Consider the following 57,671-nt stretch of genomic DNA (forward strand, 5'->3'; position numbering starts at 1 on the left):
CAGGAGAAAGCGATGAAGCAGGAAAAGACAACGCTCGACGCCCCACCGGCGCCGGTCGCCGCGGCCGCTCCCGCGGCGAGGCCGGCGGCACCCGTGCCGGATCCGTCCACCGGCCCCCGGGCCACCGAGCCGGCCATGCTGGGCTTCGGCGGATTCCTGCTCGGCTCCATCTCGCTCGCCTTCTACCTGAAGGACGTCAGCATCCCGGCCAACTCCCTGGTGGCCTCCCTGCCCATCATGGTGTTCAGCAGCACCATCATGCTGCTGATGGCCTCGGTCTGGGCGATGCGCCTGGGCGACGGGATCTTCGCGGCCGTGTACGGGCTCTTCGGGACCTTCTGGCTGAGCTTCTCCATCCTCAGTCTCGCCCTGAACAACAACTGGATGGGCGAGTTCGAGAACATCGAACAACGCCAGGCCACCGCCAACTTCGTCCTGGTGTGGGCCATCGTGATCATCCTGTTGACGCTGACGACCCTGCGACTCCCGCGGATCTTCACGTTCCTCTTCGTGGTCGTCTCCACGACCCTGCTCGTTCTGTACGGCTCGATCGAGCAGGCCATCGACCAGATGGTCAACAACCCCACCAAGCCCGACGACCCGTGGCTGATCTACGTCGGCATCACGACGATGTTCCTCTTCATCGTGCTCGGCATGTACATCTTCGCCGCCTTCATGCACCAGGCGACCGGCGCCAAGCGCCTTCCCCTGGGCAAGCCGCTGGTCAAGGGCCGCTGAGCACGGACGCACGACTCCCCCCGACGTAACGCGTATGAACAGGAGGCACGATGACCGACTACCTGCCCCACGTCGCCACCGTCCCCTTTCCCATGCCGCGGCCGGAGGATCTGCCCGTCGACGCCCCGGCGATCGCGGCGGCGGTCCCCACCGCCCTCGCGGCGCCGGCCGCCCGGATGTCCGATCCGGCCGGCCGGACCGGGCTCGCCCAGCTGCTGGCCGCCACCGTGGCCGCCCGCGCCGAACTCGGCCCGGTGCCCAGCACCCTCGTCGGCGACGACCCGAAGGAGTCGCGGCCGAATCGGGACAACGACCTGGCGTTCGGCATCGAGCGGCACCACGGTGACCCGCTCGCCCTGTTCGCCGCGGCGCTCCTCAACGCCCAGCACGGCATCGTGGAGATCGCCGAGGAACGGGGGACCGGCCTCGACGAGGCCTCGTGGCACGACCTGCTCGCGGGCTTCGACGTACTGCTGCGCTGGCCGGCCGATCCCACCCGGCTGCCCGCGCCGCTGCCCGCGCCCGAGTGCCCGCGGTCCGGGAAGCCGGAACCCCTCGACGGGCTCCGCCGCTGGGTCCGCGGCCACCATGTGTTCATGGTGCTCGCGCAGGGCGGCACCCTCGCCGTGAACAGCCTGAGGGCGGCGGCCGAGGCGGGCGACGAGGAGACCGCCGCCGCGGCGGCCGGCGTGGCCTCCCGGGTCATGTGGGCGTGCCGGGCCTCACTTCAGTTCGCCGGGGACGCCAGCCCCGACCAGTACCAGGCGGAGATCAGGCCCACCCTGATGCCGCCCGTCGCACCCCCGCAGATGAGCGGGCTGCGATGGCGGGACCACGAGGCCCTGGTCGCCGCGCTCACCGGGTCGAGCGACGCCTGGTCCTGGCTGGCCGAGCGCCGGCCCGGCCCGCTCGAAGACTTCCGGACCGCGCTCGACGCCACGTACGACGCGCACAAAGGCGTGTGCGGACACTTCGTCGGCAGACAGTCGCCGAGCCTGCTCGCGACCAGCCGGTCCCATCGTCCCGCGGTGGGTGTCATCGAGCAGTTCCACCGACTGCGGGCGGGCACCCTTCCCGCCGCTCCACTTCCCGACCACAACTGATCCCCAACGGCAACGGACTTCCTGACCACCACAGGTGTCGCGACCGCACACACCAGTGACCGGCAGAGACCCATCCACATCCGAGAGGCAGGGCACTCATGACCACCGCACCCACCCAGCACGGCGGGCCCATCGAGCTCGACATGGACGGCCTGTCCCGGATTCTCTTCGGGCATGCGGCTTTCCAGTACCTCAACGCGGCCTGTGAACTGGGCCTGCCGGACCTGGTCGCCGAGAAGCAGGAGCTGACCCGGGAAGAGATCCGCGACGCCCTGAGCCTTCAGGACCGCGCCGTCGACATCCTCCTCCTCGGCTGCACCTCGCTGGGCATCCTCGTCAAGCAGGACGGTCTGTACCGACTGGCCGGGGTCGTCAAGGACCTCATGGACGAGGGCGACTGGCAGCGCTTCAAGGACACCGTCGCCTTCGAGCAGTACATCGTGTACGAGGGCCAGCTCGACTTCACCGACTCGCTCCGCGAGAACCGCAACGTCGGTCTGCGCCGGGTCCGCGGCTCCGGCCGTGACCTCTACCACCGGCTCGCCGAGAACCCGCACATGGAGCAGGTGTTCTACCGCTACATGCGGTCCTGGTCCGAGCTGGCCAACAAGCACCTCGTCCAGGAACTCGACCTCTCCGGCCGCAAGCACCTGCTGGACTGCGGCGGCGGCGACGCGGTGAACGCCATCGCGCTCGCCCAGGCCAACCCGGACCTCAAGGTCACCGTCTTCGAGATCCCGGCCTCCGGCACCATAGCCGAGAAGAAGATCGCCCAGGCGGGGGTGAGCGACCAGGTCTCCGTCATCACCGGTGACATGTTCAGCGACGCGCTGCCCACCGGTCCCGACGTGGTGATGTTCGCCCACCAGATGGTCATCTGGACACCGGACGAGAACACCGAACTGCTCCGTCGCGCCTACGAGGTGCTGCCCGAAGGCGGTCAACTGGTCATCTTCAACTCCATGTCCAACGACGAGGGTGACGGCCCGGTCGTCGCCGCGCTCGACAGCGTCTACTTCGCCGCGCTGCCGGCCGAGGGCGGCATGATCTACTCCTGGGCGACGCACGAGCGGTCCCTGCGCGCGGCCGGGTTCAGCACCCTCAAGCGCATCCCCTTCCCGGGCTGGACCCCGCACGGCGTCATCGTCGCCACCAAGTAGTTCCCCGTTCCAGCGGATCCCACCCGGCCGCCCGCGCGGCGGCCGGGCGGGATCCCGTCCCGTCCCACTCCTACGAACAAGGAGGTGACAGCGTGCTCAACCCACAACTCCGGGACGACGCCGCACGGATGCGCATGCTGCTCTACGGCCAACTCGTGTCGAGGGCGGTCTGCACGGCGGTGAAGCTCGGCCTGCCGGAGGCGCTGGCCGGTGGCCCCCGCTCCGCCGAGGACCTCGCCGGAGAGGTGGCCGCCCACCCACTCGCCCTGCGCAGGCTGCTCCGCGCCCTCGTCCCCTTCGACGTCTTCACCGAAGAGACCGACGGCACCTTCCGACTGACCGAGCTCGGCGCCACCCTGCTGCCGGCCACCCCCGGTACGGCACGCCCCACCGCCATGCTGCTCGGCGGCGAAGTCGGCCGCACCTGGGGCGAGTTCGAACACACCGTCCGCACCGGCGACTCGGCGTTCCAGCTGATCCACGACTGCGAACTCTTCGAGCACCTGGAGCGGCGGCCCGAGCGGCGCGAGGTCTTCGACCGTTCCCAGGAGGCCGGGCTGCGCCTGGAACTCGACGAGATCTTCGAGGCCGTCACCTTCGACGGCTACCCGCGGATCGTGGACGTCGGCGGCGGCAACGGCCATCTCATGTGCGAACTGCTGCTGCGCACCCCGGGCAGCACCGGCGTCGTGGTGGACCTGCCCGGTACCGTCGCGCTCGCCGAGAAGCGGATCGTCGAGGGGAACCTCGTCGACCGTTGCACCGCCACCGCGGGAGACTTCTTCAGCTCCGTGACTCCGGGAGCGGACCTCTACATTCTCAGCCACATCCTGCACGACTGGGGTGACGACAGCGCGGTCTCGATCCTCCGTACCTGCGCCGCGGCCATGCCCCCGCACGGGCGGATCATGGTGATCGACCTGCTCACCGACGCCGACTCGCCCGAAGGCGGACGACACCGGCTCCCCGCCCTGATGGACCTCTACATGCTCTCCCTCTTCGGGGCCTCCGGCGGTCGGGAGCGCACCACCGGGGAGTTCACCGCGCTGCTCGCCGCCGCCGGGCTGGAGCCGGCGGAGACCCTGGTGCTGCCCAGCGGCATGGCAGTCATCACGGCCCGTCCGCTCGCCGCCTGAACGACGTGGTCGAAAACCGCTCCCGAGCGGCCGCCGGCCGCTCGGTCGGCGTATCACCCTCCGTCGCTGGATAGGCACTCCGACATGAGTCAAGACGCCACCTTCACCCCGCCCGAGCGTGCCGGAAAACGCGAATGGACAGCCCTCGGCGTCCTCGCCTTACCGGCGCTGCTCATCACCCTCGACAACACGGTGCTGCACCTGGCGGTTCCGCATCTCAGCGCGAGCATCGACCCCAGCGGTCTGCAACTGCTCTGGATCGTCGACATCTACAGCTTCCTCATCGCCGGCCTGCTGATCATCGCGGGCACCCTCGGTGACCGGGTGGGGCGTCGTCGGCTGCTGTTGATCGGGGCGGCGGGCTTCGGATTGGCCTCACTGCTCACGGCGTTCTCCTCCAGCGCGGAGATGCTGATCGTCAGCCGGGCGCTGCTCGGTATCGCCGGGGCGACCCTCATGCCGTCCTCGATGTCGCTGATCCGCAACATGTTCGCCGACCCACGGCAGCGGTCCGTCGCCTTCAGCGTCTGGATCGCCTGCTTCCTGGTGGGCGGGGCGATCGGCCCCATGGTCGGCGGTGCGATGCTGGAACACTTCTGGTGGGGCTCCGTCTTCCTGCTGAGCGTGCCCGCGATGGTGCTGCTGCTGATCGTGGGGCCGGTGCTGCTCCCCGAGTACCGGGATCCGAACCCGGGCAGGATCGACCCCGCGAGCGTGCTGCTGCTGGTGACCTCCCTGCTCTCGACGGTCTACGGACTCAAGGTGCTCGCGGGTGAGGGTGTCGAGCCACTGCCGGTGGTGCTGCTCGTGGCCGGACTCGGGCTGGCCGTGGTCTTCGCCTCGCGCCAGCGACGTATCAGGCATCCCCTGCTGGAGCCCGGACTGTTCCGCGAGCGCACCTTCGCCGTCTCCCTCGGCGCCATGGCCCTCGCCCTGTTCGTGATGTCGGGATCGCAGTTTTTCATCGCGCAGTATCTGCAGATGGTGGTGGGTCTGTCCCCGCTGGAGACGGGTCTGTCCTCGCTGCCCGGGAGCGTCGGCGGCGTGGTCGGGGCCCTGTGCGCCCCGCTGGCGCTGCGGTGGATGCGGTCCGCGTACGTGATGACGGCAGGCCTGTCGATCGCCGTCGTCGGTTTCGCCGTGCTGACCCAGGTCCAGACGGAGAACGGACTGATCCCGGTGATGATCGCCCTGGGGCTGCTCAACTTCGGTGTGGCACCGACCATCGCGCTCGGTACCGACATGATGATCGCGTCCGCACCCCCGGAGAAGGCCGGGGCGGTCTCCGCGATCTCCGAGACGTGTCATGAACTCGGCCTGGGTATGGGCATCGCGATCCTCGGCAGCGTCGGGACCGCCGTGTACCGCGGCGAGGTCTCCGGCACATTGCCCGAAGGGCTGCCCGCCGACGCGGCGTCGCGCGTCCAGGACACGATCGGTTCGGCCGTGTACGAGGCCGGACGGCTGCCCGGTGAGCTGGGCACGGTCGTTCTCGACGCCGCCCGGGCGGCCTTCACCGACGCCCTGTTCTACGTCAGCGTGATCTGTACGGTGGTCACCCTGCTGACCGTGATCACGGTCGCGGTACTGCTGGGTCCGCTGTCCAAGGACGGCGGTCACGGCGGCGGTGAGGGCGATGGCGGTGACGGCACCGCCGGGGGCACCGCTTCCGACGAGCCCTTGGAGACGGCCGACCCGCGCATGGCTGATTACCGCCGACAGGCGGCGGCACCGGAGGACCGGGCGCACTGACCTTCCCGGGGTCTCCCCGGGAAGGTCAACGGCGCCTGTGCGGTCGCCGCCCGAAAGTCGGCCGCATCGACCATCACGACGGTCCGCGCATTGCGGCCTCGGACCGCTCCCGCCCTGCCGGGGACTACGGGACAGCTCTTAGGGTCACAACACCGATGGGTCAAGGGCGAATTCTCGACGATGTGCCGCTCGGTCTCCTTGTCCGGGAATGGAAGTCGGATTCCGCGTAAGCCCTTGCGAATCCCATGGCCACAGCGGGAGTTGCTCTCCCATGCGCATCACCGGAACGCTGAAACAACTCGCGTCCGCGGAGTCAACTTGACCCCAACATTCCACTTACACAGAGAGATCCAATAATCGTTTCATTTCCAACGTCATGCCATAAGCTTCCGATCGGCTGATGCCGGACCAGTCGGCGGATGGCCAAGATCAACTGTGCTCCGTTCCAGTACATGCGAGGAGTCGCGTACATGTCTGAATTGAACCGCCGTGGGTTACTTACTCGTGCCGCACTCGCCGGGGCCGGCCTGGTCGCGGCGGATGCCTTAGTAGGCGCTCGGCCCGCGACCGCGGCGGGGAGGGGGACGACGAGCGGACCATGCACTCCGGCGTTCGACTCCGTCACCATAAAGCCCGGGGACTCCCGCTACGAGAGCTTCGTGCGCGCGCACAACACCCGCTTCACCAACCGCCCCGACCAGGTGACCATCGCGACCACCCCGGCCCATGTCGCCGAGGCGCTCGGCAAGGCCGTCGCGGCCGGCCGGCAGGTCACCGTCCGCTCCGGCGGCCACTGCCTGGAGAACTTCACCACGTGGTCCGGGGTCAAGGACCTCATCGACCTCTCGCAGATGACGGACGTCTACTTCGACGAGCGGCGCAGGGCCTTCGCCGTGGGGCCGGGCGCGATCGTGGCCCCGACGCAGAACACGCTCTTCAAGGGCTGGGGCGTCACCATTCCCTCCGCGGGCTGCTCGGAGGTGGGCCTCGGCGGGCACATACTCGGCGGCGGCTACAACTTCTACTCGCGCATCCACGGCATCGCCGTCGACCACCTCTACGCCGTCGAGGTCGTCGTGGTGGGCGCCGACGGACAGCCCCGCATCGTCGTGGCGACGCGCGAGGCCAACGACCCCAACCGGGACCTGTGGTGGGCGCACACGGGCGGCGGAGGCGGCAACTTCGGCGTGGTCACGCGGTACTGGATGCGTACGCCGGGAGTGGACACCGCCGACCCCACCAAGCTCCTTCCCCGTGGCTCCGATCAGCGGACCCGTACGGTGCAGTGGTCGTGGGACACCCTGTCGCAGCAGTCGTTCACCACACTCATCCGCAACTACTGCCAGTGGTACGAGCGCAACAGCGCCCCCGGGGCGAAGGAGGTCCAGGTATGGGCGTCCTTCTCCGCCTCGCACGTGTCGGCCGGCGTGATCGGCCTGATGGCCGGTGTCTCCAAGTCGGTCGAGGGCGGCGAGGCCATGCTCGACGGGCTGTTCGACGCGGTCACCGCCGGTGCCGGCGTCACGCCCGCGACGGACTCCAGGTCCGAACTGGCGTGGATCGACCGGGACAACTGGTTCTGGGGTCCTCCCGGCCGCCAGAAGGACAAGACCTCGGATCTGAAGAAGAGTTACACCGATGAGCAGATAGCGACGATCTACCGCTATCTCCACGACGACTCCATCAGCAATCCCGGTGCACAGGTGAACCTGGCCGCCCTCGGCGGCAAGATCAACAGCGTGAGCGCCGACGCGACCGCCTATGTGCACCGCGACTCCATCCTGCGCACCTACTTCACCCCCGGTGTGTGGCGGGCGGAGGCGGACGACGCCGCGCACGTGGCCTGGGTGCGCAAGTGCTACCGGGACGTCTACAAGCGGACCGGCGGTGTTCCGGTGCCCGACGCGATCAACGCGGGCGCCTACATCAACTATCCGGACGTCGACCTCGCCGACCCGGAGTGGAACACCTCCAACACGCCGTGGCACGGGCTGTATTACGGCGCGAACTACGCGCGTCTGCAGCGGATCAAGAGGGCCTACGACCCCCGCGAGGTGTTCCGCCACCCGCTGTCGATCCGCCCCAGCTGATCCGGCGTCGACACGGGGCATCCACCGGCCGGTTCACCAACCGGCCGGTGGATGCCCCGTGTTCGTACGCACCGGCAGTCCGCTCCTGTGGGAAGAGATCCGGCACGGGAACGGCGGAGCTGCGCGGCGGACGGCGGAAACGGGCCAGGGTCCTGTGTGCCGGGACTCGGGAAAGCCGGAAAAGTGGCCCCATTCCACCACGCTGACCTGCGCTTCTCATGCGGACCGGCCCGACCGGGGCTGATTCGGACCGCCTTGACACCCCCCACCGGTCATGAGTTTGTTTACGCGTCCTAGCAAGATTTCGACCACCCCGGAGAAAGCTCCCGGCCCCGCTCTCGCACAGTGGCCGCCATGGCCTCTGTCGTGGCCCGGCCGGTCGAGCGACCGGGGCCAAGGGTGTCGCAGACACGACAGGGAGATCGAATGGCTGCCGAGATGTCCGGCGTTGACGATGTCGCGAGTTTCTACGAAGGTCTCGGTCAGGTTCTCAACGCCGCCTGGGGTGAGAACCTGCACTACGGCTACTGGGAGGACGACAGCGACGACAGCGCCGTCGAGGTCGCCACTGCCCGGCTGACCGACCTGCTGGTCACCCTGCTCGATCCCGCGCCCGGCGCGGCGGTCCTCGACATCGGTTGCGGTGTGGGCAAACCGGCGCTCCAGCTCGTCGCGACCAGGGACGTACACGTCACCGGCATCGCCATCAGCGACGTCGAGGTGGAGCAGGCCGCCGAGCGCGCCAAGGAGGCGGGCCGGTCGGACGTGACCACCTTCCGGAACGCCGACGTGATGGAACTGCCCTTCGCCGACGGCTCGTTCGACGGCGCCTGGGCGGTCGAGTCGCTGCTCCACGTGCCGGACCGGGGCCGGGCGCTCGCCGAGACGGCCAGGGTGCTGCGCCCCGGCGGACGGCTGGTGATCGCCGACACCGCCGAGATTCCGCCGTTGGGTCCCGACGGCCGTGCGGTACTCGACGACATCTGCGCCTCCTACGGCGTGAGTTCGTTCGCCACCGCCGCCGAGTACCTCGAACTGCTCACCGCCCACGGGTTCGTCGATGTCGAGGTGCGTGACATCAGCGACAACGTGGTCCGGACAGGGGCGATCATGGCCGACGTCGTCGAGGCCCGGCGCGACGAACTGGCCAAGATCGACGGGCCGGAACCGGTCGACCAGTACATCGGCCTCATGCGCCGCGCGGCGGCCAACCCGAACATCGGGTACCTCGTGGTAGCCGCGACGCTGGGCCCCGCGTCCGGCTCCTGACGCCGGCCTGTTGTGCGTGTACCGCCCGACACCCCCGCGTGACAGGGGTGTCGGGCGGTACGTGGCCGGGCGGCGTCAGTCGGTGGTGCGGCCGCCGGCTTCCTGCAACTCCCCTGACGCCCCGTCGGCCTTGCCGAACTGCTCCGGCTGCCCCGGCCCTTCGGATTCCCCGGCCCCTTCGGACTCCCCGGGCCCGGCGAGCGCGGGAACCTTGCGCAGACCCAGCGTCATGAACGCGGTCAGCAAGGTCAGTACGCCGCAAGCGACGCTCACCAGCACCAGACTGTGCGTGAACGCCTCCCGAGCCACATCCAGGGCCGCCGTGGCCAGACCCTCCGGCAGCCGGGAGATCTCGTCGACCGCGTTGCCGATGCTGTCCTTGATACTCGCGGCCGCCCCCTCGGACAGCCCGGCGGGCAGTTCGCCGGAGACCTGATCGCGGTAGACCGCGCCGCCCACACTGCCGAGCACGGCGATGCCCAGGCCCAGGCCCAGTTCATGAGAGGTGTCCGAGATGGCGGAGACCGCTCCGGCCTTCTCCGGCGGCGCGGAGTTGAGCATCATGTCGGTGCCGAGCACAACGGTGGGACTGACGCCGACGTTCAGCAGCCCCAGCGCGACCATCACCGTGGCCGGCCCGCTGTCGGCACCGGCCTGGGCCAGGACCACGAAACCGGCCCCGGCGACGGCGAGGCCCGCCGTCATCACGTACGACGCGCGCATCCACCGCAGCGCCACCGGGGCGAGCAGCGACCCGGCCACACCACCGAGACTGCCCGGCAGCGACGCCAACCCGGCCTCCAGCGGCGACAGTCCCACCACCATCTGCAAGTACTGCGCGATGAAGAACTGCGAACCCGACATCACGAAGAGGGCGAGCCCCATCGAGCCGAGGGACGCGGAGAAGGTGCGCTCGCGGAACAGAGCCATGTCGATCAGCGGATGGGTGAGCCCGCGCTGGCGCAGGACGAAGAGCACGCCCAGCGCCAGACCGGCCAGGAGGACCAGTGCGGGGACGGCCGCGACGCCTTCGACGGCGAGCTTCTTGAGGCCGTAGACACTGGCGAGCAGGGAGAGCACGAGAAGGCCCATGCTCGCGAAGTCGATGGTGCCCGGCCTGGGGTCGCGGTACTCGGGGAGCAGTACGGGCCCGAGGATCAGCAGGAGCACCATGGCCGGCACGCTCAGCAGGAAGACCGAGCCCCACCAGAAGTGTTCCAGCATCACGCCACCGACGAGCGGGCCGATGGCGCCGCCCACCAGGAAGCACGTTATCCAGACGCTGAGGGCCACGGTCCGCTGCCGCGCGTCGTGGAACAGATTGCGGATCAGCGACATCGAGGAAGGCGTCAATGTCGCCCCGGCTATGCCGAGGAGCGCACGGCTGACGATCAGCATCTCGGCACTGTTGGAGAACGCGGTCAGCAGCGAGGCGACACCGAAGCCCACCGCGCCGATCAGCAGCAGCCGCCGGCGCCCGACCCGGTCGCCCAGCGTCCCCGCGATTATCAGCAGACTGGCTATCAGGAAGCTGTAGATGTCGACGGCCCACAGCAGTTGCAGACCGCTCGGGTTCAGGCTGGCGTTCAGGTGCGGTACGGCGAGGTGCAGCACCGTGTTGTCGAGGGTGATGAGCATGGCCGGCAGGGAGAGGACGCCGAGAGCCGTCCATTCGCGTCTTCCGGCGCGGGCGGGGGAGGGCGCGGTCGATTCTTGTTCAGTCATGGAGGAGAGCCCAGTCGGTGAGAGTGAACGTGCGAAGAGCCGGGCACCGGGTGTGGTCCCGGTGCCCGGCCGAGGGGCCGGTCATCTGGTCGGTGTTCTCGGATCGCGAACCGTTCGCCCGGACCGATGGCCCTCTTCCGGGCCGGGGCGCCGAAGCGCCGGCGCCGTCAGTGCCCCGGCCCGTGGGCGGTGTCCGTCACCGGTAGCCGGAGGCGTCCGCCGGCTTGCCGGTCTCCTCGACCTCGACCAGGTAACGCCAGCAGTCGGGGCGCGAGCCGTCGAGGTCGGTGAAGCCGTACTCCTGCGCGAGTTGCCCGCTGGACACCGACTCGCCGTTCCAGCGCGCGACGTCGGCGTCGCCGGCCAGCGCCGCGACCGCGCGTCCGACGTACGCCGGGCTCTCCGAGATGCAGAAGTGCGGCACCTCGGTCAGCGCGTCGCGCCAGGTGTCCTCGGTGACGCCGAGCGTGTCGAGCATCATCTCCGAACGCATCCAGCCGGGGCTGAGCGCCACCGCCGTCCCGCCGTGCGGCTTCAGCTCGTGGGCGAGCACGAACGCCATGCGCAGCACGCTGTTCTTGACGAGGTCGTAGAAGTACGAGTTGCGGTAGCGCGTCCCGTTGTACGCGGACGTTCCGTCGGTCATCTCGATCACCAGGCCGCCCGGCCGGCGCACGAGCAGCGGCAGTACGAAGTGGCTGGTGATCGCGTGGGTCGCCACGCCCAGCCGCATCAGCCGCAGTCCGTTGTCGAGGTCGTGCTCCCAGACCGGCTTGTCGAACTCGAACAGCCGCTCCCCGCCCCAGACATCGTTGACCAGCACATCGACCCGCCCCTGCTCGGCGTCGATGCGCTCGGCCAGCGCACGGACCTGGTCGGGCTCCAAGTGGTCGGTCGGCACCGCGATGCCGGTTCCGCCCGCGGCCGTGACGAGGTCCGCGGTGTCCTCGATCGTCTCGGCCCGGTTGTACTCCGAGCGCCGTTCCCTCGTCGTACGGCCGGTGACGTAGACCGTCGCACCCGCCGCGCCGAGCTGGACGGCGATGGCGCGCCCGGCTCCCCGCGTCGCACCCGCGACCAGCGCGACCTTTCCGCTCAGGTCCGGTGCCGAAGTGTCGGGATTGAGTGTCATTGCTTTCCTTATCTATCTGCGCGGCCTGGTCCACGTCAGTCGTCGACGCGACCGGTGACACCATGATCGCCCCGAAACCGGACACCTAGTGTCGTACTTTTCATCGTTCTGGGCGGGGTGTCGTACGCGGCTGCGCAACAGCCGTCACTCGAAGAACTTGAGGCCGTATCCGACGTCGGTGGGGGAGCCGGGGACGTTGGCGCGGCGGTAGGTGGTGCTGCCCCACCAGACGGCCGTGCCGCTGTACCAGTAGCGGTTGGACCACGAGTACGGAGTGCCCTTGGCGACCGCGTGGAACAGGGTCGGGAACCGGTTGCCGGACGGCGGGCCGGCGGCGACGTCGCCGCGCGGCAGGACGAACGTGTGGTGGCCGGGACCGTTGACGTTGATCGTGGGGTCCCAGCCGGACATCATGGTCGAGGCGTGCGAGCCGAACTGACAGCCGTTGCTCTTGTACCAGTCCCACACGTACGTCGGATCGCCGCCGGCCCGCAGCCGCAGGTCGGCCACGCAGTACTGGTCGCTCCAGCTGCCGTTCGCGGAGTACACGACGTGCAGCCGCCCGTCGGGGTCGACGATCGGCTGCGGTGCCTCGTTGATGTACGGGTTGCCGACGACCCGTTCCCACGGTTCGCGCGGCTGCGAGATGACGTAACGGCCGCCGGTGGTCGTGGTGGGACCGCTCATCCGGGCGATGTAGAGGTTCTGCTCGACGTTGGTGTCGCCGGACCAGCCGGACCATACGAACCAGCGCTGCCCGCCGAAGGTGAACGGCACCCCGTCGATGGCCCATTTGTCCCCGGGCAGGGCGACCTTGGTGGCGGCGGAGTAGCCGGAGTCCGGGCTGGGCGAGCTGATGTGGTACGTCCGGTGGGCGGCGCCGGTGCCGGCGGCGAAGTAGATGCGGTACTGACCGTCGTGGTGCACGATCTCCGGGGCCCAGACCTCGCCGAGGCCGGCGGTGTCCCGCCACACCTGGTGCTTGGGGGCGGTGGCGACGCCCTCCAGGGTGGACGACGACCGCACGGCGATGCCGCCGTCCACGGACTTGGCGGAGACGTAGAGGTCGCCGACCTTGATGACGCTCGGGTCGGCGCCGCCGACGAGGGGGCGGCCGAGCGTGGACGGCTGGTCGTCCGTCACCCGGGGGACGGCTTCGGTGGGTTCTGCGGTGGTCACGACGTGCCCGAACGCCAGTGTGCTGACGAGTCCGAGCGGAACGATTCCGGCGAGCCATCGGATGGGGGACATCAGGTTCCTCCTGATCATGTCCATGATGGAAAGCGCTCTCGGAGCATCCCCACGTGGCGAACGTCCGTCAAGCGCAACTCCGGGGCACCGCACGCTCGTTGGCCGAGAACCCTCAGTCCCCGCCCCCTGATCCAGCACCCGCGCCGTGGACGACGCCCGGCCCTCGGGAGTCCCGCGCGTGGGCGCGGACGTACGGGCGGGACGCCTCCGGGGCGTCCCGCGCCGTACGACCGCACGGCGTGCCGGACCGCGTCGGCATCATCACCGGCACGCTCGGCAGGGCGCCCGGCGGCGAGTCCGGCCGGCTACGTGGCCGCGCGCGCCGAGACCGTCGCCCCGCTGCGCCGGCGGTCGCGCCCGTGGCGCGGCCTCGTGGGCTACTCCGGTACCGGCAGCGCTCCGGTCACGGTGACACCCGCCTGGTGGAAGTCGTCCACGGCGGCGGCGCTGGTGTGCGCGGCGACGCCCACCGCGTAGTCCAGGAGTACGCGGGCCCCGAAGCCCGCGGCGACGGCGTCCAGCGCCGTCGCGCGTACACAGTGGTCGGTCGCGATTCCCACCACGTCGACCTCGTCCACCCCTCGGGCGCGCAGCCACTCGGCCAGGGAGGTTCCCCGGTCGTCGGCGCCCTCGAAGCCGCTCTTGGACGCGCTGTGGGCGCCCTTGAAGAAGACGGCGTCGATCTTCGGCAGCGCCGGGGCGAGGTTCGGGTGGAACTCGCCGCCGGCCTGCCCCGCCACACAGTGCACGGGGAAGCTCTCCTGGAAGTCGGGGTGTTCGGAGAAGTGGCCCCCGGGGTCGATGTGATGGTCCCGGGTCGCGACGACGTACGCGTAGTCGTGATCCGCGCGCCGGTCCACCAGACCGGCGATCGCGGTCGCGATCCGCGCCCCGCCGGAGACGGGAACACTGCCTCCTTCACAGAAGTCGTTCTGTACATCCACCACGATCAAGCCCCGGCTCATCACGAACACCCTTCGACGGCGCGGCCGCGTCCCCGAAGGAGCGCGGGCGGGAAAACCTCCCGCGCGGTTCTACCTGCCGCCCCGTCCCCCCAGGGCGTCCAACGGCCCCTGCTCACCCGGACGGACGCGCACATTCACCACCGGGCGGGGCGGCAGATGGTGTGCGATCAGCCCGCCGAGGGCGGTCTCCAGGCTTTTTCGGCGTCCCGGACCGTGGGGTAGGCGGGGAAGACCCCGTCCAGGCCGACGATGCCGAAAATCCTGCGGACGCGGTCGGGGACGGCGATCAGGGCGATGGTGGCGCGGGCGGCCAGTGCGTGGTTGCGGGCGGCGATGAGGATGGTGATGCCGGTGGAGTCACAGAAGGTGAGCCCGCCCAGGTCGATCAGGAGCTGCTGGCCGGGACCGAGAGGGAGAGCGGGCAGGATGTCCCGGACCTGGGAAGACGTGTGGTGGTCGAGCTCTCCGCTGACCTCGACGGCGGCGCCGGAGGGCAGGGTGCGGGTGGTCACGCTCAGCTGGGTCACTGCTGCTCCTCACGGTCGGGGAGGGGCACACTGACGGCCAGGATGGCGGCGTCGTCGTCCACCCCGGCACCAAGGGCGTCGAGAAGCTCGCGGATCGCGGCGACGGTGTGCCGGGCGGTGGTGGGGGCCAGTGCGCGGCCGAAGCCGAGGAGCGCTTCGTCTCCGTAGCGGTCGCCGGAGGCTGCGGTGTGGGCCTCGGTGAGGCCGTCGGTGTGCAGGAGGAGGGTGTCGCCGGGGCCGAGGTGAAAGGTGGTGGTGGCGATGTACGCGTCCTGGAGCACGCCGACGAGCTGGCCGCCGGGGGTGTGCACGTAGTCGGCGGTTCCGTCGGCGCGTAGCAGCAGGGCCGGCGGGTGCCCGCCGCTGGGTGATCCGGAAGCCTCCATGGCCGTGGTCGGGGGTGAGCAGGCCGAAGACGACGGTGCAGAATCGCGGGTCGTCGCCGTTGTACTCGTGGTTCAGAACAGTGTTCAGGTTGCCCAGTACCGCGGCCGGGTCCGGGTCGTAGACAGCGGCGGCGCGAAGGGTGTATCGGGCGAGGGAGGTGACGGCCGCGGCCGCGGCTCCCTTGCCGCAGACGTCTCCCAGGAACAGTCCCCAGGTCCCGGCGGCGAGGGGGAACAGATCGTAGAAGTCGCCGCCGACCTCGTCGACGGAGGCGATGTGGTAGTGCGCGGCAACGTCCAGTCCGGGAACGCCGGCCAGGGCGGGCGGCAGCAGCGTGGCCTGGAGCGTGGCCGCCAGTTGCTGGAGACGTTCCCGTTCGCGTTCGGACTCCTTGCGGGCGCGCAGCAGTTCTTCTTCGTAGGCGCGGCGGTCGCGGGCGTCGAAGACGGTGGTACGGATGAGCAGTGGCTGCCCGTGGTCACCGGTCTTGACCGTGGAGGTGACCAGGACCGGCAGTCGGCTGCCGTCGGCCGTCCTCATCTCCAGGGCGATACCGCTGATCTCCCCCCGCATGCGGAGCAGCGGCGCGAAGTGCGTCTCGTGGTACAGGCGCCCGCCGACGGTGAGGAGGTCGGAGAATTGCCTGCGGCCCACCAGGTCGCCGCGCTCGTAGCCCAGCCAGTTCAGCAGCGTGGTGTTGACCTTGGCGATCTGCCCGTCCAGCAGGGTGGAGAGGTAGCCGCACGGCGCGTTCTCGTACAGATCCACGGCGCTGTCTTCCAGCAGCGCGGAGAACAGGCGGGAATCGTCGCCCGCTCGGCCGTTGGAGGTCGCGTCATTGCCCCGGTCGTCACCGGTGGCGCACATCACCGGAGGGCTCCCGCGAACGCGGCGATCGCCTGCGCGGTCTCTTCGGGAGCACTGAGCTGGGGGCAGTGCCCGGTCGCCTTCAACGTGACCAGTTCGCTGCCCTTGATCTGCGCGTGAACGAAGGCACCCACCTCGGGGGGCGCGATCGCGTCGCTGGAGCACTGGGCGACCAGTACCGGCACGTTCACCCTGCGCAGATCCTCCCGGTTGTCGGACAGGAACGTCACGCGGGCGAAGACGCGGGCGATGTCCGGGTCGGTGGCGCAGAAACTGGTGGTCAGCTCCTCACCCAGCTCCGGGCGCTCCGGATTGCCCATGATCACCGGCGCCATCGCCCCGGACCAGCCGAGGTAGTTCGCGTCCAGCGATCCGAGGAGCTCGTCGATGTCCGTGGCGCTGAACCCGCCCCGGTAGCCGGTGGCAGGATCGTCGATGAAGCACGGTGAGGGAGCGAGCAGGACCAGGCCCGCGAAGTACTCGGGCTCCTGTGCGGCCGCCAGAACGCCCATCATCGCGCTCACCGAATGCCCGACGAAGGTCACCGGACCAAGGCCCAGTTCACGGCAGATCTCCAGCACGTCCTCGACGTATCCGTCCAGATCGGAGTACCGCTCCCTCTCCCAAGCCGAAAGATCTGAACGGCCGGAACCAACATGGTCGAACAGGACAACGCGGAAATCACGCTCCAGCGTCGGCAGTACCAGGCGCCACAGGTTCTGATCGCACCCGAACCCGTGCGCCAGCATCACCACCGGGCCGTCCGCTCGCCCGGAGACCCTCACGTTGTTCCTGTTCCGCACATCCATGCGGCCATCCTCGCAAAATCGAACGACAGGTGGATCGAGAGTTCCGGGCGGTGCGGTGCCGAGCGGTTCCCGCGGGCCGTTCGGCGAAGTCTCAACCGGACCTGCGCGAGGTGTGTCGGTTGACGGGTGCCGGACGGGGGAGCTCGCGGCCGTCCAGGAAGATGTCCGTCTGTTCGTTGTAGAAGCAGACGAGCCCGGCGATGGGCGCGAGCTGGCGGGTCGGGAAATCGTAGGACCAGGCGATGTCCGTGTGGCTGTCGGCCTTCGTGGTGACGGACCAGTAGGCGCTGGTACTGCCCTTGTAGGGGCAGGCGGTGACGGTGTCGCTGGGCACCAGCCGGGTGAGATCGGTGTGCAGGCGGTCGAGGTAGTAACGGGTCGGCAGGCCGGTTTCGAACACCATGACGGTCGACGGCGCATCGGCAAGGACCTCCCCGTCCAGCTCGACACGGACCCCGCGGCTCGACCGGAGCGCGTCCACCCGGGTGTAGGGGCTGCGAGGATGGACGAACACCTGCTCGTCCTCCTCGAACCACGCGTCGGGGGCGGCCCAGTCGATACGTACGGTGCCCGCGAGACCTGTCGGCGACTTCTCCGTCCACAACCGCGCCGAGCCCGGCCGTTCGACGCCGCCGATACGCAGCCCACAGCGGCGCGCCACCCCCAGGTTCAGCTTCAGCGTGTGGTCCTCGTCGACGAGAGCTCCCTCGGTGAAATCCTCCGCCGGAACGCAGTACTGCGGATAGCCGGACCACTCCCACACGTAAAGGGCCCGCACCGTGTCGAACACCATCCGGCCGGCCAGGAACGCGCGGATACGGCGGGCGACCGGTTCGACATGCCCGACCGGGACAATCATCTGCGGAAAGAACTGGGCGCTGTCAGGCATGGATGCTCCTGTCCCTGATCAGTAGGAGGGCTGCCTGACCCACCATCACACGACCATGGACATCAGGCACGTCGCCGAGGCCCCGGCCCCGGCCGCACGCAGACCCGGGGATTCCGGTCGTTCTGTCACCACGCGTCGATGACCGGCGCGTCGGGTTCGGACAGCCTCCAGGCGTGGTTCAGACGCGCGAGCCGGTCCGCCGACGCGATGCCGCACAAGGACGCGACCTTGCCGTCGCTGACCTCGAACGCCACGGCTCCCATGACCCGGTCGTCGACCACGGCGAGCACGGCCGGGCGGCCGTTGACCCGTGCGAGATGGAAGGCGGGCGAGCCCCCGGCCAGCCGTCGCTTCGCCTCTGTGGGCTTGAAGCCGGCCCGTGCGAAGGAGGCGACCCGCTCGGGCGTCCGGTAACGCAGCACATGCCTGGCCAGCCCCGCGCCGTCCGAGACCACGGTGACGTCGTCGGTGAGCAGCGCCACCAGTCGTTCGGTGCGCCCCGATGTGGCCGCGGCGAGGAACTCCTCCACGACCTTGCGCGCCGACGCGGGGTCGGCCTCCCCACCGCGGTGGCGCTCGGCGGCGACCCGGACCCGGGCCCGGTGGACATGCTGCTGGCTCGCGGGCTCCGTGATGTCGAGAATCCCGGCGATCTCGGCGTGGCTGTACGCGAAGGCCTCACGCAGGACATAGACGGCCCGCTCGACCGGCGAGAGGCGCTCCAAGAGGGTCAGTACGGCCAGGGACACCGACTCGCGCTGCTCGAAGGTCTCGGCCGGTCCGAGCATCGGGTCACCTTCGAGGAGCGGCTCGGGCAGCCAGGCACCGGCAGATCGCTCGTGGCGCACCCGCGCCGAGCGGAGGCGGTCGAGGCAGATGTTGGTGACGACCTTGGTCAGCCATGCTTCCGGCACCCGGATCCGGTCGCGGTCCGCGGCCTGCCAGCGGATGAACGTGTCCTGCACGGCGTCCTCGGCGTCGGCGGCCGAGCCGAGCAGACGGTACGCCAGTGAGGCCAGCCGACCCCGGCCGGCCTCGAACCGGTCAATGGCTGCACTGTCCATACGCAACAGCCTACGAGGCGACTCGTACACCGGCCCGGTCGGACGCGGTGACCAGCCGGCGCCTGCGCTTCGGCATACCGAAGGTCGGGTGGGCGATGCTCAGCCCGGCCCCCGTGAGCACGCCCGACTTGAGCCGTGCGGCGGTCCGGCCGCCCAGGTACCAGGACTTCGACCGGACGTCGCCGTCCACCATCTGGAAGATCGCGTCCCGCCGCCCGAGACTGATGTGGTTGCCGAAGTACTTCAGCCCGGTGATCGGGACCTCGTCGCCCGTCAGACGCGCGATGATCGCGGCGGTCGCCTGCATGTTGGTGAAACCGGCCGACGCGCACGACATCGGCAGCCGCCGGCCGTTCTCACCGATCGCGTGGACGCTGTCACCGGCCGCGTAGACGTCGGGGTGCGAGACCGAGCGCATGGTGCGGTCGACGACGATCTGGCCGGTCGCGGCCACCGCCAGGCCGCCGGCGGCCGCGATCGGGTGCACGGCGAACCCCGCGGACCAGACGGTCACATCGGCCGCGATGGACGTGCCGTCGGCGGCGACCGCCCGAGCCGCCTCGACGGCCGCGATCTCGGTGTGCTCGTGGACGGTGACGCCGAGCCGGTCGAAGGCCCGGCGCAGGTGACGGCGGGCCTTCGGGGAGAGCCAGGCGCCCAGCTCGCCGCGGGCGGCGAGCGCGACCGAGAGGTCGGGCCGGGACTCGGCGAACTCGGTGGCGGTCTCGATGCCCGTCAGCCCCTCGCCGACGACCAGCACCGTGCCGCCCTCGCCCAGGCCGGCCAGGCGCTCGCGCAGACGCAGCGCCGAGGACCGGCCGGTCACATCGAACGCGTACTCGGCCACGCCCGGGACGCCGTGGTGGGCGACGGAGCTGCCGAGCGCGTAGAGAAGCGTGTCGTACGCGAGTTCCCCGACGCCGTCCTCTCCCGTCACGGTGACGGTCCTGCGCTCGGGGTCGATGCCGCTGACACGCGCCAGGCGCAGCCGCACCCCGGTGCCCGCGAATACGTCGGTGAGCTCGCGGAACCGGAGGTCCTGGCCGATCGCGAGCTGGTGGAGCCGCATGCGCTCGACGAACACGGGCGCGGCGTTGACGACGGTGATCTCGGTGTCGGCGGGGGAGAGTCGGCGGGCCAGGTTTCCGGCGGCGTAGGCCCCCGCGTATCCGGCGCCGAGTACGACGATGCGGTGCTTCATGACGTTGCTCCTGTCTCGTTCGCGTGCCCCTTGAACGAGATGGGGCCCCGATTGCTGACAGGTGCCGTGCGTGACGCGGAACACAGTCCTTCAGCCGGGGCCGCACCGATCTGACGTCGACGATCCGCTCGCGGACCGCACGGACGGCTCGTCAAATTCGTGGTCGTCATTCACATGCGTGGACAAGTTAAGGATTCCAGGAGGCTAGGTCAAGTGCCTTGAGGGTTCCGGAAGTTCTTCGGTTCGAAGCGTTGACGAACCTTGCGGGCAGCTCTAGCTTCATCGCGTCGTACTTCGTACGTCAGATATGAGACGCGATACACGAGGTGAGAGCTCTTCGCCCATGCCTTCTGCGCCTGCTCCGACCCCGCCCCGACCCCCTGTCGCCGGTGACTCCACGGCCGCCGCGGAACACGTCGACGCCGCGCCCGAGGAGGGCGGGGGCATGGCCCTGGCGAGACTTGGCCTTCGTCCGGTCCGGCCGCGACGATCAGAAGACCGAGGCCCTGGGCTGTGGCACCGACCCGTACGCCACTCGGTACAAGCACCTGCGCCCATACGTGACGGGCGCAGCCGGTGCTCGTCACCTCCGCCGAGGACCGCCGGTTCGCCGCCGACCGGGGCCCGGGGCAGTGAATCGCCCGGTCCGGGCCCCTCCGACAGGGCGCCGCGTACCCGCGGCCGGCACTCCTCGCCTCTTACCTCTCCTCTTGCTCCCCGATTACAGAGAAGGATTCGCCATGCCCGCACACATGCGTCACTCCATCGCCGTGGCCGTGGGCTGCGCATCGCTGGCCGTCGCCATGAGCGTCCCTGCCCAGGCCGCGCCGCACCCGCGCCAACAAGGAGCGGGCGCCGAGCGGGCCGTACTGCCCGACAAAGACGGCTGGGCCGCCGCCGAGGGCTCCACGACGGGCGGTGCCGACGCCACTGCCGACCGCGTCTACACAGTGACCGACCGGGCCGGACTCATCGCGGCCTTCGCCGATGCCGGCGACGCACCGAAGATCGTCAGGATCTCCGGCACCGTCCACGGCAACTCCGACGCCTCGGGCACCCCGATCGGCTGCGAGCAGTACCAGACCGACGGTTACACGCTGGAGAAATACCTCGCCGCCTACGACCCCGAGGTCTGGGGCCGGGACACGCTCCCCTCGGGCCCGCTGGAGGACGCCCGCGCGGCCTCCGCGAAGCTGCAGGCGGCCACCGTCAACATCAAGGTCCCCTCCAACACCACCCTGATCGGAGTGGGGAAGGACCCGAAGATCATCGGGGCCGGGCTTCAGTTGACACACGTCTCCAACGTCATCATCCGCAACATCAGCTTCGAGGACACCTACGACTGCTTCCCCCAGTGGGACCCCACGGACGGGGAGAAAGGCGCCTGGAACTCGGAGTACGACAACCTCGTCGTGTACGGCTCCCGCCATGTCTGGGTCGACCACAACACCTTCAGCGACGGCGGACGCCCCGACGCCGACCAGCCTCACTACTTCGGCCAGGTGTATCAGCAGCACGACGGCCTCTTCGACGTCGTGCGCGGCGCCGACCTGGTCACCGTCTCGTGGAACGTCCTCAAGGACCACGACAAGACCATGCTCATCGGCAACAGCGACGGCGCCGGGGCGACCGACCGGGGCAAGCTCCGCGTCACGCTCCACCACAACCTCTTCAAGGACGTCAAGGAGCGGGCCCCGCGCGTCCGTTTCGGCCAGGTCGACTCGTACAACAACCACTTCGTCGCGACGCCGGGCAGCGCCTACGGCTACACGTACGGCATCGGTGCCGAGTCCCAACTGGTCGCCGAACACAACGCGTTCACGCTCGCGCGGCAGGTGGACCGGGCGACGGTCCTGAAGAAGTGGTCGGAGTCCTCGCTCACGGCGCGGAACAACTACGTCAACGGACGGAAGACCGACCTGATCGCCGTGCACAACGCGGGCGTGCCCGGCGAGCACCTCACCGAGGGCGCGGGCTGGACACCCCACCTGCGGCCGACGGTCCACCATCCGCTCGCCGTGCCGGCGCTCGTGGCGCTCAAGGCCGGGGCGGGCGAGGCGACCAGGCGGTGAGAGAGTCCTACAGGTGTTCATGATGATGAACAGAAATCATGTACGCGGATATTGACGTGTCCATGTAAAGCTCTTAACGTTCCCCGCAGTAAGCGCTTTCTCCAGTACCTCCCACCGAGTCCTGACCAGACCGAAACCACCTGGAGACACGATGCGAGTAAGACCACTCACCGCGTGCGTCGGCCTGCTGGCCGGAACGCTGTTCACTCTCTCCGGCACCACGGCGCAGGCCACGTCCGTACCTCACGCGGCGCCGTCCGCCGCCGCGCTGTACGTGTCACCGAACGGCAGCGACGGCGCGTCCGGCACGGAGTCCGCCCCGACGACGCTCACCTCGGCGATCGACCGGATAGCTCCCGGCGGGACGATTCATCTGCGGGGCGGTACGTACCGCTACTCGCAGACGGTCACCATTCCGCAGGGCACCGACGGCACCTCGGGCGACCGCACCGAACTGACCGCCTACCCGGGCGAGAGGCCGGTGCTGAACTTCGCGGCCCAGTCGGAGAGTTCGTCGAACCGCGGGCTCGCGGTCAACGGGTCGTACTGGCACGTCCGGGGGATCGTCGTCGAGCACGCCGGCGACAACGGCATCTTCGTCGGCGGCAGCGGCAACGTAATCGAGCGCACGGTGACGCGCTTCAACCGCGACACCGGGCTTCAGCTCTCGCGTACGACCTCCGACACGCCCCGCGACCAGTGGCCGTCCAACAACCTGATCCTGAGCGCGGAGTCGCACGACAACGCCGACTCCGACGGTGAGGACGCCGACGGATTCGCAGCCAAGCTCACCTCCGGCCCCGGCAACGTCTTCCGCCACGCCGTGTCCCACAACAACATCGACGACGGCTGGGACCTCTACACGAAGTCGGATACGGGAGCGATCGGCGCGGTGACCATCGAGGACTCACTCGCCTACGAGAACGGCACCCTCTCCGACGGCACCCAGAACTCCAGCGGAGACCGTAACGGCTACAAGCTCGGTGGTGAGGACATCAAGGTCAACCACGTTGTCCGGCGCAGCATCGCCTACGACAACGGCAAGCACGGGTTCACCTACAACCGGAACCCGGGCACGATGACGCTCTCGGAGAACGTCAGCATCGACAACGCCGAGCGCAACTTCTCCTTCGACGCCGGTACTTCGGTGTTCCGCGGCAACATCTCGTGCCGCGGCGGCGACGGGTCCAACGACAAGACCGTGGGCAACGCCGACGGATCGAACCAGTTCTGGACCGGCTCGAACGGATCGCGGTGTTCCGCGTACACCGGTGCCCTGGACTGGGCCTTCGCCACGGACGGCCGCCTCGTGGTGACCTTCGGCGGAAACCGGGTCACCCGGTAATCGGTCCTCCCCGCAGCGCGGATCCCGCCGCCGGCAACGGAAACGCGCATCGGTGCCCACGGCCTCGGCCGCGGTACCGACAACCACGGAGACCCAGGCTGATCAAGGCCGCGGCGGCGACCGCGGCCTGTAGCCACAACACCCGCGTGCAAAGACGAAAGTTGAGGCGAAAATGACACGACGAGCAGTCGCACCGCGACTCCACGCGGCGCTGGCCACGATGGTCCTCGCGGCCGCGGCCGGTGTGTTTCTGTCGACGCCCGAGGCGTCGGCGGCGACCGGCAGCGCCACCGGCTACGCGACCCAGAACGGCGGGACCACCGGTGGGGCGGGCGGCCGAACGGTGCGGGCCACGACAGGGACCGCGATCCACGCGGCCCTGTGCGGCCGGGCCGCCAGCAGCACCCCGATCACCATCGAGGTCGAGGGGACCGTCAACCACGGCAATACCAGCAAGGTGTCCGGCGGCAGCTGCAACACCGCCGCCGGCGTGATCGAGCTCAAAGAGATCAGCAATGTCACGATCGTCGGCGTCGGAAGCGGAGCCGTCTTCGACCAACTGGGCATCCACATCCGCAAGTCCAGCAACATCATCATCCAGAACGTGACGGTCCGGAACGTCAAGAAGTCCGGTTCGCCCACGTCCAACGGCGGTGACGCCATCGGCATGGAGAGCGACGTCCGCAACGTCTGGGTCGATCACGTCACCCTTGAGGCTTCGGGCGGGGAGTCGGAGGGGTTCGACGGCCTCTTCGACATGAAGGACAACACCCGGTACGTGACCCTCTCCTACAGCATCCTGCGCAACTCCGGCCGCGGTGGCCTCGTCGGGTCCAGTGAGAGTGAACTCTCCAACGGCTTCATCACCTACCACCACAACCTGTACGAGAACATCGACTCCCGCACGCCGTTGCTGCGCGGCGGCATAGCCCACATCTACAACAACCACTACGTGAAGCTCAACGAGTCCGGCATCAACTCCCGGGCCGGGGCCCGCGCCAAGGTGGACAACAACTACTTCAAGAACTCCAAGGACGTCCTCGGCACCTTCTACACCGACGCCGCCGGGTACTGGCAGGTCAGCGGCAACATCCTCGACAACGTGACCTGGTCCAGCCCCAGTAGCGAGAACAACCCCGCAGGGCCCGACCTGAAGTCCAACACCACGGTCGGCATCCCGTACTCGTACAGCCTCGATCAGGCCGGCTGCGTACCGGACATCGTGGCCCGGACGGCAGGTGCCAACAAAGGGCTACAGGTGTCGGACGGCAACTGCTAGACCTTGCGTACGGGCCGTACTCGCCAACTGGCGAGTACGGCCCGTATCCCATCAGGCTGCGACAGGGCGATTGTCGTGTCCGCCGGCGCCGCTACCCGTACGGGTGTTGGTCCCTTGAGTTACGGGACCGGCGGGATCGGGACGAAGGTCAGGCCCGCCGTGACCGAGGACCGTGCGAAGCAGGCCGCCGCGGCGAACGTCGCCGTGTAGGTGGTCGCCGTCACGATGGTGCTGGGAACGGTGACGGTGGGCGGGGCGAGGGTCGCCACGCCGTTGGCGTCGGTGACGGCCGTGCCGATCAGGATCGGCCCGCTCACCGCGTTGGCGGTGAAGGTCACCGTCATGCCGGGGATCGGTGCGTTGGTCGCGGCGTTCCTCAGCGTCGCGTTCATGGTCTGGATGACGAAGGTGCCGTTGAGCCGCAGCCGGATCTGCCGGGGTGCGGCCGTGAGAGTGGTCGCCACGCTTGTCGCGTTGATGACCACGGAACCCGTCGACGCCCCGAAGCACGGTGCGCCGTTGTAGTGGGCGGTGATGGTGCCGGAGGACAGGCTGGTGGAGCTGAAGCAGGCCTGGCCGGCGGCGTTGACGGCGACTGTCTGGTTGAGTCCGCCGGGTCCGGTGAATGTCACTGTGCCGGTGGGTGTGCCCGAACCTGGTGCGTTGGTGGTCACTGTCGCGCACACCGTCACCGTCTGCCCGCACACCGACGGGTTGGGTGTCGCGGTGACGGTCGTGGTGGTCGTCGCCGGGTTGACCGTGGCGGTGGTCGTGCCGGTGGAACCGGTGAAGCACGGTGCGCCGTTGTAGTGGGCGGTGATGGTGCCGGAGGACAGGCTGGTGGAGCTGAAGCAGGCCTGGCCGGCGGCGTTGACGGCGACCGTCTGGTTGAGCCCGCCGGGTCCGGTGAATGTCACCGTCCCGGTGGGTGTTCCCGAACCTGGTGCGTTGGTGGTCACTGTCGCGCACACCGTCACCGACTGCCCGCACACCGACGGGTTCGGCGTGAGCGAGACCGTGGTGCTGGTCGAGGCCGGGTTGACCGTGACCGTGACGGTGTCGCTGGACGCTGCGAAGCACGGGCCCTCACCGTTGTAGACGGCGGTGATCGTGCCGGTGGCCAGCGACGTCGTGGTGAAGCATGCCTGCCCACTCGCGTTGAGCGGGACTGTCTGGTTGAGCCCGCCGGGTCCGGTGAATGTCACCGTCCCGGTGGGTGTTCCCGAACCGGGCGCGTTGGTGGTGACCTTGGCGCAGACCGTCACCGTCTGCCCGCACACGGTCGGGTCGGGTGTCGCCGTGACGGTCGTCGTGGTCGCCGCCTCGTTCACGGTGACGGCGACGGAGCCGCTGGAGCCGTTGACGCAGCTGGTGCCGTTGTACGTGGCGGTGACCGTGCCGGTGGACAGGGAGGTGGTGGTGAAGCAGGCCTGGCCGGCGGCGTTGAGCGGGACTGTCTGGTTGAGCCCGCCGGGTCCGGTGAACGTCACCGTCCCGGTGGGTGTACCCGAACCCGGTGGGGTGATGGTGACCGTCGCGCAGAGCGTGACCGACTGCCCGCACACCGATGTCGCCGGTGTCGCCGTCACCGTCGTGGTGCTGGCGGCCGGATTGACCGTGAGGGAGGCGGCCCCGGTGGACGGCAGGAAGCAGCTGCTGCCGTTGTAGACGGCGGTGACGGTGCCGGTGATCAGCGAGGTGCTGGAGAAGCACGCCTGTCCGGCGGCGTTCAGCGGCACCGTGACGTTCAGCCCGCCGGGTGCGGTGAAGGTGACGGAGCCGGTCGGCGTGCCGGAGCCCGGCGCGTTGGCGGTGACGGTTGCGCAGAGCGTGACCGACTGGCCGCAGACGGACGGGTTCGGCGTGGCCGTCACGGTCGTGGTGGCGGCCGGATTGACGGTGAGTGCGACGGTGCCTGAGGAGGCCGCGAAGCAGGGGCCCTCACCGTTGTATGTGGCGGTGATCGTGCCGGAGGTCAGGGACGTGCTGCTCAGGCAGGCCTGACCGCCGGCGTTCAGCGGCACCGTGACGTTCAGGCCGCCGGGTCCGGTGAATGTCACTGTGCCGGTGGGTGTGCCCGAGCCGGGTGCGTTGGTGGTGACCGTGGCGCAGACCGTCACCGACTGGCCGCACACGGACGGGTTGGGTGTCGCGGTGACGGTCGTGGTGGTCGTCGCCGGGTTGACCGTGGCGGTGGTCGTGCCGGTGGAACCGGTGAAGCACGGTGCGCCGTTGTACGTGGCGGTGATCGTGCCGCCGGCCAGGGACGTCGTGGTGAAGCACGCCTGCCCACTCGCGTTGAGCGGGACTGTCTGGTTGAGTCCGCCGGGTCCGGTGAATGTCACTGTGCCGGTGGGTGTGCCCGAGCCGGGTGCGTTGGTGGTGACCGTGGCGCAGACCGTCACCGACTGGCCGCACACGGACGGGTTGGGTGTCGCGGTGACGGTCGTGGTGGTCGTCGCCGGGTTGACCGTGGCGGTGGTCGTGCCGGTGGAACCGGTGAAGCACGGTGCGCCGTTGTACGTGGCGGTGATCGTGCCGCCGGCCAGGGACGTCGTGGTGAAGCACGCCTGCCCACTCGCGTTGAGCGGGACTGTCTGGTTGAGTCCGCCGGGTCCGGTGAATGTCACTGTGCCGGTGGGTGTGCCCGAGCCGGGTGCGTTGGTGGTGACCGTGGCGCACACCGTCACCGACTGGCCGCACACCGACGGGTTCGGCGTGAGCGAGACCGTGGTGCTGGTCGAGGCCGGGTTGACCGTGACCGTGACGGTGTCGCTGGACGCTGCGAAGCACGGGCCCTCACCGTTGTAGACGGCGGTGACGGTACCCGAGGCCAGGGTGGTGCTGGTCAGGCAGGCCTCGCCGCTCGGGTCCAGGCTTACCGTCTGGTTGAGCCCGCCGGGGCCGGTGAACGTGACCGTCCCGGTGGGTGTACCCGAACCGGGCGCGTTGGTGGTCACTGTCGCGCACACCGTCACCGACTGGCCGCACACCGAGGGGTCGGGTGTCGCGGTCACGGTCGTGGTGGTCGCCGCCTCGTTGACCGTCACGTCGACCGTGCCGGTGGACGGCGCGGCACAGTCGTCACCGTTGTAGGTGGCCGTGACGGTGCCGGAGAGCGTGGCGGGTGCGGTGAAGCAGGCCTCGCCGGTGGCATCCAGGGTGACTGTCTGGTTGAGCCCGCCGGGGCCGGTGAAGGTCACCGTCCCGGTGGGTGTGCCCGACCCGGGCGGGTCGATGGTGACGCCCGCGCAGAATGTGACCGTCTGGCCGCACACCGAGGGGTCGGGTGTCGCGGTCACGGTCGTGGTGGTCGCCGCCTGGTTGACCGTCACGTCGACGGTGGCCGTGGACGGGTTGGCACAGTCGTCACCGTTGTAGGTGGCCGTGATCGTGCCGGTGGCCAGTGCGGTGGTCGTGAGGCAGGCCTCGCCGGTGGCATCCAGGGTGACTGTCTGGTTGAGCCCGCCGGGACCGGTGAAGGTCACCGTCCCGGTTGGTGTGCCCGAGCCGGGCGGGTCGATGGTGACGCTCGCGCACACCGTCACCAGCTCACCGCAGACCGAGGGGTCGGGCACTGCCGTCACGGTGGTGGTGGTGTCGGCGGGGCCGACCGTGACGGCGACGGTACCCGACGAGCCGGCGAAGCAGGGGCCCTCACCGTTGTACGTGGCGGTGACCGTACCGGTGGCCAGGGAGCTCGTTGTGAGGCAGGCCTGTCCGGCGCCGTTCAGGGCCACCGTCTGGTTGAGCCCGCCGGGCCCGGTGAAGGTGACGGTGCCGGTCGGGGTGCCCGAACCGGGCGGGTCGGTCGTCACCGTGGCGCACAGGCTCACCGTCTGGCCGCAGACGGACGGGTTCGGGGTGGCGGTGACCACCGTGGTCGTCGACGCCTCGTTCACCGTCACATCTGCCGTGCCGGTGGACGGGTTGAAGCACGCCGCGCCGTTGTAGGTGGCCGTGACCGTCCCGGTGATCAGCGTGGTGGTGGTCACGCAGGCCTGTCCGGTGGGGCCCAGTACGGCAGTCTGGCTGAAACCGCCCGGAGCCGTGAACGTCACCGTGCCCGTCGGAACGCCGGAGCCGGGCGCGTCGGTGGTGACCGTGGCGCAGAACGTGACCGACTGGCCGCACACCGACGGGTCCGGGGTGACGGCGAGGGTGGTCGTGGTGTCTGCCGGGTCAACTGTCACGTCCGTGCTGCCGGTGGAACTCAGTGCGCAGCTGTCACCGTTGTAGGTGGCCGTGATCGTGCCGGTGGCCAGCGCGGTGGTCATGAGGCAGGCCTCGCCGGTGGCATCCAGGGTCACCGTCTGGTTGAGCCCGCCGGGCCCGGTGAAGGTCACCGTGCCCGTCGGCACGCCGGAACCGGGCGGGTCGACGGTGACCGTCGCACAGACCGTCACCAGCTCGCCGCAGACCGACGGATCGGGGACGGCGGTGACCAAGGTGGTGGTCGCGGCCTGGTCGACCGTGACCGCGACCGCTTCGGCGGAGCCCGCGAAGCACGGGCCCTCACCGTTGTAGACGGCGGAGACCTCTCCGGTGACCAGTGTGGTGGTGGTGACACAGGCCTGGCCGGCGGCGTCGAGGGGGACGGTCTGGTTGAGACCGCCGTCGGCCGTGAAGGTCACCGTGCCCGTCGGGGTGCCCGAACCCGGTGACTGGGTGGTGACCGTCGCGCAGACGGTGACGCTCTGTCCGCACACGGACGGGTCGGGGGTGACGGTGACGTCGATGTTCGTCAGTGCCTCGTTGACCGTGACGTCGACCGTGCCGGTGGACGGCGCGGCACAGGAGTCGCCGTTGTAGGCGGCGGTCACTGTGCCGGTGGCCAGCGAGCCGGTCGTCACGCAGACCTGGCCGGTGGGGTCCAGCACGGCGGTCTGGCTGAAGCCGCCGGGGCCGGTGAAGGTCACCGTGCCCGTGGGGACGCCGGCGCCGGGCGGCTCGATGGTGACCGTCGCGCACAGGGTGACCGGCTGGCCACAGACCGACGATTCAGGGCTGGCCGTCACCACTGTCGTCGTATCCGCCTGGTCGACCGTGACGTCGACGCTGCCCGAGGAGCTCGCGGCGCAGTCGTCACCGCTGTAGGTGACCGTGACGGTGCCGGTGCTCAGCACTGCCGTCGTCACACAGGCGTTGCCGCCGCTGTCGAGCATGGCGGTCTGGTTCAGCCCGCCGGGACCGGTGAAGGTGACGGTCCCGGTCGGGGTGCCCGTGCCGGGCGGGTCGATGGTGACGGTCGCGCAGAGGGTGACGGTCTCGCCGCAGACCGAGGGGTTCGGGCTTGCCGTCACGAGGGTCGTGGTGTCCGCGGCGTTGACGACCTGGTTCAGGAGGCCGGACGACGACGGGTCGAAGGTGCTGTCGCCGCTGTAGGCGGCGATCGCCTGGTGGGTGCCGACGCTCAGGTCGTCGATGGTGACCTGGGCCTGGCCGGCGGCGTCCAGGGTGCCGACGAGCGTGGGCCCGTCGTCGCTGATGATGACGCTGACGGTGCCGGTCGGGGTGGTGGTCTCCGGCGGTACCGGGGAGACCTGGACGGTGAAGGTGACCGACTCCCCGCAGACCGACGGATTGGGAGACGATGTCAGCGTGGTGGTGGAACTGGCCATGGTGCAGCCTCCTTTGGGAGTGAACGCGGCCAGAGCGACCCGACGCCTTTTCGGGCGACAGCGGAAATGAGAGGCACGCCGGAAGGAAAACAAGCAGTGCCGGCGCATTACTCACCGGGCCACACAATCGGGCGCCGGGGATTCACTCTCTGACGCTTCCCAGTAGGCGCCCTGGTCCCGTTCATCCGCCATACGGGTGCACGTAATAGCACCCGTACAGCGGAGCGCCCAGGGGGGTGGGGGGCGTAATTCAGATATTCTCCGGTGCCTACCGGCGCGGGACCCCCCAGAGGCTGTCCCGCCCCGCTCGAAAAAGCGCACCGGCGGTACGACACCTACTGGTTGACGACGATGACCGTGCCGCCGCCGCGGCGCCGCGCGGCCTCGGCCTCCTGGCGGGTGGGGTAGTCGCGCATGACTCCGTTGGGCAGGACCAGCCGGTAGACGGTTGCTCGTCGGCCGGCACGTGCACCGCAGTTGCATCCCATGGAAACTCCTCCTTCGTACTTCGTCGTACTTCTTTCAGTCGAGCCAGGTGGACGCCAGGCCCGCCAGGTAGGACAGCGTCAGGACCATGGCGACCGCCTGGAAGACGGTGGTGTCGCCGGCCAGGTAGGCGAGCGGCACGACCGACGCGGAGGCCCAGATCCCCGTGCACCAACCGCAGGTGACCAGATAGGCGGGACGGGATTCGTCCCCGAAGCGATCGGCCACCCATGTGCGTAACCCGGCAGCCAGTACGTCCTTGGTTATAAATCTGGTGATACGACAAATTGCGCCGAGGGACAAAAGAAACACCACCGGATCCATGCAATTCATCGTAAGCCGAGTGATATTCATGCGGTAGGCCCTTGCGTAAGCATTTCCATGGCATGAATACGCAAGGAAAGCATGTGCTGTTGTGGTGCTTATGGGGCGAACTCTCTGCCGCTCACCACGTGCTGCGGCGCACCTGTGCCTCGATCATGCTGGAAGCCGGAGAGTCTGTCGTGACCTTGGCGCGGTGGCTCGGGCACTCCTCGCCCGCGATCACCCTTGGTTACTATGCTCACTTCATGCCGGAGGCCGGAGGCGGCTCGCTCCCCGGCATCGTCGAGGCCGACGATCTCGGGACGTACGTCATGAAGTTGCCCAGAGGGGCGGGCTGACCTGCGGGAATGCCGACTAAGGGTTTCTGATCTGCAAGGACGCTTCTTTCTGTGTCTTTCAGGCTCGTGCCAAGTGACGTGGTCGGTTCTCCCCAAACGCTCCCCAGCGGCGTCCGTTCTCCCCAGATTCTCCCCGGTCGATGCCGACGCCCAGCCATGTGACCTGGAGCGCAGGCTCTCGGAATGCCTGGAGTGGGGTTACTCGGGGTGGTCAAGGTGGGGGGCCGAAGAGCGGGTCCGCGTGTTGGCCGCGGGAGCAGAGCGGCATGCAAGTCTGTTGCCCGCGCCGGGGGATCATCCTGCGGGGGCGGGGAGCAGCCGTTCTGCTGGCAGGCAGAGCGGCCATCGGCTGGACCATCCCAGCGGAGCGCGGGGAGCAGCGCGTTACGGACTGATTGTCGTCGATCGTGATGGGACGATCCCCGCGCCCCCGGGGATGGTCCCTGACGCGCGCCCGCGCGGCAAAACGTAGGCGGGGGAAGCCGGGCGATTCGCGGCGGTGTTCCACCGCGTGAAGCCGTTCCGGCCCGTGTTGCCCGGGCCGGAACGGCTCTTTGTACATCAGGTCCCGCAGTCGGCCCGTGGTGTCACTTCCTGGGCAGCGGAGTCGTCAGGCGCCGGGTGATGCGGTCGCGCATGCCGGGCATGGTGAAGCCTTTGGGGTCGATCTTGTCGTTGGACCATTCGAGGTGGCCGATGACGCTCTGGGCGCCCCATTTGTGGGTGCGGCAGATCGCGGTACCGACCCGTTCGATCGCCATGAGCTGGGCGGCCGGCCAGGGATCGGTCCCGTTGCCGAGGTTGACGCACTCGAAGCCGTAGAAGTGGGTGTTGCCGTCGACCCCGTCGGTGTTTCCCACGGTGGGCCGGGGCGGCCGTTCGTCGTAGTCCTCGGCGATGACGTGCTTGAGGACCTGGGGGTCACCGCCGCCGGCGTGGTTGGTACGGCCGTACCCGACGAGGTGGACCACCCCGTCCTTGCCGATGACTCCGTGGCACAGGGGCCCGGGCAGGGTGCGGTGACCGTCGCGGCACAGGGCGACGGACGACTGGGTGCCTGAGGTGACGGTGTGGTGGATCATCACACCGTTGACCGGGCCCCAGGAGCCCTTGTGGTTGCGGTTGTGGGTGCGCCAGTTCCCGACTTCGGTGACCTTCACGCCTTCGGCGCGCAGGGCGGCGATGAAGGCGTCGGCGGACAGGGGCGATGCCATGTGAACCTCCCGATTCGGGTCGTTGTCACCAGGACGGCTTGCGGTCGTTTCCGTAACCACCGCCGCGCGGGCGGTCCTCGAAGTGAAGATGCGGCCCGGTGGAGTTGCCGGTGCTGCCGACTTCGCCCAGCTTCTGGCCGGCCTTCACCTTGTCGCCCTTCTTCACGCCTCGCTTGGAGAGGTGGCAGAAGTAGTAGTCGCGGTTGTTGTCGGCCCGCAGGACGATCAGATTCCCGTACGAGCCACCGTCGTTCTTCGACTCCGCGATGGTCCCCGCGCGCACCGCCACGACGTCCGTGCCGGTGGGCGCCGGGTAGTCGTCGCCGGTGTGGTAGCCGGCCCCGTAGTTGCCGGGCGCGCCGTAGCGATTGGTGATGCGGGAGTGGCCGCGCACGGGTGAGGGCACCCGGCCCGAGCCGCCGTGGCCGCCGTCGGTCAGCTTGAGTCGCGCGAACGTCTCGGGGCCCGGGGCCCCGTCCGCGTCGCTTCCGCTCCACCCCTGCGCCCGCTGGAACGCGGTGCAGGCGGCCTTGGTCTCGTTCCCGTACAACCCGGTGGCCCCGGACGGGATCTTGTGGCCCTTGGCTATAAGGGCCTTCTGGAAGGTCTTGACGCACGGGTCGGTCGAACCGTGCTTCACATGACTGAACTCTATTGCGGCCATGCCAAATCTCCTGGCAGTAGGGCTTCGCGACCGTCCATGGGCTCTTCGGCATACCGGAGTCACGAAGCTGCGAAGACGGGTGGGAAACCGGGGTTGTCCGGCTCGGTCGTTCCCGTCTGACCACCACTTTCAGCGGGTGTGGGGTTGTCCGGCATCCCGTTTCGGGGTGCCGGACAAAGCCGTGTGGCGGGAGCCTGGGTGACATCGGACAGGGGAAATGGGAATCCTGGCGCTTTGTTCACGCAGCGCGACCGGGGGACGAAGGGAAGCAGGATGGGGCGGCAAGGAAGCCACTTGAGTCTGGTGCGGGACCGGTTCAGCAGTTCGCCTTCGAGCTGCGTTCGCTGCGGAACACGGCGGGCGGCATCACCTACCGGGCGATGGCCCGCGAGAGCGTGTACTCGACGACAACCCTCGCCGCGGCGGCCTCCGGGGAGAGACTGCCTTCGCTCGCGGTCGCCCTCGCGTATGCGACCGCATGCGGCGCGAATCCTGCGGAGTGGGAGGAGCGGTGGCAGCACGCGGCCGCACTGGAACGGGCACAGCCGTCCGCCGACCAGGACGCTGTGCCCCCTTACACCGGGCTGCGACGTTTCCAGCCCGAGGACCACGAAAGGTACTTCGGGCGGGATGAGCTTGTCGGGACCCTCACCACCCTGGTGGCCGGTCACCGGATCACGGCAGTGGTCGGCGCTTCCGGCAGCGGAAAGTCTTCGCTCCTGCGTGCCGGACTCATCCCTGCTCTTCGCACCGGCCCGCTGTCGGACCAGCGGCCGGCCGCGATCAGAGTCTTCACTCCCGGCAGGCGCCCGGCCACTGCTCACGGCCGGCTCCTCGAACCGGGCCGTACCGACGGCGAGGGCGACACCGTGGTCCTTGTCGACCAGTTCGAAGAGATTTTCACCCTCTGCCACGACACAGCCGAACGCGAACGATTCATCAGCCTGATGCTCACGGCCCGCGACCCCCGGCACCGTTTACGGGTCGTCATCGCCGTCCGGGCGGACTTCTTCGGCCACTGCGCTGACAACCGGGAACTCGCCGAAACGCTGCGGGAATCCACCCTGCTCGTCGGGCCCACGGACTCCGGCGAACTGCGCGAGGCCATCGTCAAACCCGCTGCCGCCGCGGGGCTGATCGTCGAACGCGGCTTGACGAAACGCCTCATCGAGGAAATCTCCGGGGAACCGGGCGGTCTGCCGCTGCTCTCCCACGTACTCCTGGAGACCTGGCGCCGCCGACGCGGCCGATCCCTGACCATGGACGCCTACGAGGCGACCGGAGGTATCCACGGCGCCGTCGCCCAGACCGCCGAGGACATCTACTCCCAGCTGCCACCGGGTCAGGCAGAGGCCGCCCGCCGGATCCTGCTGCGTCTGATCTCACCCGGCGACGGCGTTCAGGACACCCGCCGCCCTGCGGGCCGCGACGAGCTGCGCGCGGACGAGCCCGGCGACGCTGCCGCCGTACTCGAGCAGTTGGCCCGTGCCCGGCTGATCACACTCGACGACTGCACGGTCAATCTCACCCACGAAGCTCTCATCAGCGGCTGGCCGAGACTGCGCCGCTGGATTGACAACGACCGTGAACGCCTGCGTCTCCAGCGCCGGCTCACCGACGACGCCTGTCTGTGGGAGGAACTGGGCTATGACACGGGGGCGTTGTACCGCGGCACCAGACTGGCCGACGCCAGCGAGGCTTTCGCCTCCACCGGGGAGGAGACGGGTCTCACCCCGCTGGAACAGTCCTTCCTCGACGCCAGCACAGCCGCTCGCCGGGCGGAACGGAGAGCGGACGCACGATCGGCCCGTCGGCTGCGGGCGTCCGCTGCCGCACTGTCCGTGCTGCTGGTCCTGGCCGTCATCGCCGCGGGCCTGGCTTTCGGCCAACGCCGGACGGCCCTCACCGCGCAGGACACGGCCCTCTCCCGCCAACTGGCCGCCCAATCGCTCAGACTGGCGGAGACGAACCCCGATCTCGCCTCGCTCCTGGCCGTCCAGGCATACCGGACCAGCCCCACCGCGGAAGCCCGCGCCAGTCTCTACTCGGCCGGAGCCAGTCCCCTGCGCCGTCGTCTGACCGAGAACGCCGCCCAGGTACTGTCGGTGGCCTTCAGCCCGGACGGCCGCACCGTCGCCATCGGCAGGCACGACGGCACCGTACGGCTGAGGGATGCGGCCACCGGCAGGACCCGAAGCGTGCTCAAAGGCGACTTCGGTCCCGTTTACTCGGTGGTCTTCAGCCCCGACGGCCGCACGATGGCAACGCTAAGCGAGGGCAGTGTGCGCTTACGCGATACCCGCACTGGCCGACCGCGGACCCCTCTCGCCTCCCTTCCGGACTGGGCCGCCGCCGTGACGTTCACCCCCGAGGGCCGGGTGCTCGCAGTAGGCAGTGACGGAAGCGTATGGGACGTAACCACCGGCCGGACGAAGGTGGTTCGCGCGAATACTTCGACCGAACCCGCGTCATCTGCTGTGGCCGTCAGCCTCGACAGCCGCACCCTCGCTATCAGCGACAGAGATCGGACCGTACGCATCCGGGACCTGGCCACCGGCCGTACCCGCCACACCCTCACCCACGCATCCGGCGACTCGGTCCGGCGGATGGCCTTCAGTCCGGACGGGAAGACTCTGGCCACCGGAACCTCGGGCGGAAACATACGGTTGTGGGACATGTCCACCGGCCGCGTCAGGGAAGACGCTCCCCGGGGACCAATCACGGGTCACAGCTCGGACGTGACCTCGCTGGCCTTCAGCCCCGACGGAAAGCACCTCTCCACAGCGGCGGCCGATTCAGCGGTGCACCTGTGGGATCTGACGGACAGCAGCAACGACACCGCCCTCACCGGCCACACCGGGTCCGTAGGCTCGTTGGCTTTCAGCCCGAACAGCCGCACGCTCGCCACCAGCAGCCGCATGGTCAACGACGCGGTGCGACTGTGGAACGTCGCGCCGGACGCCCGAAAGACCCTCACGCGCTCCGAAACCAGCCAGATCAGAGCACTCGCGTTCCGTCCTGATGGGCAAACCCTGATCGCGAGCAGCGAGGACCGGGAAATGAGCCGGCACACCAACACTGCGAGGCTCTGGCACCTCCCGACCGGGCGGACTTGGGCCTTCCCTACCAGCCACACCGGAATGCTTGAGTCGTTGGCTGTCAGTCCGGACGGGCGCGCCATAGCCGCCGTCAGAGCGGACGAGTTCTCGGATGACTCGGTGCATCTGTGGGACGTGGAGGCCACACGCATCAAAGCCGCCCCCCTCCCCTCGGACGAGTTGGGCTCTGGGTCAGTGGTGTTCAGCCCTGACGGGAACACCGTGGCCTTTGCCATGACCCAAGGCGCTGTCGGCCTGTGGAATGTCACCACGGGACGGCTGAAGCGCATCATCACCGGTCACACCATGCTGACCAGATTTGTGGGCTCGCTCGCCTTCAGTCCGGACGGGCGCACCCTCGCCGTAGGCAAATACCCTTCCACGATTCAGCTGTGGAACACGCGCACAGGCCGTCTCGCCACCACTCTGAACACGGGACCCCGGATTTCGGAGCGGCCAGTCCGCTGGGAGCAGACGCTCGCCTTCAGTCCGGACGGAGAGACCCTGGCAAGCGCGGATTTCAGCGAAGGTGACGGTGCGACGCGCCTCTGGGACGTGACCACCGGTCGTAGCACAGTCACCTTCGCCAGCACCCTGGTGACATCCCTTGCCTTCAGTCCCGACGGCCGCACCCTCGCCACCGCCAGCGACAACAGCAGCGCGGTACGGCTGTGGGACGCGGCCACCGGCTTCCCACAAGCCAGATTCAGCGGCTACGCCGGAGGCGTGGCCTCTCTCGCCTTCAGCCCGAACGGCCGCACTCTCGCCACCGGCGGCAACGACGGGAAGATTCGGCTGTGGGACTCCGGACAGGACCGTCCCGCCGAGACGATCAAGAAAGTCTGCCGGTCGGTCGGCCGTGAACTCACACCCCAGGAACGAAAAGCACACCTGCCGGACCAGCCGTCTCATCCCGTCTGTCCAACCTGAAGCAGATCCTCATCGGGGTCGTCGTCAGGTCTCCACGTGCCACGTGGCGATGAACACCCACCTGAATACGCACGCGACCAGCACGACGACTCTGCACGCTGTGCGGCGCGATGGCGGGTTCGATCCCCGGCTTGCCCCCGCGCCAGTCCACCACCGTGTAGCCCCGAGCCGACGGCCTGGCGACCAGGAACGGCCCGCATCAACCAATCGGTCGCGCAAACGCCCGCCCCTCGGGGCGGCGTTCGGCGTGGTCCGGTTACGCGGCGGGTTCGTACTCCACCATCTGCTGTCCGCAGCCTGCAGCGATGTCGCGCAGAGCCCGAGCGATCCATGCGTGACCTAATGCGCGATTCAATGAGCGATTGGACGACGGTGGCCTATTTGGAGGTGACTTCTGTGTCCACTGATGAACAACAGCTGTTCAGCGCGGTCGACGCGCTGCTGGAGCAAGTCGCGCAGGACGATCTGCCACCCCCTGATGAACGAAAGAGGCTGCGCGAGGCGGCCGGGCTGAGCCAGGGCCAGATCGCGACGGCGTTGTCAGCGCGCCGGGAGGCGGTGGGGAACTGGGAGACCGGGCGGACCGATCCGCGGCCGCCGGAGCGCGCCGCCTACGCCCGGCTCCTCGAGGGCCTCGCCGCCCGGTTCCCCGCCCCGGACACCGAAGCAGCCGGCCCGACCGAAGTACCGGCAGTCTCCGAAGCGTTCACCGGCCCGACAGGCTCGACGGTGCAGGCGCCTGCGCCGGAACCGGTACGGACACCTGCCGCGACCGCGTCGGCGCCGGTACGTCCGGCGGCGAGCAGCGCCCCGATGTCGTCTTCGCGGCGTCCGGGTGCGAAGAAAGCGGCGAAGACGACCGTGGCCGCCGGCCCGGCTGTGGTCGACCCGCGGTTTGAGAATGGGCCGCTCGCGGTCGTCGACGTCGATCAGGACGGGGTGGTGTCGGCGTACTGCGTCGGCGGCCTGGTCCTGGATGTCCCCGCCAAGTCGATCCCGGCGCTGGTGGAGTGGACGTTGAAGGAGGCGCGGCTCGGGCAGGCGCGGCTGCACCGCAACGGCCGCGACGCCGACCCGATCCTGGTGCTGACCCGGCCCGCGCTGGAGCGCTACGGCCTGCCCGTCGCGTTGTCGGAGGAGGAGCGGCGTGCCCGTCGTCTCCCGGCCGGGCGCACAAGGTTCTGGGGCAGTTGGAGCGTGCCGAATGGCGGCTCACTCAGCGGGGGTTCGGGCCGTGGGCGCGGATCTTCCGTCCGGCCGAAGGGGCGAAGCGCAACTGCGTGCAGTTGTGCGTCCCGGCCTGGAACGCGCTGGATGTCCGCGAGTGGGACGACAAGGACCACCCGGTGCTGCCGACGATGGGTGCGGCGGATCTGGCGCGGTTCCTGGTACGTACGCGTCGCGGGTGATGACGCCGCGCGGCACGACGGCCGTCACGGGCCTGGAGTTGATGACGGCGCTGCACCCGCCGCGCGTCCGGCGGTGCGAGCGCCGGCTCCGCCCGCAGCCGCCTGCCTGTCGGTCTCCAGTGCCGTCGTCTTCGTCCAGCTCCGGCGCGTCCGGGTCGCGCAGCGGGCGCAGGGCGCAGGTTGCCTCCACCACCTCGATGTGGAGCGACGACCTATGGGTCGTGGATGAGGGATAAGGGTCGTCAACTCGTCATGCTGGTCACGGCCGCCCTTGGCCAGGGTGTCCGTACCCGGGCAGTTGGCCGACCGGCTCTCTCACGGGTCGCGCCGTTGTGCGCTGGTGACGGCGAGCACGGCTGCGGTGAGCGCCCACACCGCGTAGACGGTCCAGGCTCCGCCGGTCGTCCATGGGAAGTCGGTCTGGCGGGGGCCGACCTCCACGAGCCGCAACCACGCCTGATAGAGCGTTGCGTGCCCGGCTACCGCCGACCAGTGGCGGCCCTCGGTGAAGACGATGGGCAGCACCAGGATGACCGCCACCGCGGCGATCATGGTGGCCGTGGTGCGCCTGATGACGGCGCCGATGGCCATGCCGACGACCGCGCACACGGGCGCAAGGAGGGCGGATGCCACTACGACACGCAGGGCGCCCGGGTAGCTGATCGATATGCCTGCGTCCCGGACGTCGAGGATCGCCTGCGTCAGGCCGAACGAGGCCCCCGCGACGATCGAGCCGACGACGGTGGCGACCGCAGCGACGACCACTGTTTTGGCGGCCATCACCGAACGACGGTCCGGAACGGCCGCGAACGTCGTACGAATGCTGCCTGTGCTGTACTCGCCGATGATCGCGAGGGCGCCGATGGCACCGAGGGCGAGCATCATGACCATGGCGGAGTTCGCCGTGAACGCCTCCTGCAGCGGAATACCCGCTCGGACGTACCCGGCCCGGTTTGCCGCGCTCCGCTCCGGCCAGTAGTTGTAGGTGTCGAAGGCGGTCCCCGCGTTGAACGCGATGACGGCCAGGGCGGTGGCCCCGTACGCGATCCAGGTCGAGCGCAGCGACCGAAGCTTGATCCACTCGGCGGCCACCAGGTCGTGGAAGCGGGCACGGGGTTCGTCGGCGCCAAGTCCGCCAACGGGAGCGTACGTCGTGGTCACTGGGGGTCTCCTGCGAGGTATTGCACGCTGTCGGCGGTGAGCTCCATGAACGCCTCTTCCAATGAGGCGGACCGGGTGCTGAGGTGATGCAGCGGAATACGGCGCTCCATGGCAATCTCACCGATCCGGACCGCGGTCGCACCAGTCACAGCAAGCAGGTCGCCCGCCGTGTCCACGGCCGCGCCGTCGGCCGTCAGCACATCTCTCAGGACGGCAGCGGCGGGTGTACCCACCATGACGCTCTGCCCACTGCCGCGAGCGGAGAACTCCGTGAGGCTCTCGGCCGCGATCAGCTCACCGCGGCCGATGACGATCAGCTCGTCGGCGCTGTGTTCCATCTCGGACATGAGATGGCTGGAGACAAACACCGTGCGACCCTCGGCAGCCAGACGCCTGAACAGGTCACGCACCCACCTCACGCCTTCAGGGTCAAGGCCGTTGAGCGGCTCGTCAAAGAGCAGTACCGGTGGGTCACCGAGCAGGGTGGAAGCGATGCCGAGCCGCTGCTTCATGCCGAGCGAGAATCCGCCGATGCGGCGCCGGGCGACCTCGGCGAGGCCGACCTCCCGCAACACCTCCTCCACCCGACGCTGCGGGATGCGGTTACTGCGGGCCAGGGCGGACAGCTGCGCCACCGCGCTGCGCCCGCCGTGCACATCGTGCGCGTCGAGAAGGGAGCCGACATGACGCAGGCCGCGGGGCCGGTCGCGGAAAGGGCGGCCGTCGACGGTGACGGTGCCGCTGGTGGGCTCGTGGAGTCCGAGGATCATCCGCAGCGTGGTGCTCTTGCCGGCGCCGTTCGGACCGAGAAACCCGGTCACCTGGCCGGGCCGCACAGTGAAGGTCAGATCTTTGACGGCCGTCGTGCCGCCGTATCGCTTCGTGAGCTCGTTGACTTCGATCACGGGAACAACGGTGCCGGTGGGCAACCCCGCCCGTAATCGGACCACCGATGACAATCAGAGGACACGAGCGTCAACCCCGTTTGTACAGCCACGGTCGGATGTGCCGTCAGATGCAGGTGCCTACGATCAATGCATGTCCGCCTCACCGCCGCTGCCGCTGCTCAAACGCATACCGCCGGGCATATGGACCGCACTGGCGTGGTACGCGGCAGCAGTCGAACCCATCGTCGAGTACGTAGTGATGCCGCAAGCGCCGACGTACTCGCTCAACTACCCCCAGGACGGGCTCGACTCGCTCGGAGCCCAGGCGCTGCTCGTTGTCGCCTTCGTGCTGATCCTGGCCGGCAGCGCGGTGCTGCGCCGCAGGACCTCCGCGGCGTACGGCCTGGTGATCGTCGGTACGGTCATCTCGACGGTGGCCTGGCGGCAGGATGAAATTCCGCCCACGCAGTTCCTGGCCGTGGATATCGCCCTCTGCTACCTCGCAGCCACCCGGCCTCGGCGGAGCTCGCTCACCGCGGCCGCCGCAGCGCTCGGCACACTCGCCGGCTACCTCGTCCTGCGGTTGATCACGGGCGACGATTCCAGCATCGCCCAGGAGCCGCTGGTTGCCCTGACCGTGGTCATCGCCTGGCTCATCGGTAATTCGTCCCATCAGGCCCGTGCTCACACCGCAGAGTTGCACGCCCAGGCCGCCGCCGAGGCCGTCACCGCCGAACGGCTGCGCATCGCCCGCGAGATGCACGACACCGTCGCCCACAGCATCGGCATCATCGCCTTGCAGGCCGGCGCCGCGGCCCGGGTCATCGAAACCCAGCCAGCCAAAGCCCGCGAGGCGATGCTCACCGTGGAGATGGCCGGCCGCGAGACACTGTCCGGGCTGCGAAGGATGCTCGGCGCGCTGCGCCAGGCCGACCACGATGAGAAACGCCACGGCCGCGCGCACGCGCTGGCGCCCCTGCGGCAGGCCGCCGGCCTGGCGAACGTGGAACAGCTCGCCGCTACGACCACGGCCGCCGGAGTCCGCGTGGAGGTGCGGTGGCGGGGCAGGCGCCGCCCTCTGCCAGCCGACATCGACCTCGCGGCGTTCCGGATCGTCCAGGAGTCGGTGACCAACGCCGTACGGCACTCGGGTGCCGATTCCTGCCAGGTGCGCCTCGACTACCGCGCGGACGAACTCGCCGTCGAGGTATCGGACCGGGGGAAAGGCGGCGGCACCAACACGGACACCGGATACGGCCTGATCGGCATGCGCGAGCGGGCCACCCTGCTGCACGGCGATTTCACGGCCGGACCCCGTCCCGGGGGCGGCTTCCTGGTAGCGGCCATACTCCCGGTACCGGCAGGGACCGAGGCAGAAGCGAAGGCGGGAGCCAGATGACCATCCGTGTCGTGCTCACCGACGACCAGCCCCTGGTCCGGGCCGCCCTGCAGATGGTCATCACCGACACCGCGGACATCGAGGTGGTGGGCGAGGCAGAAGACGGCGCGCAAGCGGTACGGCTGACGGAAGAACTCGCCCCCGACGTCGTCGTGATGGACCTCCGGATGCCCGGCATGGACGGCATCGAGGCCACCCGGCTGATCACGACGGGCGCCGGTTCCACACGCGTCGTCGTCCTCACGACCTTCGACGACGACGACTACGTCTACGGGGCGCTGCATGCCGGCGCGTCCGGATTCCTCGTCAAGGACATGGCCCTGGACGACATCCTCGCCGCGATCCGGATCGTTGCCGCCGGGGACGCTCTGATCGCACCAGCCGTTACACGCCGGCTGATCAAAGAGTTCACCACCCGACCCGCAGCGTCACCGCCGCGGCGGTCGGAGCTCGACGGCATCACCGCCCGGGAACGCGAGGTGCTGACCCTCGTCGGCAGAGGTCTTTCCAATACGGAAATCGCAGGCGAGCTCTCCATCAGCATCGCCACAGCCAAGACCTACCTGACCCGCCTACTCGCCAAGCTCAATGCCCGCGACCGGGTGCAGCTAGTGATCCTGGCCTATGAGGCGGGCCTGGTGGCAACATCCCAGTGAGTGGACGGACTCCCCGCCCGGCGAGCACCGACGGACGGTGCGATCCACGCGAGTCCGGTCCAACCCCGCCTGCCGTCAGTGCACAGGTTGATCAAGGTTCTGGCTCACCGCCGGCTGCCACCGGGGGCCAGAAGGCCTGGTCAGCTCAGCGGCCGCCGGCGAGGGCTTGAAGTAACGGCGGAGGTTCTCCGGCTTCCTGTGACGCGACTTGGCCATCCGCATAAACAGTCACGCACCTTGCTCGCCGAGGTACGTGAGAGCAGAGTGCCGGTACTCGTGAAGGTCCCAACCGCTGCCCGTCCACGAACTGGGGTGTGCCCATCCAGTAGCGCGCGGACGTCCTGAGCAGCTTCTCCTGGAAGGAGAGGGTGGAAGGCGGCAAGCTGCTGGCCCGGCTGGAGCAACCCCGGCGGTACGCAGGCGACATCGACATGAAGATGCTCCAGGCCGCACTCGGGCCCCTGGAACGCAGCCGTGGGCTGTTTGCCGCAGATATCGTGTCGTACGACAGCGTCAGAGCCCTGAGCACCGCGTACGAGGACATGCTGGCTCTGCTGCTGAACTCCCTGCAGCGATCAAACCTCCAGCTGCCGCACAAACTCGGCTACGCCTTCAGCAGACCCTGATCCGCATTTGCGGTCGACCTCCTCCTGGGATCATCCCCGCGGGCGCGGGGATGGCCTGGGCTTTTCCTCCCGCAGGTGCTGCACTGCTCCAGCGATACGTCGTCCGGCGTCCACACGGTCGGCGAGCAACACGGTCTTCGCCCCTCTCAGGGGAGACGGCAGGCGCACTCGTATTCTCGGATTGGCTCTGTTCGCGGCACTCCGCAACTCGGGGCGAATATCGGGCTCCGTACACGCTGCGATGCCGTACGAGGGTGGCTACCGTAGATCGTATGGAACGAGGCGGCGCGGTCCTGATCGACATCGCCCTGCGCCGTCGCGGCCATGGAGAGGCTGCGCGCCTCGGGGCGCCCCCACGGCGCCGCTCACCGCGGGGGAGCGCTACTTGGTGTGTACCGACGGACTCACCGACCCCGACCCCGTGCGTGAGGACAGGCTCGACGACCTGCTGCGAACCGTGGAAATCCGCCATCGAGGCAGGTGGCCTCGACAACATCACGCTCGCGCTGATCGACCTCCTCGAACAGCCGACGCCGAGGCGCCACGTCAGACATGCCGGCACAGCAGACACCTGAAAGACACGACGCACACGACAGAACGGAGGCCCGGCTTGATCACGCTGTTCGTCTGCGGCGACGTCATGCTCGGCCGCGGCGTGGACCAGATTCTGCCGCACCCCGGTGACCCGGAACTCCGCGAGAGGTACATAAGGGACGCCCGGGAGTACGTCGGTCTGGCGGAGGCGGCGAATGGCCCCATCCCGCGCCCGGTCGACTTCTCCTGGCCCTGGGGGGACGCACTGGAGGTCCTCGAGTCGGCCGCGCCCGACGCCCGCGTGATCAATCTGGAGACCAGCGTCACATGCAGCGACTCGTTCGCCCCCGGCAAGGAGATCCACTACCGGATGCACCCCGCCAATCTCCCCTGCCTGTCGGCCGCCCGCCCCGATGTCTGCGTACTGGCCAACAACCACGTCCTGGACTTCGGCCGCCGCGGCCTCGCGGAGACACTCGACTCGTTGGCCGGCGCGGACTTGCGGACGGCCGGCGCGGGCCGGGACGCCGCCGGGGCGAGCCGCCCGGCGATCGTCCTCCTCGACGGGGGCCGACGGCTCCTGGTCTTCTCCTTCGGCATGCCGTCCAGCGGCGTCCCACAGTCCTGGGCCGCGACCGGGTCGCGCGGCGGAGTCGGCTTCGTGGCCGGTCCTTCGGATGCCGCCGCGGCAGAAGTGGCCGACCGTATACGGCGGATGAAGCGCCCCGGGGACATCGCGGTGATCTCGGTCCACTGGGGCTCCAACTGGGGCTATCGCGTACCCCGGGATCAAGTCGCCTGCGCCCACGCCCTGATCGACGCCGGAGCGGACATCGTGCATTCCCACTCCTCGCACCACCCCCGCCCCCTGGAGGTGTACCGGGGCAAGCTCGTCCTGTACGGCTGCGGCGACCTCATCAACGACTACGAAGGAATCACCGGCTACGAGCAGTACCGCGACGACCTGCGGCTCCTCTACCTCCCCTCGCTCGAGCCCGGCACGGGCAAGCTCACCGACCTGCGCATCACTCCCCTGAAGGCCCGCCGCATGCGCCTGTGCCACACCTCGTCTGACGACTACCAGTGGCTGCGAACCCTCCTCGACCAGCTCTCCGAGGGTTTCCGCCCGTGCGCCGCACCGGACCCGGAAGGCACCTTGACGCTCTGGGCGGCCTGATGGACCAGCTCGCCAAGGCCCTGCCCGCGCTCCCCGATTTCCACAACCCTCACCCGTGTCCGCCAGGAGCTCTTTCCTGACAGGGACGAGCACGGCCTGGGTGCCTGCCCTGCCGCCGGCGACTACTGCGCCCGTGGACGGTTCGCTTTTCGGGACGCTGATCCAGTGGTGGCTCCGCTGTCCAGTGCGTCAAGGAATTCACCGAAGGTGTGCCGCAGCACGGCGGACTGTGCCATCGTCTGGTCCGGATCAGCGAGGACGCGGCTGACCAGGTTGGCCTCGTCCTCGTCGGCAACCTGCTGCAGCTTGTCGCGGTAGGCCGCGAAACGGACGTGCTCGTCCGGGCTCTACAGGATGTTGTCGACGCTCATGCGGCCTGCTCCTCGCGCTCGACCAGGTCGCCGTTCTCGAATCGTGCGCTGGTGCGGACCAGGGACACGAGGTGGGCTCCGGTGATCGCACGCCACCGCGCTTGGGCGGACTCGGCGAGATTGAACACCATCGCGAGCGTGGCCGCCGGGCTGCCCACGCCTACCGAGACCGCGATGAAGGGCTACCGCGTCCGCTACACGCGCGCCACCAAGCTGGTGAACGAGCCGGTCGAGGCCGCCGACGAGAAGCAGCTGAACAAGACCCTCGCCCGCTACGGCCGCGTCGCTCTCCTCTGCATCGACGAACTCGGCTACACGGAACTCGACCGCCACGGCGACGAACTCGTCTTCCAGGCCTGACCGAACGCGAGCAGAAGAACTGCGTCGCGATCGCCTCGAACGAGTCGAACCGAAGAACCTACAGCGGGCTGACCCCCTGAAACCGCTGGACTGCTGGTCAGGGCACCTGTCAGGCTCCGCCTCGTGGAAATTCTCGATGTCCTGACCAGCATGGCGAAGACAGGCCGGCTGGGCCCGGTGTTCAGCGGAGCCGACTGGGACGATGTGACCGCAGCACTCGGCGAGCCCTGGGACATCGGATCAATGAGCAGGAAAAGAAAGTGGCCACGGCTCTTCGCCTACGGAGACCTTGAGCTGAGTGTCTGCCGCTGCCGCAAGGTCTCCCTCATCTGCGTCCAGACCTGGCGTGACGTCGTCGAACTCCCTCCGTCGGTTGTCGGTGGGACGGGCACCTTCCCGGCAGTGCTCAAGCATGCGGACGTCGTTTCCGCCACAAACCGTATATCGATAATCACTTTACGTAGCTGCTTGTGGAGAGCCGTGTGCTGCCTCTGATGTCAGCCAGTGAACTCCGTGACCTGGCGGTCAACCCTCAGCGCCTCGCTGCTGCCCGTGAGCTTCCTGTCGGCAGGAATGCCGTTCTTCCGAAGGAGGTGGTGGGGCCGGCGGCATCATTCGCCCAGCGGGCGATCGAGGACTCCGCTCGGCCGGCCCCTTAGAGGGTCGCTGAGCGTTCCACGGCTGGTGCGGCCGCTGTCTCATACCCCGAGCCCGCTCACGACATGACCTGGGAGGAGTGCCGCGACGGTCTCGGTACTGAGAACCGGGTCTATGTGAAGTCACGCTTCGCTGTCTGCTCCGGAGCCTCCTTCACCCAGGCATGGAGTCGCAACGGACAGCCGTCGGGTACAAGTTTCTTCAACTTGCGAGTGGTCGGCACCATCCCGCTGAACAGCCGCACGATCACGTACACGTACCACTACACGGATCTCGGAACGGTGGGTACCACCGGTGCCGCAGTCATGGGGATCACTACCTCCGCTACCGTTCCGTTCATCTCGCCCTCGACCGCAAAGACGACGCAGGGCGGAACCGTCTTGCCGTCCACGAAAACCTTCGCCCAACTCGCCGCGTCCGGAACGTTCGCACAGACGCAGACAGCCGCGGCCGGCCAGGGATCTAACGGGGCAACTGACACCGTGTTCGGCGTGTACCAGCCCAGCGTGAAGATCAAACCGCCCGCCGGCTACACGCTGACCGGCAACCTGGAGGGCAGCCCCTTCATGTTCCCCCCGCGCTGGGACAAGGCGTCCTACCTCAACTTGTTCGGCACCGGCGCCGCCGTCTTCAGCATGATCACGCCGATGCTGTACAGCAAGGCCGCCGACGCCCCCGAGCGTGCCGTCGCGCTCCATATCGAGAAGGCGTTCAAGACCCCCGGCCTCACCCAGCCGCCGAGCTCGACGAAGAACGTTCCCGGCCAGACCACCGCCGCCCCTCTGACCCGTCTCTACCAAGACCGGAAGCGGCGCGACGACAACCGCGCCCAGGCGGTGAACGCCTGCAGGAGGCACTTCGGCCCCGACTACACCGCCGGCGGAAAAGACTGCGACGAATACCCCTTCGCGACAACCTACGAAGGCGCCGCCGGATCGATGTACGACCCCGAGCAACTACCGAACAACTACAGCGTGATGGCGCTGGACTCAACGCAGAACCAGGCCGCGGGCACACTCCTCGGCCAGTTCCTGACCAAGGCACGCCTCATCGACGGCCCGGACGACGGCTTCCTCGTCCAGATCGTCCCGTAGCGGACACAGCCGGTGTCGGTTGATCGCACAGTCCGCCACCGGCTCACCGCTTGGGCCAGAGCTGCACCAGGTACTGCTCGACGCCGTGCGGCACCGTCTGCGACGCAAGACGGGCAACCTCGGCACGCCCTGTTGCGTGGACTCGCACACACCACGTTTCTGGCCCAGGCCGCTCGGACACTTCGAGCAGATAGGGCATCGGGCCGCCTGCGACGGCCCACGCCCGAAGTGTTCCTGAGGGATAGTCGACTTCACCCTCGCCACTCATCTCCCAGGACCCGACGAGTTCAGGCTCCTCGTCCCAGACTTCAAGGGTCAGTCCAGCGGTGTGCGTATGACCCGCACTGCGGACGTCGATACGCCCCGTTCGAGTAGAGACGAAATCGACGGACTCGAAGCCCTCAGGCCATTGCACCGGGACCGCCGTGTCGTCGGCGTCCTGGAGACAGAATCCGTAGAAGTCCACCATTACGGACTCCTCGTGACGCCTGACCACGCGTGCCACCGTGCGTCCTTTCAGCAGTCAGCAGCCCAGATCCTGGAAATGGGGGCATTATGCCAGGCGATCTACACACCCGTCGGGGCGGCGGTCATGTTCCGCACCGGCTCTTATCCCCCCCGCATAGAGCGCGCGTATGGCTGGCTGCGACGCCGACCCGCGGGACCATCCCCGCGGGCGCGGGGAGCGCGATCCGAGTATCCCGGTGATCATCACGTTGGGCGGACCATCCCCAAAAGGGCGGGAGCAAGTGACCATGAGCTGTGACATGGGGTCCAGCGGGGGCGTACGGGAGGAGCCCTTCGTGTTGTCGCGTGCGGCAGAGATAGGACACCGAGGCAGTGATCCCCGCGAGTTCGCGGAAAACTGAAGCTTCTTCAGCGGGAACCCGAGGGTCCAGGGATGCCATTCTCGGGGGTTGACCCGTGGGTTCGGGGCGAACACGCGGAGCGGCTTCGAGGGCGGCCTGGAAAAGAGGGCTGACCCCGTTCCTCGTCGAGATGGTCTCGCTTTGTCAGGACGGCAGGGCGATCACAGGACGAGTATGAGCTTGCCGCCGGGTCGGCGGGACTGGCTGAGCTCGGCCGCTTCCTGGATCTGGTCGAGCGTGTAGGTGCGGGCGACCGTTACGGCCAAGATGCCTTCGCCGGCGAGCCGGGCGAACTCGTCCATCTGCTCATAGCGGATCTCGGTGGTGGTCCGGACGCCCAGCTCGGCCGCGGCGGCGAAGTCCGAGACGGTGAGGACGCGGTCGGGATCCCCGGTCAGCTCGATCAGGGTCGGTAGCGAGCCGCCAGCTGGGCTGGGCTGGTTGGCGCGGTCGATCCGGCCCCCGGTAGGCGCCGTGTCCAGGGCGCGGTCGACGCGGCCTCCGGCCAGTGCGCTGACACGTTCGGCCATGCCCTCGCCGTAGGCGGCCACCTGGGCGCCGATCTCATCCAGGGCTGCGGCCCGAGTCGGCCCGGCGGTGGCGATCACGCGAATACCCCGGTGCAGCGCGAAGCGCACCGCCGCCTCACCCACGGTGGTACCCGCGCCGTGGACGAGCAGCAGCTCACCCGGTTGGACGCCGAGGTCGTCGAGCGCGCGCCACGCAGTCTCGGCCGCCATCGGCAGCGCGGCGGCCTGCTCGGCGGTTACGCCTTCGGGAATGCGTGCCCAGGCCGGCATCAGCGCGTACTCGGCGGCGCCGGCCGTCGGGCCGTGGAAGGTGGTCGGGCCGAACACGCGGTCGCCGATCCGGACCCCGGTGACGCCCTCGCCGAGCGCGTCGACGGTTCCCGCGACCTCGAGGCCGAGCCCGCGCGGCAGCGGCGGCAGATGGTCGGCGAGGAGACCGTCGACGACGTGCCAGTCGGCCGGTGTCAGGCCGCACGCACGCACGGCGATCCGGATCTGGCCGGGTCCCGGCTGCGGCTGTGGGACGTCGCGGAGCACGATCACGTCCGGGGACCCGAACCGGTCGAACTGAAGAGCCTTCATGTCGAACTCCAAATGATGACAGCATCTGTTGTCATCAACATTATCATCGTGACAACAGATGCTGTTGTCGTACCCTGGTGGGTATGCCGAGATGGGAATCCGACGCACAAGGCCGACTCGAGCGCGCGGCGCTCGACCTGTTCGAGACACAGGGGTTCGAGCGCACCTCGGTCGCGCAGATCGCGGGCGCCGCCGGCCTGAAAGAGCGCTCCTTCTACCGCTACTTCCCCGACAAGCGGGAAGTCCTCTTCGCCGGTAACGAACTCGAGACCCACCTCGTCGCCCACGTCGAGGCGACCGACCCGGACCTCACGCCGATCGAGGCGCTGCTGACCGCGCTGAAAACCGCCGAGGAGATCTTTCGCCCGCGCGAATTCCTGCTGCGCCGCGTCAGAGTGATCGCCGCCAACCCGGCACTGGCTGAGCGCGATCTGATCAAACTCGCCGACATCGCCGACGCGCTGGCGCCGGCGCTCGAGCGCCGCGGCGTCGAGCCCGGCAAGGCACACTTCATCATTGACGTGGTGCTGGCGATCCACCGGCGCGCCACGTCCCGCTGGCTGACCTCCCCGAACGCCTCCCTCTCCCAGCTCATCACCCAGGCCGCCGACGAGTTGCGCGAAGCGGTCACGCCGCCAGCTCCTAAGGCACGCTGAGTCGGCCCAGGACTCCCGAAGCTGTCACAACGGAAACTGGCTCTGTCGATGACGAGGGGCTCTGGCACGACTTCTGTAAGACTCAGTTCTCGTGGGGCGTCGGCGAGAAGTCGTCCGGCTACGTGGTCGGCATGGTGGACGCCTCCGAGGACGTCGCCCAGCACTCGAGATCGACTCGCGCGCGGGCGGTGAGCGGGGGTGGGGCCCGGGCTCACTCAGTGGCGGACGCACTCCTCTTCGGGCTGGCTGCGGCCCATGGGCCGAGGACGAATTCAGCCCTGTCCCGTCGGACTTCCAGGGCACCCGCACCACCGAAGTGCGCGGGGACGAGCAGTTCCCGTTCATCGGCCGCCCGCCCGAGAATCCGGCGGCGGCTGGCCACCGCTTGTTCCTGGTCCAGGCAGGCGTTGCTGTTGCAGCAGGGATCGAGAATCTGCACCGGGCTGTGCAGCAGATCTCCGACGAAAACCGCCCGGTCGCTCCCGGACGCGAGTCGGAGTACCGAAGAGCCGGGGGTGAGCCTGCATCGGCGGCCGTCCGTTCCATCCACTTCCGCACCTTCACTGCTTGCTCGAAGCGGTTGACGTCCTTCTTGGACGCCGTGTCCAAGGTCTCCGAGATCTTGTCGAAGGTGTCGGGAAGGACATCGAGGAGACCCCAGATCTGCTCGCCGGTGCTGACGGTCAGCAGTTGCTGGCACCTCCACTGCAGCGGCACCTCGGGACGGTGCGTGAGCCGCTGCACGAGTGTCGGGAACAGGTAGTGCGTCGCGTCTGCGGCGAGGTGCTCTCGTAGCCAGTCGACCGGGAGCCGCGCTGGCTGAAGCCATGCATGGCGGCCTCCTGGGCCAGGTCCAGGAGCTGAGCGGTGTCGACGGCTCGGACGGTGCGGCGAAGGGTCGGGGTCATGTCGCGATGATGCCAAGAAGCCAGTGCGGCGCCGAGAGGTCAGCTGGGCCGGGATGCGATCTGCTGACGGGCAAGGCCCCAGACGTCCTCGAACTCCTCGAAGGTGAGTTGTTCGGGGTCGTGGCCTTCCCATTCCGAGACGGGCAGCTCGGCGGTGATCCCGAATCTGCTGTCGTAATCACCGAGGCGGCCTGCGTCGCGGGCCCGCTGCCACTCGGCGAGGGAAGCAGCTGCGATTGGGATCAGCTCTGGCCCTTCGAGTTCGACCTGCCGGATCACCCAGCCTTCGGCGTCGACCTCGAAGTAGAACCAGATGTCTTCCTCGTCCCAGTAGCAGCGCATCCATGTGGTCACCAGGCCATGATGCCGGGCCAGAGGCGCCGCCCTACTCCGCTCTGTCTCATGACTGGGCGATGAATCCTGCGGATCGGTCGAGCTGGAAAGGAGAACCGACCCGGGTTGGATCCCAGCCTTGATCCCGTGCCTCTCGAATCCTGGCAACAACGTGAGCCGGACGAATGGGCTCCGCCTCGACGCCCACCCAGTTGCTGGGATGGGCCTGACCGCTGGTGACGATCAAGGTCGTGCCCGGCTGGCTGCCGCTGGCCGGTTCAACCGCATAGGTCAGCGGTGTCCAGCAGAGGCCCTGCATGTAGGAGGGCTTCCTGCGGATCCGCCAGCGGTACTCGATCCCGTCAACGGTTATGCGCCGGGAACCCTTCTTGTTCAGCGCCATCTTCGCCTCCTCCGCTGTGGGACTCTGCTGTGTTGCCGCGGTCGCGAAAAGCAGGTTGCACGCGAACGTACCGAACGTTGTCGCCGACAAGCGTCTTCGGGACTACGGATGGGTTGATCAGCCCATAATTGGAGTCAGTGCCGAGCGACCCGGCGCATCGCACCCGCCCCGGGTGCACTCACCGCGATCGGAGAGCATCGTGAAGAACAGCCCGTTGTGGCGAGTGGTTGACAACGAGAGTGGTAGCCAGTCCATCGTCAGCACGCCCTCCGAGGCGGTCGCGTTCGTCAACAGCCGGTTCGCCACCGATGACGACGACGAGCCGTTCAGCATCCTCGAGGTCGGTCCTCTCCTTCCGAAGCCGCTCGGGGTCATCACCGCATGGGCCGCCGAGAAGGACGGCGAGCGAACCGACGGGCGTACTGCCCCGATCACCATCAGGCCGGTTGTGACGGACAACGCCGGCGAGTGCGATGACGTAGTGCTCTGGCGCGACGTGTACGTCTCCTGGGACCACGACATGTACACCGTCGAGGAGCAGCCGGACAGCTCCGAGTACAGCGAGGTTTACAGCGCTGCCGAGTTGAGCGCGATCCTCGACGAGTACGCCGACAACTACGAGTACGCGCCTGAAGGGCCCGACAGCCACAGGTGGCCGAAACCGGAAGAGTTGATCACCTACGGCGCCCAGGAGTGCGCCAAGCGGTTCGGGCACCTCGACGACGACGCCCTGCTGTGGCTCGCTGCCACCCGCATCACGCTCGCGGTGTGGCGCAACACACCCGTCGAGAACTGGCATGCCGGGAAGAGTCCGCTCCAAGACGGCACAATGATGCGGATCAACACGGCAACCACCCGACTCGTGCGCTCGATGCTGTCGTTCGACCATGTCGACTGGATCGGTCTCGGTCTCGCGATCGTCAACCCGTCCCGGGTTCTACCGACCGGGCAGTCTGTTCTCGAGCTCGGGCTAGCCTGCCACAATCCTGACGACCCGGCGCACGAGGCTGATCCGCGCGAAGAACTCGCGGAGATGGCACAGGACGCGATCGCTTGGGGGCGAGCGTACTGCCTTCGCGAGAAGACGTTCGGCCTGCGAACCCTGATCGAATTCTTCTCCGCGTCCGACAACGGCTGGTTCGGAACACCGAGTTGGGAGCGCATCGTCGATCGGTTCACTACAGCTGTCGACGACCGGGAGAATGCGCACTGGCACGTGCACCGAGACAAGCCTTGGTTCGACGAGTGGTTCACCAACCGCCCGGTCGACATTGCGGACACCACGGAACTTCGTCGGCTGCTCCATGCCGGGCCCGACCTGCTGTCCGAGGAGGCCGCCGAATGGTGCGTGGATGGTGCCATCGGCTACGTCTGCCGGGACGACCACGCGAACGGCTGCCTGCAGTGCGGCATCCCGCTGGCAACGGAGTCCCCCAACGAGTGAACGTGGGCACCAGCGTAGAAAAGCAGCAACCCACTGACCGCGCTCTCTCTTGCCTACTGCGACCTGCGAATCACAGCATGGTGTCGGATCCGACTTCAACCCGACACCGACCGTGAGATCCCGACACGGAATTTGAGATCCCACAAATGATGTAGGGTCTCGCGTTCCTTGGCACAGGCTGTACTCGCCGACCAGCGGCACTTTCGCTGTCTCAGGTCGCTGGCACAGCGCTCGGTCTCACGAACGTGGCACTTCCTCAGGGTCTCGACCGAGCCGGATGGAATCGGCGAGCAGGGAGTTGACTCGGCGCGCTGTGGGCTCAGTGGCGGAGGATGGCGCTGGCCGCCGACCGGCGGACCACGGCCCCGCAGAGGCGTGCGGCTGGCATGGCTTTCTCGATGTCGTGCGACAGCAGTTGTCGACGACCGCGGCAGACGCCTGCGGCTCGAGGAAAGTCGATGTCGACGAGTTCGGGAGACGGTTGTTACGAGCACTGCCCTGTAGCCAGCGCTTTGCTCACGCCGACGAAGAGCGCGGACGACTCACACATGCCTCCGCCGTTCCGCTGTTCGCTGCTTGCCCGAACTGGCAGCCGAGGTGCCTCCCGAACAGCGCGAGACGCTGCTCTTCAACGTCGACAGAGCCAGGCGCGTCCGATGAAGATCTTGGGCCAGCCGCACAACGACTCGTTGGGCGGCGATGGCGACACCCCCCTGCGGAGCCGCCCTCGCATTCCGGCTCACACCCGCTTTGGGTATGCAAGTTCATCTCCGGCAAGAACAAGCAGAACGCCGTCAAGTCGACGGTCGTCACGGACGGTGAAGGTCGCGTGCTGTGGTGCAGCCCAGCACGGCCCGCAAGCTGCGCGGACATCACTCACGCTCGCCAGTTAGGGCTGGTCAGGCTCTTGGCCGGCGGGCCTGCGGGGAGTCACGATCAAGGTGTCGGCCGGAGGCTGTGAAGCCGGATGAATCGTGGGTGACCGGCCGTCCACCGCGCCGTCCACCGGAGGCGAAGCCGCAGCGCCCGCGTCGGGTTGCCCGCGCTTGATGGCCGCGTCCACCGCGGCACCGATGCGGCGCAGTGCCGCCAGCTCCTGAGGACCGAGATCATCGATCAGGTACTCGCGGACTGCGGCGACGTGTCCCGGCGCCGCTGCCACCACTACGTCGTAACCGGCCTCGGTCAGCGTCGCGGTGGTGCGCCTTCCGGAACCGGGGATCCGCTTCCGTGCGAGCAGTCCGCGCTTCTCAAGCCGACCGACGACATGGGACAGCCTCGACAGTGACGCCGCCGTTCGCGCGGCCAGGGCGCTCATCTGCATGGTGCGATCCGGCTGCTCGGAGAGGACCGAGAGCACCATGTACTCGAAGAAGGTCAGCTGAGCCTCGCGCTGCATGCGCGCATCCAGCGCGGCCGGCAGGCTGATCATGATCGCGGAGTTGGCCAGCCACGCCGCCAGCTCGTCGCCGTTCAGCCATCGCGTCTCGGCAACCGGACCGGTGGACTCCCCGGAGTCGGAGCCTTCGTCGGCACGAGCCGTCGCCTCGGATGTCGGCCCGTTCCGTGGTCGCCGACGGCGCCGGCCGTTCGTGTCATCTGCCGTCCTCGCCATGAGGACATCCTAAACCCACTTATTGACGCGTCAAGTTCGAAGGAGTAGAACTTGACGCGTCAAGTTCGCTCTGCGGTGCTGAGGCCCGCCCCCACACGGAATGGACAACAGATGCAGTCCACGTCGCTCGGCAGGCTCGATGTCCCGCGCATCGGCCTGGGTGTCATGGGGATGTCGGCGTACTACACCGGCGCCGGCCGGGACGAAACCGAGTCGATCCGCACCATTCGTCGCGCCGTCGACCTCGGTGTCACCCATCTGGACACCGCCGAGGTGTACGGCCCCTACGTCAACGAGGAACTGCTGGGTCGCGCGATCAAGGGCCGCCGGGACGAAGTCGTCCTCGCCACCAAGTTCGGCCTCGTCTCCCACACCGGCCGGCCGGGCCCGGACAGCACCCCTGCCAGCATTCACGCGGCTGTCGACGGCTCACTGCGGAGGCTCGGAACCGACCGCATCGACCTCTACTACCAGCACCGGGTCGACCCCGGCACTCCCATCGAGGAGACGGTGGGGGCGCTGAGGGAGCTGGTGGAGGCGGGCAAGGTCCTCCACATCGGACTGTCGGAGGCGGCAGCGGTGACCGTCCGCCGGGCCTATGCGGTCCATCCCGTGGCCGCTGTCCAGAGCGAGTACTCGCTCTGGACACGGGACCCGGAGGCCGAGGTGCTGCCCACGCTGCGCGAGCTCGGCATCGGACTGGTTCCCTACGCACCGCTGGGACACGGCTTTCTCACCGGTGACATCCGCACCCTGGACGGACTGGACGCCGCCGACTGGCGTCGCTCCAATCCCCGGTTCACCGGCGACAACCTCACGCGCAACCTGCGCATCGTCGACCAGGTACGCGAGGTCGCCGACGAGGTCGGGGGCACGCCCGCGCAGGTCGCTCTGGCCTGGCTGCTCGCACAAGGAGACGGCATCGCGCCCATTCCGGGGACGAAACGCATCGACCGCCTCAAGGAGAACAGCGCCGCCGACGGCATCCGACTCACCACAGACCAGATCACCCGCCTGAACAACCTCACACCGGCGTCCGGCGAACGCCACGCCGAGTCCGACATGGCCGCCATCGACCAGTGAGAGAAGCGCGAACGCGCCGATTCGCCCCGCGCACCACACCACGTCTTGCTTCAGCGAAAGAAATGGAACACCACATCATGTCAAGCACTCTCATTCGGGTCGGCATCATCGGCGCGGACACGAAGGCGAGCTGGGCGGGCGCATCGCACATACCCGCGCTGGCGGCACAGCCCGACTTCCACCTGGCCGGTGTGGCGACGCGGCACGAGGAGAGCGCGCGCGGCGCTGCCGAGGCGTTCGGCGCCGAGCGTTGGTTCGCGGACCCCTACGCGCTCATCGGTGACCCTTCGATCGACGTCGTCACCGTTGCGGTGAAGGTCCCGGCTCACCGCGAGCTCGTCCTGGCGGCCCTCGCGGCGAACAAGGCCGTGTACGCGGAGTCGCCGCTGGGCGCGACCGTCGCGCAGACGGAAGAGATGGCTGAGGCGGCCGGCTCACTGCACACCGCGATCGGCCTGCAGGGCCGGCTCAACCCCTCGGTACGCCGCGCGGCGGAGATCATCGCTGAGGGCCGGCTCGGGAGGCTGCTCTCGGCGCGAGTCGCCGCGACGACCTTTGGCAACGGCCCGGAGTCGGTGAGCGCGTACGAGTACTTCGACAAGGCAGCGTCCGGAGCCGGTTTCCTCACCATTGCCGCGGGCCACGTCCTGGATGTGGTCGAGGCCGTTCTCGGCGACATCACCGAGATCGATGCCCGCACCGAACTCCTCTGGCCCCAGGTGAAGTTGGTCGACACCGGCGCGATATCTGTCCGCGAGGTCCCGGATCACCTCGACGCCATCGCCAAGACCTCCTCGGGGGCTCCGGTCGGGGTGCAGATCCTGGCGGGCGTGCCCGCCTCCGACGCCCACTTCAGTCTGGAAGTACGCGGATCGGAGGGCTGGCTGAAGCTGACGGGCGACCACCCCGCGGGCGTTCAGGTCGGCGACCTCACCCTCTCGTCGAGCGTCGAATTCACCGCGCCCGACCGCCCGGTCGCCACCGGCGCGGGACCCACCGCCGCCGACATCTGGACGGGCGCTTCCATCAACGTCGGCGAGGTCTACGCCAGCCTGGCCCGCGACATCACGAACGGCACCCACCACACCCCGGGTTTCCAGCACGCCGCCCACAACAGCCGTCTCATCGCCCGAGTCGAACAAGCCGCCCGGACCGGCGTCCGGCACTGACGCCACCGCACCTCGCGGCACCGTGCATTACTGCCGTGACGGATACGGCGACCGATCCGCGGGCACGGGCGGCCGACATAGGTTCGGACCCGCTGAAGGGTTCCTGAGGCCCACCCCCCGATCAGGGAGTCGTTGATGATTTCAGTCCCTTGTCACCATGGCGCTCGCGGCGCTTCGCGGCAGGCTCACGGCGTATGACCACCTCCGCGCGCGCCGCTGTTCTCGAAGTGCAGGACGGGCCCTTCGATTTCCGCGACATCGAGATCGAGGACCCGCGGTCCGACGAGGTACTCGTTCGCATGGTCGCGACCG

Annotated in this window: 42 protein-coding genes and 9 pseudogenes (1 of these 51 running past the window's edge); 25 read left to right on the forward strand and 26 right to left on the reverse strand. The window is 68.6% G+C overall.

All coding sequences use genetic code 11. The annotated features are described in order from the left end of the window. From GXP76_RS02885 to GXP76_RS02915, 7 genes are all read left to right on the forward strand, one after another. Window positions 1-738: GPR1/FUN34/YaaH family transporter (locus tag GXP76_RS02885; RefSeq protein ID WP_242569800.1), on the forward strand; the 738-nt coding region annotated here is incomplete at its 5' end. 50 nt (window positions 739-788) lie between these two features. Continuing rightward, a complete protein-coding gene (locus GXP76_RS02890) occupies window positions 789-1,841 on the forward strand; it encodes a hypothetical protein (RefSeq protein ID WP_242569801.1) in 1,053 nt (350 codons plus the stop codon). Window positions 1,842-1,939: 98 nt separating this feature from the next. Next, window positions 1,940-3,001, forward strand: coding sequence for an acetylserotonin O-methyltransferase (locus tag GXP76_RS02895; protein WP_242569802.1), 1,062 nt, complete (start codon window positions 1,940-1,942; stop codon window positions 2,999-3,001). Between the two features lie 92 nt (window positions 3,002-3,093). Continuing rightward, window positions 3,094-4,137 carry a methyltransferase gene (locus GXP76_RS02900; protein ID WP_242569803.1) on the forward strand — a complete coding sequence of 348 codons (1,044 nt, stop codon included), beginning with the start codon at window positions 3,094-3,096 and terminating at the stop codon, window positions 4,135-4,137. An 84-nt stretch (window positions 4,138-4,221) separates the two neighbouring features. Then, on the forward strand, window positions 4,222-5,889 hold the full coding sequence (locus GXP76_RS02905) for an MFS transporter (RefSeq protein ID WP_242569804.1): 1,668 nt from the start codon (window positions 4,222-4,224) through the stop codon (window positions 5,887-5,889). Between the two features lie 659 nt (window positions 5,890-6,548). Then, window positions 6,549-7,979 (forward strand): BBE domain-containing protein, encoded by a 1,431-nt coding sequence (locus GXP76_RS02910; protein ID WP_242569805.1) that lies wholly within the window; start codon window positions 6,549-6,551, stop codon window positions 7,977-7,979. 426 nt (window positions 7,980-8,405) lie between these two features. Further along, entirely contained in the window at window positions 8,406-9,248 is an 843-nt protein-coding gene (locus GXP76_RS02915) for a methyltransferase domain-containing protein (RefSeq protein ID WP_242569806.1), read from the forward strand. Between the two features lie 75 nt (window positions 9,249-9,323). Here the strand turns inward: GXP76_RS02915 and GXP76_RS02920 are convergent, their stop codons facing one another. The 10 genes and pseudogenes from GXP76_RS02920 to GXP76_RS02965 form a co-directional block, all read right to left on the reverse strand. Continuing rightward, window positions 9,324-10,973 carry an MFS transporter gene (locus GXP76_RS02920; protein ID WP_242569807.1) on the reverse strand — a complete coding sequence of 550 codons (1,650 nt, stop codon included), beginning with the start codon at window positions 10,971-10,973 and terminating at the stop codon, window positions 9,324-9,326. A 196-nt stretch (window positions 10,974-11,169) separates the two neighbouring features. Beyond that, window positions 11,170-12,105 (reverse strand): SDR family oxidoreductase, encoded by a 936-nt coding sequence (locus GXP76_RS02925; protein WP_242569808.1) that lies wholly within the window; start codon window positions 12,103-12,105, stop codon window positions 11,170-11,172. A 144-nt stretch (window positions 12,106-12,249) separates the two neighbouring features. Next, window positions 12,250-13,356, reverse strand: coding sequence for a glycoside hydrolase family 43 protein (locus GXP76_RS02930; RefSeq protein ID WP_242569809.1), 1,107 nt, complete (start codon window positions 13,354-13,356; stop codon window positions 12,250-12,252). A gap of 377 nt (window positions 13,357-13,733) precedes the next feature. Next, entirely contained in the window at window positions 13,734-14,321 is a 588-nt protein-coding gene (locus GXP76_RS02935) for an isochorismatase family protein (protein ID WP_242569810.1), read from the reverse strand. A gap of 167 nt (window positions 14,322-14,488) precedes the next feature. Beyond that, window positions 14,489-14,848 carry an STAS domain-containing protein gene (locus GXP76_RS02940; RefSeq protein ID WP_242569811.1) on the reverse strand — a complete coding sequence of 120 codons (360 nt, stop codon included), beginning with the start codon at window positions 14,846-14,848 and terminating at the stop codon, window positions 14,489-14,491. Continuing rightward, window positions 14,845-16,102 (reverse strand): annotated as a pseudogene (locus GXP76_RS02945) (PP2C family protein-serine/threonine phosphatase). Before GXP76_RS02945 ends, GXP76_RS02940 begins: the two are co-directional and overlap by 4 nt. After that, on the reverse strand, window positions 16,102-16,911 hold the full coding sequence (locus tag GXP76_RS02950) for an alpha/beta fold hydrolase (protein WP_242569812.1): 810 nt from the start codon (window positions 16,909-16,911) through the stop codon (window positions 16,102-16,104). The pseudogene GXP76_RS02945 and the gene GXP76_RS02950 overlap by 1 nt, the downstream one beginning before the upstream one ends. Window positions 16,912-17,002: 91 nt before the next feature. Next, window positions 17,003-17,800: a DUF427 domain-containing protein gene (locus GXP76_RS02955; RefSeq protein WP_242569813.1), complete on the reverse strand. Its 798-nt coding sequence runs from the start codon at window positions 17,798-17,800 to the stop codon at window positions 17,003-17,005. A gap of 125 nt (window positions 17,801-17,925) precedes the next feature. Further along, window positions 17,926-18,864 carry a sigma-70 family RNA polymerase sigma factor gene (locus GXP76_RS02960; RefSeq protein ID WP_242569814.1) on the reverse strand — a complete coding sequence of 313 codons (939 nt, stop codon included), beginning with the start codon at window positions 18,862-18,864 and terminating at the stop codon, window positions 17,926-17,928. Window positions 18,865-18,874: 10 nt separating this feature from the next. Beyond that, window positions 18,875-20,065: an NAD(P)/FAD-dependent oxidoreductase gene (locus tag GXP76_RS02965; protein WP_242569815.1), complete on the reverse strand. Its 1,191-nt coding sequence runs from the start codon at window positions 20,063-20,065 to the stop codon at window positions 18,875-18,877. A 740-nt stretch (window positions 20,066-20,805) separates the two neighbouring features. On the opposite strand from GXP76_RS02965, the gene GXP76_RS02970 reads away from it, so the two are divergent. The 3 genes and pseudogenes from GXP76_RS02970 to GXP76_RS02980 form a co-directional block, all read left to right on the forward strand. After that, entirely contained in the window at window positions 20,806-22,137 is a 1,332-nt protein-coding gene (locus tag GXP76_RS02970) for a polysaccharide lyase family 1 protein (protein ID WP_242569816.1), read from the forward strand. Window positions 22,138-22,258: 121 nt separating this feature from the next. Next, window positions 22,259-23,482 carry a right-handed parallel beta-helix repeat-containing protein gene (locus tag GXP76_RS02975; RefSeq protein ID WP_374359717.1) on the forward strand — a complete coding sequence of 408 codons (1,224 nt, stop codon included), beginning with the start codon at window positions 22,259-22,261 and terminating at the stop codon, window positions 23,480-23,482. 172 nt (window positions 23,483-23,654) lie between these two features. Then, window positions 23,655-24,758: pseudogene (locus tag GXP76_RS02980) on the forward strand (polysaccharide lyase family 1 protein); the annotation flags it as partial. Between the two features lie 122 nt (window positions 24,759-24,880). Here GXP76_RS02980 and GXP76_RS02985 read toward each other — a convergent pair. The 3 genes from GXP76_RS02985 to GXP76_RS02995 all read right to left on the reverse strand — a co-directional run bounded on the left by GXP76_RS02985 (window position 24,881) and on the right by GXP76_RS02995 (window position 31,096). After that, entirely contained in the window at window positions 24,881-30,382 is a 5,502-nt protein-coding gene (locus tag GXP76_RS02985; protein WP_242569817.1) for an Ig-like domain repeat protein, read from the reverse strand. A 335-nt stretch (window positions 30,383-30,717) separates the two neighbouring features. Then, window positions 30,718-30,870, reverse strand: coding sequence for a hypothetical protein (locus GXP76_RS02990; protein ID WP_242569818.1), 153 nt, complete (start codon window positions 30,868-30,870; stop codon window positions 30,718-30,720). 34 nt (window positions 30,871-30,904) lie between these two features. Further along, window positions 30,905-31,096, reverse strand: a complete 192-nt coding sequence (locus GXP76_RS02995; RefSeq protein WP_242569819.1) for a DUF1360 domain-containing protein — start codon at window positions 31,094-31,096, stop codon at window positions 30,905-30,907. Between the two features lie 221 nt (window positions 31,097-31,317). Here GXP76_RS02995 and GXP76_RS03000 point away from each other — a divergent pair. Continuing rightward, window positions 31,318-31,530: pseudogene (locus tag GXP76_RS03000) on the forward strand (tyrosine-type recombinase/integrase); the annotation flags it as partial. 602 nt (window positions 31,531-32,132) lie between these two features. Here GXP76_RS03000 and GXP76_RS03005 read toward each other — a convergent pair. Together GXP76_RS03005 and GXP76_RS03010 are read right to left on the reverse strand one after the other, a co-directional pair. After that, window positions 32,133-32,744, reverse strand: a pseudogene (locus tag GXP76_RS03005) (N-acetylmuramoyl-L-alanine amidase); the annotation flags it as partial. Between the two features lie 25 nt (window positions 32,745-32,769). Next, window positions 32,770-33,408, reverse strand: coding sequence for a M23 family metallopeptidase (locus GXP76_RS03010; RefSeq protein ID WP_242569820.1), 639 nt, complete (start codon window positions 33,406-33,408; stop codon window positions 32,770-32,772). A gap of 380 nt (window positions 33,409-33,788) precedes the next feature. On the opposite strand from GXP76_RS03010, the gene GXP76_RS03015 reads away from it, so the two are divergent. Next, complete coding sequence (locus GXP76_RS03015) at window positions 33,789-37,436, forward strand: WD40 repeat domain-containing protein (protein ID WP_242569821.1); 3,648 nt, start codon at window positions 33,789-33,791, stop codon at window positions 37,434-37,436. Window positions 37,437-37,790: 354 nt separating this feature from the next. Next, window positions 37,791-38,907, forward strand: a pseudogene (locus GXP76_RS03020) (helix-turn-helix transcriptional regulator); the annotation flags it as partial. 253 nt (window positions 38,908-39,160) lie between these two features. Here the strand turns inward: GXP76_RS03020 and GXP76_RS03025 are convergent. Together GXP76_RS03025 and GXP76_RS03030 are read right to left on the reverse strand one after the other, a co-directional pair. Then, the gene (locus GXP76_RS03025) at window positions 39,161-40,006 is read right to left on the reverse strand and encodes an ABC transporter permease subunit (RefSeq protein ID WP_242569822.1); all 846 of its coding nucleotides are present in this window, start codon (window positions 40,004-40,006) and stop codon (window positions 39,161-39,163) included. Further along, the gene (locus GXP76_RS03030; protein ID WP_242569823.1) at window positions 40,003-40,911 is read right to left on the reverse strand and encodes an ABC transporter ATP-binding protein; all 909 of its coding nucleotides are present in this window, start codon (window positions 40,909-40,911) and stop codon (window positions 40,003-40,005) included. Before GXP76_RS03030 ends, GXP76_RS03025 begins: the two co-directional genes overlap by 4 nt. Before the next feature lie 133 nt (window positions 40,912-41,044). On the opposite strand from GXP76_RS03030, the gene GXP76_RS03035 reads away from it, so the two are divergent. Beyond that, entirely contained in the window at window positions 41,045-42,292 is a 1,248-nt protein-coding gene (locus GXP76_RS03035; protein ID WP_242569824.1) for a sensor histidine kinase, read from the forward strand. After that, on the forward strand, window positions 42,289-42,948 hold the full coding sequence (locus tag GXP76_RS03040) for a response regulator transcription factor (protein ID WP_242569825.1): 660 nt from the start codon (window positions 42,289-42,291) through the stop codon (window positions 42,946-42,948). Before GXP76_RS03035 ends, GXP76_RS03040 begins: the two co-directional genes overlap by 4 nt. Before the next feature lie 104 nt (window positions 42,949-43,052). Here the strand turns inward: GXP76_RS03040 and GXP76_RS03045 are convergent. Further along, a pseudogene (locus tag GXP76_RS03045) lies at window positions 43,053-43,283 on the reverse strand (site-specific integrase); the annotation flags it as partial. 33 nt (window positions 43,284-43,316) lie between these two features. Between GXP76_RS03045 and GXP76_RS03050 the strand changes: the two are divergent. Both GXP76_RS03050 and GXP76_RS03055 read left to right on the forward strand, forming a co-directional pair. Beyond that, a complete protein-coding gene (locus GXP76_RS03050) occupies window positions 43,317-43,574 on the forward strand; it encodes a hypothetical protein (protein WP_242569856.1) in 258 nt (85 codons plus the stop codon). A gap of 640 nt (window positions 43,575-44,214) precedes the next feature. After that, window positions 44,215-45,285 (forward strand): CapA family protein, encoded by a 1,071-nt coding sequence (locus GXP76_RS03055; RefSeq protein WP_242569854.1) that lies wholly within the window; start codon window positions 44,215-44,217, stop codon window positions 45,283-45,285. Between the two features lie 367 nt (window positions 45,286-45,652). On the opposite strand, the gene GXP76_RS03060 is transcribed toward GXP76_RS03055, so the two are convergent. Continuing rightward, the gene (locus GXP76_RS03060) at window positions 45,653-45,787 is read right to left on the reverse strand and encodes a hypothetical protein (protein WP_308354085.1); all 135 of its coding nucleotides are present in this window, start codon (window positions 45,785-45,787) and stop codon (window positions 45,653-45,655) included. 31 nt (window positions 45,788-45,818) lie between these two features. On the opposite strand from GXP76_RS03060, the pseudogene GXP76_RS03065 reads away from it, so the two are divergent. The 3 genes and pseudogenes from GXP76_RS03065 to GXP76_RS03075 all read left to right on the forward strand — a co-directional run. Beyond that, window positions 45,819-46,063, forward strand: a pseudogene (locus tag GXP76_RS03065) (ATP-binding protein); the annotation flags it as partial. Window positions 46,064-46,139: 76 nt separating this feature from the next. Next, window positions 46,140-46,511, forward strand: a complete 372-nt coding sequence (locus tag GXP76_RS03070; protein ID WP_242569826.1) for a hypothetical protein — start codon at window positions 46,140-46,142, stop codon at window positions 46,509-46,511. A gap of 227 nt (window positions 46,512-46,738) precedes the next feature. After that, on the forward strand, window positions 46,739-47,767 hold the full coding sequence (locus tag GXP76_RS03075) for a hypothetical protein (protein WP_242569827.1): 1,029 nt from the start codon (window positions 46,739-46,741) through the stop codon (window positions 47,765-47,767). Window positions 47,768-47,810: 43 nt separating this feature from the next. Here the strand turns inward: GXP76_RS03075 and GXP76_RS03080 are convergent, their stop codons facing one another. Together GXP76_RS03080 and GXP76_RS03085 are read right to left on the reverse strand one after the other, a co-directional pair. After that, window positions 47,811-48,236, reverse strand: coding sequence for a hypothetical protein (locus GXP76_RS03080; protein ID WP_242569828.1), 426 nt, complete (start codon window positions 48,234-48,236; stop codon window positions 47,811-47,813). A 561-nt stretch (window positions 48,237-48,797) separates the two neighbouring features. Then, window positions 48,798-49,748, reverse strand: a complete 951-nt coding sequence (locus tag GXP76_RS03085; protein ID WP_242569829.1) for an NADP-dependent oxidoreductase — start codon at window positions 49,746-49,748, stop codon at window positions 48,798-48,800. An 83-nt stretch (window positions 49,749-49,831) separates the two neighbouring features. Here GXP76_RS03085 and GXP76_RS03090 point away from each other — a divergent pair, with 83 nt between their 5' ends. Then, the gene (locus GXP76_RS03090; RefSeq protein WP_242569830.1) at window positions 49,832-50,404 is read left to right on the forward strand and encodes a TetR/AcrR family transcriptional regulator; all 573 of its coding nucleotides are present in this window, start codon (window positions 49,832-49,834) and stop codon (window positions 50,402-50,404) included. A 211-nt stretch (window positions 50,405-50,615) separates the two neighbouring features. Here GXP76_RS03090 and GXP76_RS03095 read toward each other — a convergent pair. From GXP76_RS03095 to GXP76_RS03110, 4 genes and pseudogenes are all read right to left on the reverse strand, one after another. After that, a pseudogene (locus tag GXP76_RS03095) lies at window positions 50,616-50,921 on the reverse strand (MBL fold metallo-hydrolase); the annotation flags it as partial. Next, a pseudogene (locus GXP76_RS03100) lies at window positions 50,921-51,312 on the reverse strand (hypothetical protein); the annotation flags it as partial. The pseudogenes GXP76_RS03095 and GXP76_RS03100, both read right to left, overlap by 1 nt. Window positions 51,313-51,351: 39 nt before the next feature. Continuing rightward, window positions 51,352-51,654: a hypothetical protein gene (locus GXP76_RS03105; RefSeq protein WP_037818656.1), complete on the reverse strand. Its 303-nt coding sequence runs from the start codon at window positions 51,652-51,654 to the stop codon at window positions 51,352-51,354. Between the two features lie 58 nt (window positions 51,655-51,712). Then, the gene (locus GXP76_RS03110) at window positions 51,713-52,048 is read right to left on the reverse strand and encodes a hypothetical protein (protein ID WP_242569831.1); all 336 of its coding nucleotides are present in this window, start codon (window positions 52,046-52,048) and stop codon (window positions 51,713-51,715) included. Between the two features lie 199 nt (window positions 52,049-52,247). On the opposite strand from GXP76_RS03110, the gene GXP76_RS03115 reads away from it, so the two are divergent. Beyond that, a complete protein-coding gene (locus GXP76_RS03115) occupies window positions 52,248-53,492 on the forward strand; it encodes a hypothetical protein (RefSeq protein ID WP_242569832.1) in 1,245 nt (414 codons plus the stop codon). 889 nt (window positions 53,493-54,381) lie between these two features. Here the strand turns inward: GXP76_RS03115 and GXP76_RS03120 are convergent. Then, window positions 54,382-55,107 (reverse strand): MarR family winged helix-turn-helix transcriptional regulator, encoded by a 726-nt coding sequence (locus tag GXP76_RS03120; protein WP_242569833.1) that lies wholly within the window; start codon window positions 55,105-55,107, stop codon window positions 54,382-54,384. A 111-nt stretch (window positions 55,108-55,218) separates the two neighbouring features. On the opposite strand from GXP76_RS03120, the gene GXP76_RS03125 reads away from it, so the two are divergent. From GXP76_RS03125 to GXP76_RS03135, 3 genes are all read left to right on the forward strand, one after another. Next, window positions 55,219-56,190: an aldo/keto reductase gene (locus GXP76_RS03125; RefSeq protein ID WP_242569834.1), complete on the forward strand. Its 972-nt coding sequence runs from the start codon at window positions 55,219-55,221 to the stop codon at window positions 56,188-56,190. A 77-nt stretch (window positions 56,191-56,267) separates the two neighbouring features. Continuing rightward, window positions 56,268-57,359, forward strand: a complete 1,092-nt coding sequence (locus GXP76_RS03130; RefSeq protein ID WP_242569835.1) for a Gfo/Idh/MocA family protein — start codon at window positions 56,268-56,270, stop codon at window positions 57,357-57,359. 194 nt (window positions 57,360-57,553) lie between these two features. After that, window positions 57,554-57,671 carry the start of an NAD(P)-dependent alcohol dehydrogenase gene (locus tag GXP76_RS03135; protein WP_242569836.1) on the forward strand. Its footprint extends 998 nt past the window's final position, so the window shows 118 of its 1,116 coding nt (coding positions 1-118); the start codon lies at window positions 57,554-57,556; the stop codon falls past the right edge of the window.

Source organism: Streptomyces sp. NP-1717 (assembly GCF_022695985.1).
Classification (GTDB): Bacteria; Actinomycetota; Actinomycetes; order Streptomycetales; family Streptomycetaceae; genus Streptomyces.

Coding starts and splice junctions, on each gene's coding strand:
- GXP76_RS03040 (WP_242569825.1), top strand. CDS start 42,289: ATGACCATCCGTGTCGTGCTCACCGACGACCAGCCCCTGGTCCGGGCC.
- GXP76_RS03120 (WP_242569833.1), bottom strand. CDS start 55,107: ATGGCGAGGACGGCAGATGACACGAACGGCCGGCGCCGTCGGCGACCA.
- GXP76_RS03130 (WP_242569835.1), top strand. CDS start 56,268: ATGTCAAGCACTCTCATTCGGGTCGGCATCATCGGCGCGGACACGAAG.
- GXP76_RS03035 (WP_242569824.1), top strand. CDS start 41,045: ATGTCCGCCTCACCGCCGCTGCCGCTGCTCAAACGCATACCGCCGGGC.
- GXP76_RS03110 (WP_242569831.1), bottom strand. CDS start 52,048: ATGGCGCTGAACAAGAAGGGTTCCCGGCGCATAACCGTTGACGGGATC.
- GXP76_RS02965 (WP_242569815.1), bottom strand. CDS start 20,065: ATGAAGCACCGCATCGTCGTACTCGGCGCCGGATACGCGGGGGCCTAC.
- GXP76_RS02990 (WP_242569818.1), bottom strand. CDS start 30,870: ATGGGATGCAACTGCGGTGCACGTGCCGGCCGACGAGCAACCGTCTAC.
- GXP76_RS03105 (WP_037818656.1), bottom strand. CDS start 51,654: ATGCGCTGCTACTGGGACGAGGAAGACATCTGGTTCTACTTCGAGGTC.
- GXP76_RS03015 (WP_242569821.1), top strand. CDS start 33,789: ATGGCCCGCGAGAGCGTGTACTCGACGACAACCCTCGCCGCGGCGGCC.
- GXP76_RS03060 (WP_308354085.1), bottom strand. CDS start 45,787: ATGGTGTTCAATCTCGCCGAGTCCGCCCAAGCGCGGTGGCGTGCGATC.
- GXP76_RS02915 (WP_242569806.1), top strand. CDS start 8,406: ATGGCTGCCGAGATGTCCGGCGTTGACGATGTCGCGAGTTTCTACGAA.
- GXP76_RS02905 (WP_242569804.1), top strand. CDS start 4,222: ATGAGTCAAGACGCCACCTTCACCCCGCCCGAGCGTGCCGGAAAACGC.
- GXP76_RS02960 (WP_242569814.1), bottom strand. CDS start 18,864: ATGGACAGTGCAGCCATTGACCGGTTCGAGGCCGGCCGGGGTCGGCTG.
- GXP76_RS03075 (WP_242569827.1), top strand. CDS start 46,739: ATGACCTGGGAGGAGTGCCGCGACGGTCTCGGTACTGAGAACCGGGTC.
- GXP76_RS02890 (WP_242569801.1), top strand. CDS start 789: ATGACCGACTACCTGCCCCACGTCGCCACCGTCCCCTTTCCCATGCCG.
- GXP76_RS02925 (WP_242569808.1), bottom strand. CDS start 12,105: ATGACACTCAATCCCGACACTTCGGCACCGGACCTGAGCGGAAAGGTC.
- GXP76_RS02895 (WP_242569802.1), top strand. CDS start 1,940: ATGACCACCGCACCCACCCAGCACGGCGGGCCCATCGAGCTCGACATG.
- GXP76_RS02970 (WP_242569816.1), top strand. CDS start 20,806: ATGCCCGCACACATGCGTCACTCCATCGCCGTGGCCGTGGGCTGCGCA.
- GXP76_RS03080 (WP_242569828.1), bottom strand. CDS start 48,236: ATGGTGGACTTCTACGGATTCTGTCTCCAGGACGCCGACGACACGGCG.
- GXP76_RS03125 (WP_242569834.1), top strand. CDS start 55,219: ATGCAGTCCACGTCGCTCGGCAGGCTCGATGTCCCGCGCATCGGCCTG.
- GXP76_RS02985 (WP_242569817.1), bottom strand. CDS start 30,382: ATGGCCAGTTCCACCACCACGCTGACATCGTCTCCCAATCCGTCGGTC.
- GXP76_RS02930 (WP_242569809.1), bottom strand. CDS start 13,356: ATGTCCCCCATCCGATGGCTCGCCGGAATCGTTCCGCTCGGACTCGTC.
- GXP76_RS02950 (WP_242569812.1), bottom strand. CDS start 16,911: ATGGATGTGCGGAACAGGAACAACGTGAGGGTCTCCGGGCGAGCGGAC.
- GXP76_RS03010 (WP_242569820.1), bottom strand. CDS start 33,408: ATGGCCGCAATAGAGTTCAGTCATGTGAAGCACGGTTCGACCGACCCG.
- GXP76_RS03055 (WP_242569854.1), top strand. CDS start 44,215: ATGCTCGGCCGCGGCGTGGACCAGATTCTGCCGCACCCCGGTGACCCG.
- GXP76_RS02920 (WP_242569807.1), bottom strand. CDS start 10,973: ATGACTGAACAAGAATCGACCGCGCCCTCCCCCGCCCGCGCCGGAAGA.
- GXP76_RS02955 (WP_242569813.1), bottom strand. CDS start 17,800: ATGCCTGACAGCGCCCAGTTCTTTCCGCAGATGATTGTCCCGGTCGGG.
- GXP76_RS02935 (WP_242569810.1), bottom strand. CDS start 14,321: ATGAGCCGGGGCTTGATCGTGGTGGATGTACAGAACGACTTCTGTGAA.
- GXP76_RS03090 (WP_242569830.1), top strand. CDS start 49,832: ATGCCGAGATGGGAATCCGACGCACAAGGCCGACTCGAGCGCGCGGCG.
- GXP76_RS03085 (WP_242569829.1), bottom strand. CDS start 49,748: ATGAAGGCTCTTCAGTTCGACCGGTTCGGGTCCCCGGACGTGATCGTG.